Below are 55,523 nucleotides of genomic sequence, written 5' to 3'. Positions count from 1 at the left end.
TAAGATCCCTAGAAGATGACTAGGTAGATAGGTCAGAGATGGAAGCATGGCGACATGTGGAGTTGACTGATACTAATCGATCGAGGACTTAACCACAAAGAGTCATTTTTGAAATGAACAACATTGGTCGATATTCGGCTTTCTTGACATCAATTCTTTATCTAGTTTTGAAGGAACAATCCTTCAATTGAATAGTCGTCTGGTGACAATGGCGAAGAGGTCACACCCGTTCCCATGCCGAACACGGAAGTTAAGCTCTTCAGCGCCGATGGTAGTTGGGGGATCTCCCCCTGTGAGAGTAGGACGTCGCCAGGCAAATAGAAAAAGAGTAGCTCATTGGAGTTACTCTTTTTTGTTGATTGTTTTAAAGACTATTTTTCCCTGCTACATTCGGAGAAGTTGACTTCTTCATCTATAAGTTCTACGATAATAGTAAATAGAGGTTTGATTCGAAAGGGTGGTACTCTTGCAAGGATCTTCTAGTACTACGATTGATCAGTTTTTAACATGGCTTGAGCATGAAGGGAAATCATCAAATACCATCTCGACTTACCATCAGGAAATTAAGAAATATGAGAAGTGGCTTCATCAGTACCACAGAGAGTTAATGGACATTACTCAACGTGATGTTCAGGATTACATTTTATTTTTAGAAGAAAAGGGTAAGAGTCCGATCACTACGGATAAAATCTTGGGAGTGATACGTACTTTTGCTAAATATTTAAAAAGACCCGACATTACGTTTGATATAAAGATCAAACAAGGAAGCAAAAAGGATGAGATCGAAACGCTGTCTAAAGAAGAGTGTGAAACACTTTTATCAGACGTAAGAGAAAGTGAAAATGAAAGAAATATAGCGATTGTGTATATGCTGCTTCATACGGGGATACGGGTATCAGAGCTCTGTGCCCTGAATACATCAGATATCAATCTTGTAACGAAACAAGTAAGCGTCTCGGATACCCATGGGGATCAACGGATCATTCCCTTGTCGGATGAAGTGATTCACTACCTTTCTGACTATATGGAAGCTATCCAACCACAGGAAGCATTGTTCGTTTCTAAATCGAATGAGCGATTAACGGAGAGGTCGGTCCAATATATGCTTAAAAAGTTCCATATAAATGCGCAAAAGCTGCGGCATACATTTTGCCAGCATCTCATCGATCAAGGTGTGAGTCTTGAAATAGTATCCAGATTGGCTGGGCATAGGGATATTAATGTAACGAAAAGGTATGCGAAGTCACGCTTGCCTGAAACGCAATTTGAAGATGCGATTCGACGAACTTTTTCGAAGGATTGTTGAAGATTATTTTATTGTGAGGTGGGAAAAGTGAGGGGGAATTAGCACATAGAAGGTGGATGGCAACACCTACACATATCAGAAAGAAATTTGAAGGAAATGTGTTTTGTCCGGCATGCGGTGTCACGACGATTGTAGATTACAGTGTGGATTCCGATAATCAACTATTGGACTGAAAGGAAGCTGCCAAACGTGTGGGCGAAAAGTGGCGAGAGTTATTGAGTCATAATGAAGAAACTTTTTTGGAAAACTAATAATAAAGAAGTTTTTTGTTTTATGTGATTTATTTCACAAGTGAATATGGTAAAATAAAGAATATCAAAATAATAACAGGTGATGTTCGATGAAAGATCTTTACAACAAAGCATTAGCGGCTGTCATATCGCCTCTGTTTTTTGCTCTGTTTATGGGGTGGGCATTGTATACGCCAATGGAAGAAAGAGAACATGAATGTTGTTACATGAATTTTAGTGATGGATTGGTCATGACGATCATGCCTTCGATTCCCATTTACCTTGTCTTTGGCCTTTTAGGGGGATATCTGATTGATAGGGCGACGGATGCTCTGAAAATGAAACGAAACGTGTATTTGTTCCAACTTTTGATGTATACGCTGATAGCCATTCTCCCTGGGATGTTTCTAGCCATTGCGTCAGAGGGGATTGGTTTGACATTGTTATTTGCCATGTATAGTGTACCAGCTACGCTTATCTACTTCCATGTCTTCCTCCTCCTGCACCACTTTGAAAAGTTTAGAAACAAACGAATAAAACTACATGAAGCATGATGGAGTCGGGAGTTTCCGAAAGTCGGAGATTCCTTTTTTGATTGATGATTGAATTTGCTCTAACGAAGAATGATATAATGGGTTTTCCACTACTTGTTTTTACAGATCAGGAGGACACATGCTTACGTCTATACTATTACTCTTCTTGTTATTTCTTTCCCTTGCCGGATGGGGATTATTCTTTCTATACAAGGTGAAGGTTCATCCTGCCTTTATTCCTTTATTTCTATTTTCCAGTGTCACGTTTACGCTATTCGGAGCCGGGTTGCTTCATCAGATGCCAGTGGCAGCGAATATCATCTATTATTCTGGTTTGTTTTTATGTTTGATTTATCTCGTATTATTCTTTTTAAAAAAAATTCCGTTTCAGACTTTGCTGCATCCTTCACTGGTGTTTTTCTCTTTGGCTGTTTTGTTTGTCATGTTTTATATGAGGGGGACCCTCTTTTTAAACTATGATGATTTCAGCCACTGGGGGCTGGTCGTAAAAGAGATTGTGAGGCTTGATGGTCTGCCGGATAGCAGTACGCTGGTGACTTTTCAGAACTATCCGCCTGGAAGTGCCGTGTATATTTACTATTTTCTCAATCATTTAGGGTTCCATGAAAGTTTGGCATTGATGGCACAAGGTTTCATGACGATGGCTGGATTCACAGTTCTCTTCACGTGGAGTTCCTGGAAAAAGCCATGGACTGTCATATTGCCTTGGGTAATTGCCTTTACACTCCTATTAGTGAATGCGAAAATCTTCTACAGTTTACTGGTGGATATTATTCTTGGGTCAGTGGCATTAGCAATTCCATTAGTCGCTTATTACTACCGTAAGAATTGGAAAATGATGCTTCTGGTGAACATTCCGATTGTGATTCTTTTAATTCTATTGAAAGATAGCGGAAAGGTTTTTCTATTGTTTAACGGAATCGCTATGCTAGGTATACTGATTGCCTCACATCGGGAAGGAATTGAAAAGAGAATCGATATGGTCATGCCTTATGCTTCGTTGGTTCTGTTGATGGTTCTTCCTTTACTTGGGAATTTGCTATGGCACACTTATACGTTACAAGCCTATAGTGAGAACTATGGAGATAATAAATTTGCCATTACAGAGGATAAACTGAAGGATATTCAGAAATCGGAGGAGTTCTTGACAGGTTTTGATGGAATGATGCTGGACGCTGCGTTGAATCCTTTGTCGTCGCCTCATGTGATGGCATTATTGGTGGTCAATCTGATTGCCGTTCTATTAATGATCAGAATGAAGCGCAAAACGCCTAATGAACTCGTGGCTTCGTTTGTCCTGTTTAATCTTTTTTACGTTCTGTACATGTGTTCTCTCTATTATATGTATGTGTATCTGATGCCTGAGAATGAAGCGTCAAGGCTTGCAGGGTTTAACCGCTATCAATCGACCATTACGGTGTATGCAGGCGGCATGCTCATGACGGTGGTTGCCTATGTATGGTCTAACTATGTGAAATCCTTTAAAAGGATGAAGGGCATTCTACTGGCTGTCTGTTTCTTAATCCCGTACATAGGACATCTGGAAATATTGGTGACCCGTCCGGAAGCACATGTTGAGCGTAGGGGCGACGTGAAGGAGTACTCTTCTGTGATTAAAACATCAGGGGTATCGGAACCTATGATTACGTATTATAGTCCTGGGAGTGCAGATGACGGAGGTTATTTCAGCTACTTGATCAGATATGAACACCTGTCAATGAACTATTCCTTCATCAAAGGTGTTGAAACAGAAGATCAGCTCTCCTATTTGAAGGAAGTATTGATGAAATCGGATTTTCTGATGGTGCTGGAGGCTGACGAACACTTACAAGATGGGTTATCTCACTATACAAGCCATAAAATTTCGGAAGGTGTGTACCGGATAAAACGGGAGAAGGATTTGTTTGAACTGGTGCCTGTGCAATAAAGTGTAAAGCCAATCCATTGATTATATACAATGGATTGGCTTTTTTTAAACAAATGATTAATTAATCATGGCCGTAATCTTCTAAGTTTATAAGGAAATCAACCAATAACTTCGCTTCGTCTGGAGAAACAAGTCCACCAGGCATAATGCCACGCCCATCTTCTAAAATGGTGAGGATGTCTTCTTCTGACATCCTTTGACTTAAACCGACCAATTCAGGCCCTGCTCCGCCTTCCAGGTAGCTCCCGTGGCAACTGATACATGTCTCTTTGATAATCTCAATCGGCAATCTTTCCCTCTGTCCCTGGACTTCTTCAGAGAACACTTCCTTCACACTGATCGTTTCATTCATGACTAAGCGATTGTTCTCTAAGGCTTTAATCCGATAGGAACTAGTAAATCCTTTGATCATTTCTGTTCCGTTTTGATAAGTGATCTTGAATTCTTCATATGTATCGGCAGTGAATTCGGACGGGGTATTTTCTTTGATATGTTGAACTTCAACGATGAGCACTTCTTCTGTCAAACCCTTGCGATTAATCGTCCTAATCGATTCTTGACTTTCCTTATACATTTTCCCATACGGGTCTAGTAAAGGTTCGATGTATGAGAAGTCTTCCTTTCTGATCGCCTCCATACCTAACACAACATAATTTTCTACTAGTTCCCTTATATCCTCATCTTTAACAGAAGGGGCTGCCGCATTCTCCTCTATGGGTTCTGCTTTGACGGGCTTAACGGTTTTCTTTTCTTCTTGAAGAGAGACTGTTTTTGATTGAATGGGTGTCTCTGGCATCGGGGGTGTATTGTCCGAAAGGTCTTCGGATTGACTATCAAATCTTGCAAATACAGATTGAATGGGAGGTTCTCCGAAATTTACACCTCTCGTTTGAAAATAGGCAGTAGGGGAGTAAATGCTATCCCAGTTTGCCGTTACATCTACTTTCACGACAAATCTTTTGTCATCGGGATGTTGATTAAAGAGAACTCTTATGTGCATATCCTTCTTTTTATAATCGGACAGGTATTCGTTTAGGGTGCCTTCGCTAAAGAATCGATCATTCGCTTCAACATAGGACGCCACATCATAGGAAATTTCCTCAGCAACGGGTTTCGCTACGAAGAAATAGAGGGACCATTCCAGTGCTTTTAGAATGACGAGTCCCAGGAAGAAGAAGGAAATCAGTCCTTTGATTATATTCTTCATTATTGTCATTTTACTAACTCCTGATATTCATAATGTATTCTTCTGTATTATCGGTTACTAGTCTAAAATATTTATGAAAAACCCAATTAAAACCAGTTATTTTGTCGTAACTTTTAGAATCGCCATCTACACGTATATACAAATTTTGTACTCTATCTCCTCTATCATATGATCCATAGACTATATCTAATGGGGGATGAGAATGAGGAAATTTGTGTTAGGGGTTCTGGCCATTGTTACATTATCTACATTAGCTGGGGGGAAGTATCATTGGGATCAAAGAGTTGAGGCTGTCCAGGTGAAAGGTCATACTCAAAAAGTATCTGGTTATCGAACAGGTGTGATTATAGAAGAGAATAAGGAAAAAGCAGCGGCTGAAGAAGTGAAGAAAAGACTGGTGAAATTAGATAAGTTGAATTATCTTCCGCCAGAATTAAAAGACACGTTTAAGAAAAAGATTGAAGGTGATGAACCCGTTCATCTGATGATTCTTGGATCTTCTTCTACTCCTGGGAAGGAAGGGGCGTGGCCGAAAGAACTAGAAAAGAAGCTGCTCGACACGTACGGTCACGATTTGATAAAGGTGACATTGAGGGAAATCGCTGAAAAAACTTCACAACAGGTTGTGAAGGAGGAAATACATAAACCACTGGCTGATATGAAGCCGGATATTCTCTTACTGGAACCATTTCTATTGTATGACAACGGGGAAATAACAATGTCGAACCGCATTAAAAATCTTGAGACGATCCTTTCAGATTTCAAGAAACAGAATCCTGAAATCACCTTCATCATCCAACCTTCCAATCCCATTTCAGGCGCTTATTACTACCTTCAGGAAGAAGCTAATTTAGAGAAGTACACCAGAGAGAGAAAATACGTGTACCTTAACCATTGGGACGCATGGCCCGATTACAATAAGAGTGAATTAAAGGACTATTTAACTGAGGAGAATATACCTAACGAAAAAGGGAATAAAGTCTGGTTCGAATATTTAATGAAGTATTTTATAAGGGGATAGCTCCCCGAGGTCTTCAATCCATTGGGGTTGAGGGCTTTTTTAATGTATATAAAAGGGCATTCTAAAAGGATGAAAAAAGCAGACTATAACAACGGGATCTATTTACGTGCTTAATTTTGATTCATGATAGTGTAATTTCTGGATCAGGTGTTCTTTCATTTTTTCATCAAGACAGTCTTGGATCAGGGTGTAATAGTAAGTGGCGAGAAACTTATGGATCATCTTCATAACGATCTTCACTCCCCTTATACTTTTTTATTTTATTTTCCACTATTAAGGATCTCGAATATATAGGGATTGTTATTTATTTTTATTACAAAATTTGCAGGCGTCATGGAGGGAACTGATCCCATAGAATTAGATTGCGGGTTATGTCGATTGAAAATAGGAGGAATATCCTAGTGTTCTGGCAAATACCTAAATTGGATTGCCAAATAGAGAGGAGAACGAATTTGAAAAAAAGCTGAAACACGATCAAAAGAGTCCTGGACTGTATTTTAAATAGTCCGGGACTTTCTTTTGTGTGTTAAACAATCGTTTAACAGCCTTAAGTATTGCTATGAGAGGAATGGATTGAATTAATCAAACGCTTGTTTAATTTCAATAATAGAAGCAACAACTTCTTTAAGCAGGGGTTTTAGTATCGATGTAGAACCTAATAGTAGAACCTGACACTAACATATTGAATATTCAAAAAACATTGACCAGGCAAACTAGAAGTGATTAAATGATAAGTAGTAATTGGTTGGGTCACTGAACCATAATGAGATGACTTTAATAGGGAGGAATTTAAATGAAAGCTTTGATCACAGAGTTGATCTGGAGAGAAGGCATTGAGGAGCTTAAGAATCAAGGGTTTGAGGTCGACTACGATGAAACCCTTTGGACAGATAGAGAGAGGTTACTTGAGATCCTCCCGCAATACGATGCAGTGATTGTAAGAAACCAAACAATTGTTGATGTAGATTTAATTGAAGCAGGCACTCGCCTAAAGGCAATTGGGAGGCTGGGAGTCGGTTTAGATAATATTGATGTTAAATGGGCGAAAGAGAAGAGTATTCCGGTGGTGTTTGCCCGTCACGCCAACGCAACTTCTGTAGCGGAGTATGTACTCGCAGCGATTCTAAGCTCATCAAGACCCCTTCATTTGGCAAATGCGGATGTTCGAAACGGACAGTGGAACAGAAAGAAATACACAGGTGGGGAGCTTTATCAGAAAACACTTGGATTGATCGGACTTGGGGAAATTTCCCACCGTGTGGCAAAGCGCGCCAATGCATTTGGCATGAACATCATCGGATATGACCCGTTCATTACAGAGTATGATCATGTGGTGTCAGAAACGGGTGTACATGTAAAAGAAACCCTTCAGGACCTGTTGATGGAATCAGATTTCATCTCCCTCCATGTCCCTCTTACGCCATCAACGCAGCATCTCCTTTCAACAGCTGAATTAAATAGAATGAAGCCATCTTCTTATGTTATTAATACTTCAAGAGGTGGCATCATTGATGAACAAGCCCTGGCTTCAGCCTTGCAGAAAAAACAAATAGCAGGAGCTTACCTGGATGTACTAGAACGTGAACCGATACTGGGCTCACATCCTCTCCTTCTTTGTGAAAACGTCACCATCACTCCTCATATCGCAGGATTGACAGAAGAGTCCCAAGTCCGTACGTCCTTTTTAGTGGCAAAGGAAATTGGGAAAGTACTAAAAGGCGAGCGCTCTCTCTGTACCGTGTAAATTGTCGAAAATAAATTCTGAAAATTTAAACAATCTCATTGACTAATAGAGTGATAGGTGGTTTAATGAAGATATATTAAGTGGTTGGGTCACTCAACCAATAAAAGGAGGCACCATAATGAGTCACAATAGTCAGGCAGGTATGGTTACGGAAAGAAATGCTCAAGATTCAAAAGCCGTGAGCATTCATAAGTTTCTAATCCATCACAATGGTGATCACGTAGGAGTTGCCACGTCACCGATTGCAGCAGGGGAAAAGGTTGTGGGAATCTTCATGGATGACAATTCAGAAGTGGAAGTCACTTCAAAAGGGGATGTTCCATTAGGACATAAGATTTCATTGGTTTCTTTAAAGAAAGATAAGCCAGTGTTGAAATATGGTGTTCAAATCGGTATAACAACGGAAAAATGGGAAGTAGGAGACTACGTCCACACTCATAACATTAAAACGGCGAGGTGGTAAGGATGGAACAAACATTATATGGTTTTCGCAGAGAAAATGGAAAAGTTGGAATTCGTAATCACGTCATTATTTTACCGGTGGATGATATTTCAAATGCTGCTTGTGAAGCAGTAGCAAGACAAGTTCAAGGTACAATGGCTTTGCCTCATGCGTACGGAAGACTTCAGTATGGACCCGATCTTGATCTGCACTTCAGGACAATGATTGGAACAGGTTCCAACCCTAACGTGGCGGCTGTGGTCGTAATTGGAATTGAAGAGAACTGGTCGAAGAAAATTGCTGATGGAATTGCTGAGACTGGAAAGCCTGTTTCGTACTTCTCCATTGAAGGAAACGGGGATTTAGAAACGATCCGTGCTGCTTCATGGAAAGCGAAGGAGTATGTTCAGTGGGCTTCGGAGCTTCAGAAAGAGCCGGTTGAACTAAAGGATTTAACCGTCAGTATCAAATGCGGTGAGTCTGATACCACGACAGGTCTTGGATCCTGTCCTACGGTAGCCCAGGCGGTTGACCGTTTGGTTGAAGCCGGCGCTACTGTTTTCTTCGGCGAGACATCGGAATTGACAGGCGGGGAACATCTCATCCGCGACCGGATGGCGACTCCTGAGTTACACGAAAAATTCATGGCGGTTTATAATGACTATGTAGGTGAAATTGATTCAAAGGGAGTCGATTTATTGGGATCCCAGCCTACTCAAGGTAATATTGCCGGTGGCCTTTCTACCATTGAAGAGAAAGCACTAGGAAACATTGCGAAGACCGGTACGAAAGAGGTCATCGGCGTGTTGGATCCTGCAGAAGCACCGGCTAATGGCAACGGGCTATACTTCATGGATACGTCCTCTGCAGCGGCAGAATGTATCACTCTGATGGCAGCTGGTGGAGCGGTTCTGCACCTTTTCCCGACAGGCCAGGGAAATATCATCGGAAACCCGATAGAGCCGGTTGTGAAAATTACGGCGAACCCTATTACTGCGGGTACGATGAGCGAACATATCGATGTGGATGTGCAAGGACTTCTTTCACGGCAGATTTCCTTGGAGCAAGCGGGAGATCAGTTAATGGAAATGATCTGCCGTACGGTGAATGGACGACTCACTTGTGCAGAAGCATTAGGTCATAAAGAATTTGTCATGACGAAATTATATCGCAGTGCCTGATACCTTACTCCCTGCACATTTCATGTGTGGGGAGTCCATGTTTATGGAGAAAACATTATGAATGAGAAGGAGCAGAAAATGACTACGTATGCTGAATCTGATTTACGACAATTTTGCAAAACACTGTTGGAGGAAATGGGGATGATGGAGGATCATGCTGCAGTCGTCTCTGAATCCCTTTTAAGGGCTAATTTAGAAGGGGTGGATAGTCACGGTATCAGCAGGCTTCCCATCTATGCTAAACGCTTCAGCGATCAAAGGATCAACTTGAATCCATCCATCCAGATGGAGCAAAGGAGTCCTTCTGTTCTCGTAGTGAACGGTGATAATGGGCTTGGTCATGTCATCAGCTATAAGGCGATAAATAAAGGAATCGAGATGGCAAAACAGAGCGGTGTAACAGCCATCGCGATTAAAAATAGTAATCACTTCGGGACGGCTTCATATTTTTGTCAACTGGCTTGTGAACAGAATCTTGCTTGTATCGGTTTCACAAATTCACCCCCGGGTATAGCTCCGTGGGGAGGGAAGGAAGCTTTCTTCGGCACGAACCCCATGGCGTTCGGTTTTCCTACGGGGGATGATCAACCTGTCATTATCGATTTATCGACAAGCATTGTGGCAAGAGGGAAAATCATTTTAGCGGAGAAACAGGGACAGACGATTCCAGAAGGATGGGCGATCGATGATAAAGGGGAACCGACCAATGATCCCAAAGCGGCTTTGAACGGTTCTGTCCTGCCTTTAGGGGGAGCAAAGGGGTCTGCCCTGGCTCTGGCTGTCGAAATCCTGACGGGCCTCTTAACGGGGGCGGCATTCGGACCGCATGTGAAAAGTATTTATGAGGATGAGGAAAAGGGAAATGCAAATGTGGGTCACTTTTTCATTCTCATGGATATAGAGAAATTCATGAACCTGAATATATTCTTTGAGTCTATTAAAAGCTTATTAGAAGAAATGAAAGCTGTCCCGAAAGCACCTGGGAACGATGAAATCCGCTATCCGGGGGAAAGAAGGAAAAGGGAGCGGGATAAACGCCAGGTGGAAGGTGTACAATTATCCCAAAGTGTATTGGATGAGTTGCAATTATTAGGCAGCCAATTTGGAGTTGAATTCCCTTCCCCGTTGTCTTCTCAACAACCTATCAATAACTAACACAAAAGAGCCAGCTTCCAGGGTGAGGAGGCTGGCTCTTTAAATGTAAGGTTATAGGGAATCTATATTTTCTTTGATGGAATGTTCCACGCTCTCTATATGTTCTTTCATATATTTCTGGGCCAGATTAATATTGTTTTGTTTCATAGCTTCCAGTATCTTGGCATGCTCTTGGACAGACTGTATGGCTCTGCCGGGAATTTGGATTGACTTGGTACGTGATTCTGATAATAGATCAATAAGGAAATTCATGATCCGGATGAGAACAATGTTATTTGAATTATTAGCTAATGTTAAATGGAATTTATGGTCAAGCTCTGCCAGTCTTTCATAGTTCACTTCGCCAGTGCTCAGGATCTCATTGGCTTCTTCCAGGATGTGTTCCAGTTCACGGAATTGCTCTTCATTGGAGTTTTCGATGGACCATTTTACCGTCCATTCTTCGAGAATCTTACGCACAGAGAAAAAATCATTAATCTGATCAGAAGATACAAAGAAGGCTTCTGTCATTTTTTGAATCTGATGTTCAGGTGTTGCGACGAATACACCTGTTCCGTGTTTTGCTGTTATATAACCGTAAGCTTCCAGAATTTTATATGCTTCTCTCACCGTATTCCGGCTGACGGAAAGCTCGATTCCCATTTCCCGTTCTCCGGGAATTTTGTCTCCAACTTTAAATTCCCCAGCTTGTATTTTCTTCTTTATGTTATCTGCCACTTGTTCAGATATGCCTTTTCGATTTAATTGCATACAATCGCCCCTATCCATCTGTGAAATGGTAGCTATCATCAGGTTGACTCAACCTTCTTAGATTTATTGTTCTTCTGATTCTATATGAATAGATACATGTCATGACAGGTATTATTCTGTATATTCAGTGTACCATGTCGAGTGGCTCAACCTCTAGTGAAATATTTGGTTGTTTACAACCTAGTAAGGAGAATACCTAATAGAATCAAAGCAAAAGATCCTGCGACACCAGTTACGAGCACCTTAGAACTTAGTTTCTTGAATTCCGCGAAGTTGACACTAAGACCCAAACCGGCCATGGCCATGGATAATAGTAAAATACTTAATGCAATGAGCATTTGTGTAAGTGCGTCAGGGAGGATTCCCACAGTGTTGATTAAGCACATGAACAGGAATCCGAAAATGAACCAGGGAACGGGTAAGTCCTTGAATGTCCGCTTTTGTGCAGAGGCACTCCCACTATTTTTGGAAAACATGGATCCCAATATAATGGCAACAGGTATAAGTAGGGCAACTCTCCCCAGCTTAACAAGGATGGCTGTATCGCTGCTGACGTCTCCTCCAGGGGCAGCGGCGGCGATCACGTGGGCAAGCTCGTGCAGGGTTGAACCTGTCAACACCCCGTATTCATACGGAGTGAAACCGAGTACAGGGTAAAGAAACGTATAGAATATTGTAACAATCGTTCCCATAATGGCAATGAAGGCCACTGAAATAGCAGTCAGTTCCTTTTTTGCCCCTATAAGCGGCGCAACGGCGACTATGGCTGCAGCTCCGCAAACGGCCGTTCCGACTGCAATCAAAGTAGAGAGGTGACGATCAATGGACAGTAGCTTTCCGAGATACATCATGAAGACCAATGTGAACACGATGACCGCCATATCAATGACCACGATCGAAAAGCCTGCAGAAAGGATTTGTTCAAAGTTTAATCTCAAACCCATTAGAATGATCCCGGCCCTCAGTAGAATTTTGCTGCTGAAGGTGATCCCTGGTGCTGCATCTGCAGGGACTTCCATCAATCCTTTCCAGCTCATCCCCAGAAGAATGGATATAATCATCACACCCATGACTGAGAAGATGGGATAATTGGCTATAATCCCCGCAAGTAAAGCAAGCACTAATGTTAAGATAACTCCTTTCATCCAACCCTTTTTCAAACGTAATGATTTACGCATCTTTCTGGATTCCAAGGAAACAGACGGTTCTTTTGTCTTTGCAGCTCCAGTCGGACTCATTACAATACCCCCTTTTAATCTAAAAAACACGAATGGTACAGTGACCCAACCAATATATTTTAATTAAACCACTTTTAACTTGTTCATTCAACGATTATTTTTTTGTAAATCATGAAAAAGTATTGATTTTTTAGAAAATTGAAAATAAAATAAGTGGTAGTGGTTGGGTGACTGTACCTGAACGTAGACGATGCTACTGTGTTCCAGTTCTTTAATACGGGAAGGACTTCGCATGGAGAGTCAAGAATACATAGCATGGAATTCCTTTAGTAGGTTAATCTTTGTCACCCCTTGGAGTTGAAGGAGTCATGATGATGGAAATGTCATGACTTTTACTGGAATTTTTCATCTAGAATGTAATCAATTCATCTACAGAAAAAATTGTAAGGGCTTACATTTTTGTTAGTAGGAGGGTATTACATGAAAAAGTACATGGCATTTCTAACCATCATCATGATGATCCTGGTAAGTGGATGTTCAAACATGGCAAAAGGAAATGAACGACCTGCAGAATATGTGCTGAGGCTTGGTCATCTGCAGACGGAAACGCATCCTTATCACAAAGGGGCGTTAAAGTTTAAAGAGCTGGTAGAAGAAAGATCGGACGGAAAGATTCATATTGATATTTTTCCGAGCAGTCAGTTAGGGAACGGCCGTGATCAAATTGAAGGTGCCCAGATTGGATCCATTCATTTCCACATAGGTTCTGTCGCTCCTGTCACCAACTTTGCACCGAAGTTCAATCTTCTTAATCTCCCATACCTATTTGAAAGCAGGGAACATGCTTTCAAAGTGCTGGATGGTGAGATTGGAAACGAAATTGCCTCAGATTTGGAGAATAGAGGACTCATTAATCTAGGTTATATGGAAAACGGCTGGAGACATATGACAAATAACAAGAAGGCCATTAAAACGAGCGCTGATGCAGCGAATTTAAAGCTCCGTGTTCAAGAATCACCACCCTATATCTCATTCATCAAATCACTGGAATCAACTCCTGTCCCCATTCCGTTCGGGGAACTGTATACTGCTTTAGAGCAGCATGTGGTAGACGGACAAGAAAATCCACTGGCTCAGATCTACCTTAATAAATTCAATGAAGTCCAACAATACTTATCCTTAACCGCCCACAACTACGATGCCGCCGTATTCATCATGAGTAAAACAACCTTCGACACCCTACCGGAAAATCTACAAGAAGTAGTCGATGACGCTGCAAAGGAAGCCGTCCAGTATGAACGACAGGCAGCTCTTGAAGATGAAAAGAAACTACTCGAGGATTTAAAGAAGACAGACATTCAGATTGAGGAAAATCCTGACAGAGAGTCATTCAGAAAAGCAGTTGAGCCTGTATACAAGGAGTTTGAAGAATCTATTGGAAAAGAGTTATTTGAAAAGATAGAAAGTCTAAGGGAATAAAAGGGGGCTATATGTTGAAACAGTTCATCTCTCATTTGAGTAATAAGGTAGATCGGATCAGTCGATGGGTTATGATAGGGTTCTTTATGGTTGCATTCGTTATCACGGTATATCAGGTTTTTTCCCGTTTTGTTCTTCAAAGCACAATCTTAAATGAAGCTTTGCCCATGGTTGACTTTTCAGTATTTAACTTGACATGGGCGGAAGAACTCATTCGTTATTTATTTGTGTGGATTGTATTTTTAGGTATAGGTATTGTATACAAAGCAAAAGGTCATGCCCAAGTGGAAATCCTGCATCATTATTTATCTGAAAAGCCCAAGAAGTATCTTCATTATTTTATGGAAGCGATAAACTCAGCTCTGTTTCTTTTCCTCATATTTTTTGGCGCCAGAATCCTGCAATATACGAATCTGCAAATCTCTCCGGCAATGGGGATCAACATGACACTCATCTACGTTACAGTACTGTTCAGCTCAATTATCTGCCTTATCCATTCTGTAAACAATATATATGATGTGAGACAGGGAAAAGTTGACGTCCAAGATGCGATGAAGGTAGAAGAAGTTCAGCAGCAAACAAATATAAGTTAATGAAAAGGGGGAGATAGTATGACCGTTGCCGTAGTAGCTCTTGGTATTTTGTTTCTCTTGATGCTGATAGGAGTCCCGATCGCCATTTCTCTCATCTGGGCTTCAGTAGCAGGATTTCTGGCAAGTATTTATTATGTACCACTGGAAGTCATTCCTCAGAGGTTGATTACATCGACGGATTCATTTCCACTACTGGCCATCCCGTTCTTTATGCTGACAGGAGAATTCATGATGTCGGGAAGCATGGGACGGAGGATTGCGGCTTTTGCCTTTGCAACGGTCGGCTGGATCCGTGCAGGCTTGGCACAGGTCTCCACGTTAACGAGTATGTTTTTTGCAGGTATTTCAGGTTCAGGTGCTGCTGACACGGCAGCAGTAGGGAAAATGATGATCCCCATGATGGAGCAGAAAGGATATGACAAAGGCTTCGCTGCTGCTACGGTAGCAAGTGCAGGTACGATCGCAGTGGTCATTCCCCCTTCCATTCCCATGATCGTGTATGGAGTGACCGCCGGGGTATCAATCGGGGATCTATTTACGGCAGGGATTGTCCCGGGAATCATTATCGGTCTTTCCATCATGATGTTAAATTATTGGATTACAAGGAAGAATAACTACTCCGAAGAAGCAGGAAAGTTTGAATTCACTACGTTTAGGCGTACATTATTTGAAGGGGCACTTGCTCTCGTCCTGCCACTGATCATTATATTCGGAATCCGCGGAGGGATCTTCACTCCGACCGAAGCGGGTGCTGCAGCTGCAGCGTATGCGTTCATTATTAACAAGTTCGTTTACAAAGATATGGATTGGAAGGACATACCGGAATCATTCCTTAGGGCGGGTAAGATGACGGCGATGGTCGTATTCATCATCGCAGCAGCCAACTTATTCGGATGGCTCTTGACCGCAGAACAGATTCCGCAGCAACTGACCCAACTTGTGACAAGCATCTCAGATAATAAGTTACTCATCTTACTCATGTTCAATGTCATTTTCTTTATCGCAGGCTGCTTCTTGAACGCTTCTGCTGCGATTACGATCTTGACACCGCTGCTTCTGCCAATCGCCATGGGAGTGGGGATCGATCCTGTATTCTTCGGAGTCGTGATGGTTGTGAATCTTTCCATCGGGTTAATCACCCCTCCAGTGGGATTAGATCTCTTTATCGTAAAAGGGATCGCAGATGTCTCCTATGATAAATTAATCAGGGCCGTCACACCATTCATTGTCGTCATGGTATTTGACCTATTACTCATCACATACTTCCCGGCATTATCCATGTTCCTGACCCAGTTATAAGGAGGGACGGACCTCTATTATTAAAAGAGCCAGCCATTGTTCATCATGAACAGTGGCTGGCTCTTTTTTTGAAGGTTGAAATTTGATTGACTCGTAGGTTCTAGAAGTAAAATAGAGTGGGTATTATCCGTAAAATAGTGATTTGAAAACCGGGCAATCTCTACATATTTTTCCTTTAAATATAAAATATTTCCATTTATTGATTTCTGTGGTTTAATAGATTCTGTAGTTTAATTTTACATTGGTGGAGGTTCTACATGAAAAAGAGGATTCGTAGTTTAGTAGCTTTGGTTTTCGTTTTTTCGTTGATTTTCAGCCAGTTTTCCGTGACAGAAACCAAGGCGGAAGAGTCTGGTGTACCTAATGAGGAAGGAACGTTGACCATTGGGACGCCAGTCGATGGGGAATTCGATGTCTCTGAAAACGTTCATTGGTATAAGGTTGATCTTTCTGAAAGTGAAATGACAGATTATACCCATTTTCGAATGAAGCTTCAATCAGAACTGGAATTAAATGTGACGGTTTATTCCAGTCTGGAAAATGCGATCGATAATCGTGCCTTTGATCGATATATGGGATATTCTTTTCAGAATGAACCAGCGATCATTGATTTCCCGATTTCCTGGGTCGGTCCTTATTATCTTAAGATTGAGTCCTATGGAATGGAAGAAGAATATGTAGAGTTCGAAGAAGAGTTTGAAGATATGGTGATTCCCTACACGGTCAGCTATGATGGCATTACGTTACCTCCTTCTGATGAAGCCATTGCTGAGGAATGTCCAGCGGAGTTAAGTACGAAAGAAAGAGAAAATGGAAAAAATATTTTAAGAGATTTACGTACCGTTCGTGAAACGGTATTGGCGAAAACGGAAAAAGGTCAAGAGTTGTCGGCTCTTTATTATAAAGCGGCTCCTTTTATCAGCTCGAAAATGGTTTTCAGTAAAACACTGCGTGATAACGTCTACCATGATCTTGTTCAATTAAAGGACTTGTTTGCCGATGTTGCGGCTAATGGCAGTGCAAGTTCATATAAAATCACAAAAGAAGACCAAAAAGCCATCAATAACCTGTACAATAATGCAATTGAATCGACTCCTGGGTTCATCCAGGAGAAAATAGAGAACACAGGTAAGAACGTCGGGATTTCAAACCTGACAAATTCAACGGTTTCTACTATTCTGGCTAAAGCAGGTCTTTCTCCTATTAAGGCTGCGAGTGATGAAACTCGTTTAATCGTAAAATTAAAAGATAAAAAAGATGCAGCAAGTATCCAGGGGAAAACAAAATCAATGGGTGTTGAATCCATTACCCCGTTAAAGGCGAAGGATTCATTCTTCTCCAATCTATATGTTGTAGAAGTCGATGGGGACGGTTCCGATAAAGTATCTACCGCCTCATTACAAGCCACTTCAAAAGAGATTGCAAAGCTGCCTGAAGTCGAGTTTGTTGAGCCTGTCCAACAATACAAAGCATTGTCATCCGATGCTCAATATCCTTATCAATGGTCTCTGCAAAATAACGGAGACAATGGTGGGAACCCCGATGCCGATATTCAGTACGAACAGCTTCAGGAGCTTCTGAAAGAAAAAAATCTTGAAGATACGATCATTGCTGTAGTGGATACGGGTGTAGATCACACGTTGGCAGATCTGAGCGATCAAGTGCTAAAGAACGATGGCTATAATTTTGTCAGCCGAAGTTCAGATGCAATGGATGATCACGGTCATGGAACCCATGTCTCCGGAATCATCGCAGCAGAAGCGAATAATCAATATTCGATGGCAGGAATCAATCCCCACACGAAGATTCTTCCTGTTAAAGTACTTGATGCATCTGGAAGCGGTGATACAGAACAAATTGCTTACGGTATCAAATATGCAGTCGATCAAGGAGCCCAGGTCATTAACTTAAGTCTTGGCGGATCTTATAGCCGTGTCATTGAGTATGCTCTAAAATACGCTCATGACCATGGAGTGACCGTGGTAGCTGCAACAGGCAATGACGGAATGGAAGAAATTTCATATCCTGGTTCATCAAAATATGTGGTTTCTGTTGGAGCGACAAATAATATGGACCTTGTATCTGATTACTCAAACTTTGGAAACGGAATCGACCTGGTAGCACCGGGAACGGATATTCCGAGTCTGGTTCCAGATGGAAACGTGACATACATGAGTGGGACGTCTATGGCGACTCCTCACGTGGCGGCGGTTGCAGGATTACTTCTTTCCCATGATGCTGAGTTAACACCGGCTCAAGTGGAAAGAGTATTAACCAGAACAGCTTTAGACATTACGTTTGATGAAGAAGATAATCCAGGCTACGGCTACTATTACGAGGAAGAGTACCCATACCCGGCGGAGTTGGTCCTTCCGGGATACGATACAGTTTCCGGCTGGGGAAGGTTGGATGCCGTAAGTGCGGTTACGGGTATCGATCAAGCGAATATTGGCACAGAACGAATCTTTGGAACCGATCGTTATGAAACGGCAGTGAAGATTTCAAGCAAAGGCTGGAAGCAATCTGATGTAGCAATCATTGCCACAGGGGGTAATTACCCTGATGCATTAAGCGCCACACCTCTTGCTTATCACCACAACGCACCATTATTGTTAACCAATACGACAACCCTTCCTGAGTCAGTGAAGGACGAATTGAATCGCCTGAAAGTGAAGAAGGTGATCCTGGTTGGAGGGAAATCGGTTATTACAGCCAACGTCGAGAAAGAAGTCAAGGATTTAGGAATCAAGACGACTTCACGAATCAGCGGAGCCGATCGTTATGAAACATCAGTGAAGATCGCTGAACAGTTAGGTTTCACTGATCGAGCGGTCGTGGCAACCGGGCAAAGCTTCGCGGATGCTCTTTCCATTGCACCGATAGCGGCCTCCCTTGAAATGCCGATTCTATTAACAAAGAAAAGTGGAACACCGGATTCTGTTCGCAGCTATATGGAAGAGAGCATGTTTGAGCAGTTCTACGTAATTGGCGGAGAATCAGCTATCCCGGAAACGGTAGCTGAGGAGTTCATGAATTATGAGCGATTAAGCGGAAGTGATCGTTACGAAACGAATAGCAGCATCATCAACTATTTCGCTAGTGAATTGAACATGTCTACACCATTCATCGCAACAGGCAAGAACTATCCTGATGCCCTGGCTGGTTCTGCACTGGCAGCTGTAGAAGGAAATCCCGTGGTGCTGATCCATCCTAAAGAGGCCCAGTTTACAACGATGGATACCCTTGCTATGTTTGCTCCGGTTACTGATATGTATTACATTCTTGGTGGAGAAGGAGCTATCTCTGATTCGGTGGTTGAATCACTTTTGGCACAATAATGAATAATATTAAGCCTCCATTTGATGCCTTAGTGTATCGAATGGAGGCTTTTTAATAGGTATGAGTTAATAGAATATCTTACCTGGGTTCAATCTGGTTCTGGGATCCAGGAGTGTTTTGAGTGATTTCATCACTTCAACAGCCCCTCCATGTTCCCTTTCTTGATATTTCATCTTCCCGAGGCCGACACCATGTTCTCCCGTACAGGTACCGCCAACTTCTATAGCTTTCAATACCAGTTTCTCATTAATGGTTTCTGCCTGTTTCACTTCACCGCGATCATCAGGGTTATATACGATGATCGTATGGAAATTCCCATCTCCCACATGTCCGAAGACACCCCCGACAAGGCCGCTCTCCTCAATATGTTCACGGGCATAGACTATTAAATCTGCCAGTTTAGAAATTGGAACACATACGTCTGAACCCGCTACTGCCATTCCTTTGATATGACGATAGGCATAGGACAGCTCATGACGTGCCCGCCACAATTCAGCTCGTTCTTTTGACCCGCTTGCACGAGCCCAATTCCCACATCCCGATTCATCCATTAATTCTTCTACAACGGAAGCTTCTTCCTCTGCTGAAACCTGGGTACCTGAGAACTCGAAAAAGAGGGAATGGGCTTCTGGAAATTGATAGTCTCCATAGGCATTTACTTGCTGGATGCTGCTGGCATCAACAAGTTCCATTCTTATGATAGGGATGCCGCTCATTAATACTGCATGAGCGGCATCCGCACATGCTTTAGGTGAAGGAAAGGTGCAGCGGGCAGCGATGGTGTGTTCCGGGATGCCATGCAGTTTTAAGGTGATCTCTGAAATGATCCCCAATGTTCCCTCTGACCCTACAAATAGGCTGTTCAAATGGTAACCGCTAGAGGATTTTTTTGCTCCACTACCTGTTTTTATGATTCTGCCGTCTGATAAGATCACCTCCAGGTTTAACACCTGATCTCTCATCGAGCCATAACGGACGGCTGTTGTGCCACTAGCATTCGTTGCAGTCATCCCACCGATGCTCGCATCTGCACCGGGATCGATCGGGAAATATAGTCCATGACGATTTATTTCTTTATTGAGCTCCAAGCGGGTGATTCCGGGTTGCACCGTAACCGTTAAGTCTTCGGGGTTAAAGGAAGTTATTCTTTTCATTCGTTCAAAGTTCATTGAAATTCCACGCTTTACAGGTATAGACTGACCATCTAATCCTGAGCCTGCCCCATAGGGAGTTACCGGGATATCATATCGATTAGCTATCTGCAAGACAGCGGTAATATCGTCCCTCGTTTCGGGAAACACGACAACTTCCGGTTCAGAAGGAGGATGAAATGATTCATCTTTACTATGGCGGTATAGGTCACCTGCACTTGTGCTTATTTTTTCTTTCGTAAGAATAGCGGTTAATCCTGTCATCCAATCTATGGTCAATCTAAGTCACCTTCCTAATATTTAAAATATTCTAAAATTTATATTTACAAATAGACTAGCATAAATTATCATACTTGTATACGGTATACCTCCTCATTAAGTATGCGGTATACCACCAAATAACCTAGTCATCATGAATAGAAAATAAAAATTAAAAGATAGGAGGGAGTGACTTGCAGAGAATCATTAAGAAGGAAACGTTAGCTGAGCAAGCCTTCAATTTAATCAAAAAAGACATTATTTCTGGTAAGTTGGCACCCGATGAAGAATTACCAGAGAAAAAGCTTGCTGAGGAATTAGGAATCAGTCGAACCCCGATTCGTGAAGCGTTGAAGAGACTTGCAGCTGAAGGACTCATTATGATTTCAGATGCTAAGATGGCAACGGTCGCTTCATTTACCGAAGAAGACGCCTTGCAGTTCCTTGAAATTCGCGAATTATTAGAAGTATATAATCTTGAGATCATTGCAGATACATTTCAAGATCGATTACTGGAAGAATTAAAGGAAAACTTGGAATCTCAATGGCAGGCGATTAAAGAAGATTGTTATGAGGAGTTCATTGAGCTTGATCGTGAATTTCACCTACTGTTAGCAAAAGAAAATCCAAACCCGAAGCTTAGAGATATGATACATACTTCTAATACCGGAGTGAACCGTGCATTTCTTGTTCTTTCAAACACTCTCCGGTTAAGTGCCAAAGAGGCTTATGAAGAACATAATCGCATCTTCACAGCACTTCAATCAAAACATGTCGAAACAGCCAAAAAAGAGATGTCGGCACATATGAAAAACATTGAACGCAGAATTCAAGGATATTATCAAGAGGAGGAAGCAAATTGAAAAAATTCATTCCATTATTATTGATTGCCATTCTGTTTATATCAGCATGCGGACGTCCCAGTGGTTCTTCCAGTGAAGGTAATGAAGACACGTACACAATTCGGATTGCTCACTTAGTACCAGAGGAACAATCTTCACATGTTGCAGCGGAAACATTTAAAGAAAAACTGGAAAAAGAATCGGACGGTCGAATTAAAGTAGAGCTTTACCCTAATGGTCAGCTTTATGGATCAGATCGCGAAGCAATTGAAGCAGTTCAATTAGGGAACATAGAAATGACGATTCCCGCCGTTGCCCCCCTTGCCTCATTTAATGAAAAGTTCTTAGTGTTCGATTTACCTTTCCTCTTCAACAGTAATGAAGCAGCCTATAGAGCCCTTGATGGTGAACTTGGTCAAGAACTGATGGCCGATTTAGAAAAAAATGACCTTAAAGGCTTGGTGTTTGGGGAAAATGGTTTCCGACACATGTCAAACAATAATGGGCCGATTGAGAATCCCGACCAACTGAAAGGATTGAAGTTCAGGACTCTGGAAAATCCTCTTCACACAGATACGTTTAAAGCATTCGGAGCTAACGCATCACCGTTCGCATTTGGTGAATTATATACTGCACTGCAACAGGGGACATATGATGCCATGGAATGCCCGGTTTCACTTTATTACACGAATAAGTTTTATGAAGTTCAGGACTATCTATCTCTGACGGGACATGTTTATGCGGCAACTGCTTTGTTAATGAATAATGATTTCTACAATGAATTACCTGAAGATTTGCAAAAATTAATAACAGAAGCATCTGAAGAATACCGCGATGAACAACGTGGGTTAGCTCAGAAACAAGATGTGGAATTCTTAAATAAGCTGAAGGAAAACGGTATGCAGGTGAATGACTTAACGGATGAACAAAGAGATGCTTTCCGTGAAGCGGCATCGTCTGTTTATGACCAATATGTACCGAAAATCGGTGAGGATTTAGTCGACAAAGCGTTAGAGGCAAACAACCAATAACGAAAATAAGAATCAAGGTTTACCTCCTTGATTCTTCGTTTTTTGAAAGGAGCAGCACACATGAAAAAGAAATTTGAGTACATCGAAGAAATGATTCTAGTCCTCACTTTAGCCATTATGGTCGCCCTTATTTTTGCTCAAGTAGTCGGACGGTACGTATTTTCTTCAGCTCCAAGCTGGACTGAAGAAATGGCTCGATATATTCATATTCTCCAAGTATGGATAGGTGCCAGCTATGCAGTGAAAAAAAGACAGCATATCCGAATCGAGGCATTTATTGATTTATTTAGAGGAACATCAAGAAAAATACTTGAAACATTCGCGTTGATCATTTGGTTTGGACTAGCCGTATTCCTTGCTTTCTTTGGAACGCAACTCGTACTTGCCAGTTTTCAAAATGGACAAATTACCCCGGCCATGCAAATCCCGATGTGGCTGCCCTTCCTGGCGATTCCTATAGGCGGGGCAGGAATGGCTCTGCGTCTTATTCAACAATTCATCATGATTTGGCGCACGAATGATGACGTACCTTCTGAGGAGGTACAAGTATGACCATTGCTTTACTCTTTGGGTCCCTTGCTCTTTGTTTACTCATTGGTGTTCCGATTGCCATCTCACTTGGGGTTTCGGCTCTTGTAGCCATTTACTTCGGGTCTACATTACCCCTTGCCATCATTACTCAGAAAGCATTTACGTCCCTGGATTCCTTTCCTTTATTGGCGATTCCGTTCTTTATGCTTGCAGGCATTCTAATGGGAAAAGGAGGAGTTTCACAACGGCTTTTAAACCTTGCTACTGCCATGGTTGGGTGGATGGTTGGAGGGCTCTCCATGGTCACCATCGTAGCCTGTATGTTCTTCGCAGCCATTTCAGGATCTGGACCAGCTACTGTTGCTGCCATAGGGGGATTCATGATTCCAGCTATGAGAGCACGTAATTACGGAGGGGGATTTGCCTCAGCCGTGGCAGCTGCTGCAGGATCAATAGGGGTCATCATCCCTCCAAGTATTCCTTTTGTATTGTACGGTGTCATCGGCGGAGTATCTGTTGGAAGTATGTTCTTAGCTGGAATCCTTCCTGGATTTCTTATAGGTATTGGACTAATGTTTACTGCGTATGTGATTGCAAAGAAAAGGGGATATGCTTCTGAAGAACATATATCCTTCCAATTTAAAGATGTTGTGAAAGCAACCAATGATGCGAAATGGGCACTGCTCATTCCTGTCATCATCTTAGGGGGGATATATGGAGGGGTATTCTCTCCGACTGAAGCTGCCGTGGTAGCTGTCGTGTACTCATTAATCGTTGGTTTATTTGTCTATAAAGAATTAACGTGGAAGTCAGTGTTCGAGAGTTTCCGTGAGGCAGTCGTGATTAATGCTACCACTATGATCATTATTGGTTTATCAGTTTCCTTTGCATACTTTATGACATTAGAACAAATTCCAAATGATATTTCTGTATTCTTAACGGATCTTTCGACGAACCCACTCATCATACTCATTGCAATCAATATCCTTCTCTTAATTGTCGGCATGTTCATTGATACGATTTCTGCTTTAGTAGTCCTTACGCCAATACTATTGCCCATCGTTACAGCAGTAGGAGTCGATCCTGTACACTTTGGAGTCATCTTGGTAGCGAATCTAGCAATTGGGTTTATCACGCCGCCACTAGGTGTGAATTTGTTTGTAGCTTCAAGTGTAGGAGGGGTGCGATTTGAAAAAATTGCTTGGGCGATAGTGCCATTTCTTGTTTCCATGTTCATTTGTTTACTCGTTATTACATTTTTCCCGCCGTTATCTCTCTGGTTACCAGGATTTACGGAGTAGTGTGGAAAAGAGAAAGGTGTAGAAGCATATGTCAATCACTATAAACGCGCGAGCTGAAAGGTTGGTTATACCAGGAATTCGCCAGTTTTCTAATCAGTTGGTATTTTACCCTGACGCTATCAACCTTACTGTTGGACAACCTGATTTTCCTACGCCAGAAGCGGTAAAAAATGCAGGAATCAGGGCCATTCTTTCGGATCAAACCGGTTATTCCCATAATGCCGGCTTACTTGAATTGCGAACAGCCATCAGGGACTTCTTCGCGGATCAGTATGGGTTGGACTATGATCCGGAAACGGAAGTGGTTGTAACTAACGGGGCAAGTGAAGCGATCGATTCCGTTTTCAGAACGATACTGGAGGAAGGGGACGAGGTTATCTTACCTGCACCTCTCTACTCTGGTTACGAACCCATTATCACCATGTGTGGAGCAAAAGCCGTTTATTTAGATACATCAGTTACTCAATTCAGGCCATCTCCAGCAAGATTGGAAAAATTAATCACGGATAAGACGAAAGCCATCTTGTTTAATTATCCATCCAATCCGACCGGGGTCACATTGGGTAAGGAAGAAATGGATGAACTGGTAAAAGTGATTGAGAAGCATGATCTTTTCATAATTTCGGATGAAATCTATAGCGAGAATGCTTTTGAAGGAGAGCATCACTCCTTCGCATCTTATACAAACTTGAAAGATCGATTATTTCTTATCCATGGGTTGTCGAAATCTCATTCGATGACAGGCTGGCGGATTGGATTTGTGCTGGGACCAAAAACTGTTATGGAGCATGTTGTGAAGGTTCATATCTACAATGTCGTTTGTGCATCGGTGCCAGGCCAATTTGCTGCCATCGAAGCATTATCGAATAATCGCCATGTCCCAGCTGAAATGAATTTAGCCTATAAAAAGCGACGGGATTTTGTCTACAAACGTTTGGTGGAAATGGGATTAGATGTGATACTTCCCAAGGGTGCCTTCTATATTTTCCCCTCCATTAAACAGTACAATCTTTCTTCCCTGGAATTTGCTACTCGCCTATTGACGGAAGGCGGGGTAGCCGTCGTACCAGGCAGCACCTTCACGCAATATGGAGAAGGGTACATTCGCATTTCTTTCGCCTACAGCATGGATGTATTGGAAAAAGGACTGATTCGTTTAGAGCACTGGCTGAATCAGCAGCATATAAAGGAGGTTATATCATGAGACAGTGGGGGACGCCTGAATCTTTACGGGCATTGTTGTGTGAACTGGTGAGCTGGGACAGTCGAACGTTAACAGAGGGAGAGTTGGATTTCCCCGTAAGGTTATTTGAAAAAATGAAAAACATCCCTTATTTCCATGCTAATCCTGAGTTGCTTAAGCTGGGAGCCGCCGATTTTGGCCGTCAGTTTTTAACTGCATTATACAAGCATGAAAAAGCGGATAAAACGATTGTGTTAATCAGTCACTTCGATACCGTTAGTACAGAAGAATATGGAGAGCTGGAAGCACTCGCTTTCAACCCGGAGAGTTTAACCAGCGAACTGAAACAGTATATTGATGAACTGCATCCCGAAGCCCAAAATGATTTACGTTCCGGGGACTACCTTTGGGGACGTGGAATCATGGATATGAAAGCGGGATTGGCCATTCATATGGCGATCATTGAAAAGGCAGCCGATGAAGAGTGGCCGATCAATCTTGTCTTATTAACAGTACCGGATGAAGAGGTCAATTCATCCGGTATGCGCTCAGCGGTCGCTGTATTAAATGAATTGAAAGAAGAATATGACCTTGACTATACCCTGTTTCTAAATGGTGAACCGGTATTTTCCCAGAAACCTACTGATACGGCATATCACGTGTATTCAGGCTCAATCGGTAAAATTATGCCATCCGCACTTTTTTATGGAAGAGAGACTCATGTTGGTGAACCTTTAAGTGGGATGACTTCATCTTTTATTGCATCATTTCTAACTCGGAAAATGGAATGGAATCCTCTATTCAGAGAAACAGAGTACGGAGAGAATGCTCCTCTTCCCATTACACTTCAGCAAGAAGATTTAAGGCTTAATTATTCTGCACAAACTCCATATGGAACTGTCGCTCTATATAATGTCTTTACAATGAAACGAACAGCCGCAGATATCATGAACTTATTTGAGCAGGTTGCAATGGCGGCAGCGGAGGAATGCAATGAATGGTATCGTCAATTATGCGAACGGGAGGGGATTCCATCTGTAGGAAAGGTTTCAGTCCTTCGTTATTCCGAGCTGGTTGAATATGCAGAAAAGAAGTTGGGGGAAGAATATATCGAGGCACTGAAACATGATATAGGGATAAACCAAGGGGACGATCGTGAGAAATCCTTTCGAATCGCCGATACTCTGCTCATCAATTGTCAGGAGCTCACACCTGCCATTGTACTGATGTTTACGCCACCTTATTATCCTGCCGTCAATACATCCGAGCACCCTTTGGTATTAAAATGTATAGACAAAGTATCCCAAACAGCTAAGGAGCAATTTAATCTGCCTGTCGAACAAGCACATTATTTTAATGGAATATCGGACCTCAGCTATGTGAACTATCAGGACAATAATAAAGGCTGGGCTGTATTTGAAGAGAATACCCCAGTTTGGAACACCACTTATAGCATTCCCTTTAAAGAGATGAATAAGTTAGAGGGACCTGTTCTCAACGTAGGTCCATTTGGAAAAGACGCCCACAAACGTACAGAGCGTTTGCATGTGGAAAGCGCGTTTGTAAAGACTCCTATTTTTGTGGAGGAAGTGATCAAGGAAGTTATGCGGTTTAAAGAGCACAAAGAGAGTAATATGGGAATGTGTAAAGCTCATGGCTGATGCTGTAATCCAAAATTCACTTATTGTGAATTTTGGATTTTTGTTTTTGGAGGTGTGTTGAGAGTTAATGACAAAACAATGGGAAATGAACGATTATAGCCCTCAAGTATTTAATAATTTTTGCAATGGGTTTCGACACTATCTCCCAGGAAATAATCCATTTCCTCAAATTATGAGATTTTTCTCAAAAAATATACAAATATAAATGGAAATTAACTGACATTAGTATATAATAGTAATAAAGTCTCATATATAAGAAGATTCTGATAAAAGAGGCTTTATTAATAAGGAAAAGGAAGGTGTTTTGATTGAAAGGTTTAGAAGTGCTTGTTACTCGAAGGACTGTGGCGATTTGTCCTGCTTATGATGGGATTCATCGGTCCATTATTTATGACTACTCGGGGAGAAAGACGTTCAGCAAAAAATCAGTAATGGAGATTTTGGACGAATCCTGTATGGCTTACCGGTCTACATATGACGGCAGAATCAAAGCCGTCCGTCATGCTACCAAGTATTTACGAAAGACACCTCTTATGATCTGCCCGCAAGAATTCATCTATGCGATACCCACGATGGCTCCAACCGACTATGATTGCATCTGGTTATTCTGCCAGCATATAGAGTCGACTTCCACTTCAGAAGGAAAAACATACATCCAGTTTACGAATGGCGAGCAATTGGAAATCAACTGTTCCGAAAAAGTGATCACCAAACAACGGGAACGGGCGGCGGCCACCATGAATCACTTCGCCAGCTTCCCATCCCGCAGAGCTTTAAGAAGGACCGAAAGCGAACTATATCTTCCAGGATTTCACCCAGGTATTCTTGATTCCTCAGACATACCAAATGATTCACAGATCGATTTTTGAGGGACGGACCTCTGAGTATAAAAAATGAAATCATTAAATAATGAAAAACAGGAGTAGGGTGAATATACCAACTCCTATTTGTCATTTCTTTTACCATTGCCCCTTTCTTGAAAACTTCTCCTCTTTTACCAAAAACATTATTGGTCTATTCTAAAATAAAATTTCATACAATCAAAAATACAATTGAAATTTAATTTCAAACGTGATTATAATAGAATTAATGAAAACGCATACAGATTTCTGGGAGGAATGACTTATGAAAGATCAATTTTTTGAATTATCAACAGAGAAGGTTAATCAGAATACGCTTGGAATCGATACAGCGAGTACAGGTGAAATTCTTCGCATGATGAATGAAGAAGATCAAAAGGTCGCTTCGGTTGTTCAAGAGGTGATTCCCCAAGTTGAAAAAGTAGTAGATGATGTTGTGAAATCCATCTCTCGAGGTGGGAGATTGATCTATATCGGTGCAGGCACGAGCGGCAGACTGGGAGTGCTGGACGCGGTGGAATGTCCTCCGACCTTCAGTGTGAGCAGTGATGTCGTGGTTGGATTGATTGCCGGCGGGGAGAAAGCATTCGTCAAAGCGGTTGAGGGAGCAGAGGACGATGAGGGGTTAGGCGTATCAGACCTGAAAGAAATCGGGCTGACAGAGGCGGACACGGTCGTCGGGATTGCAGCGAGCGGACGTACCCCGTATGTCATCGGTGGTCTAAGGTATGCAAGGGGACTCGGTGCGACAACGGTTGCTCTGTCTTGTAATACGGGCTCAAAGATTTCTGCTGAAGCAAAGCATGCGATTGAAGTAGACGCCGGACCGGAAGCATTGACCGGTTCCACCCGATTAAAAGCCGGAACTGCACAGAAAATGGTCCTTAATATGATTTCGACAGCAGCCATGATCAAGCTGGGTAAAGCATATGGGAATCTGATGGTCGATGTGAATATCAGTAATTACAAGCTTGAACAGCGGGCGATCGGAATCATCGAGAGTATCACAGGTGCGGATAGAGAAGCGGCAGCAGAAACCTTAAAGAAAGCAAACAACGAAGTGAAACCTTCCATTGTGATGATTTCACTTGGCTGTGGCTATGAAGAAGCGAAAAGCCGATTAGAAGACGCCAATGGTTATGTTCGGTTAGCCATTGAAAAATAGGCTATTTGTATGGGGGTACCTGTCCAGGACTCTTCATAGAAATAGAAGGGGAAAAGGAATATAAAGAAAACTTGAAAGGGGAAGGTGAATAATGACGAATAAAGAATTGGCTGGAGTTATTTTAGAGCAGTTTGGCGGGGCCGATAATATAGCAAGCTATGAAAATTGTATGACCAGACTGAGAGTGAAAGTATATAACGAAGATCTGGTCCAAAAGGCGAGCATCAAGAAGATCGAGGGAGTACTGGGATTTGTAGAAGACGAAACGTATCAGGTCATTTTAGGGCCTGGCAAAGTCAATAAAGTGACAGAAGAGTTCGGGAAGCTGGTTTCAGCAGGCTCAGGTGATGTTGATCTGAAAGCTCGTGCTGCGGAGCAAAAAGCTGATTTGAAGAAAAAGAACAGCACTCCATTTAAATTACTCCTAAGACGAGTGGCAAATATCTTCATTCCACTGATTCCTGCGTTGATTGCGTCAGGGTTAATCACAGGATTTACGAAGTTCTTCGTTCAAGCCCAATGGTTAAATGGAGAATCACAGCTTGTGATGATGCTGTCAATCATCGGAAGTGGATTATTCGGCTATCTTGGTATCCTTGTCGGAATGAATGCGGCGAAAGAATTTGGCGGCTCAGCGGCCCTAGGCGGGTTGGCCGGTATTTTAATCATCAACCCGGCCATTGGTGATGTGACGTTATTTGGTGAAAATCTGCTTCCAGGACGGGGCGGACTGATCGGGGTATTGATTGCGGCAATTTTCATGGCGTTTGTTGAGAAAAATGTACGCAAAGTTATTCCGCAGGCAGTGGACATTATTGTGACACCGACCATTGCGTTACTTGTAACGGGATTATTAACATACACGGTATTCATGCCGGTAGGTGGATTTATTTCAGATTTGATCACGAACGGACTCCTTTCACTGATTGAAATGGGTGGATTAGTAGCTGGGTTTGTACTTGGTGCCACCTTCCTTCCGCTTGTGGTAACCGGGTTGCATCAAGGATTGACACCGGTTCACTTGGAGCTGATCAACACCATCGGGGACGACCCGCTTCTTCCGATCCTTGCAATGGGTGGAGCAGGACAGGTCGGAGCAGCATTTGCCATCTTTATGAAAACAAAGAAGAAGAAGTTGAAGAGAGCGATCGGCGGAGCTCTTCCTGCAGGGATGCTTGGAATTGGTGAGCCGCTTATCTTCGGTGTGACGTTACCACTCGGCAGACCATTCCTGACGGCTTGTTTAGGTGCTGGATTCGGTGGAGCTTTCCAAGCGTACTTTGATGTCGCGACGTTTGCGATCGGGGTATCAGGATTGCCGCTGATTTTCCTTGTGAATGCAGGAGAAATTCTTTACTATACTATCGGACTTTTAATTGCCTATGTAGCCGGGTTTGCTATCACGTATCTGGTTGGCTTTAAAGACGAAATGGCGAGTGAGTTCGAATGATTGGAATCTCTGTTTATCTATCTGACGAAGGAGCTGAAGAGAGAATTCTTACCGCTTCTTCATCAGGTATCAAGCTGGCGTTTACCTCCCTTCACATTCCGGAAGAGTCGGCGTATAGCAGGGAGCATGTCAGTCACCTGTTATCCATTTTTAAAAGGGAAGGGTTCGAAGTGTTTGCCGATGTATCGAAGAAGACGACCGCTCTTTTAGGATTGAACCGTTTCGAAGAGTTAAAGGAATTGGGTGTGACGGCTCTTCGACTGGATGATGGATTTACTACAGAAGAGCTGGTGGAGTTATCACGCCATTTTCAGATAGCCATCAATGCCAGTACGGTTGGGGAGAGTGAGCTTCTAGAGTGGACCTCGAGTGGACTGGAAACAGGAAACATGATTGCTTGGCATAACTTCTACCCCAAGCCTGAGACCGGATTGGATCAGGATTACTTTATGAGGCAGCAAAGACTGTTTGGAGCTTTAGACATTCCGGTTTATGCCTTTATCCCGGGGGACGAGGGAAAAAGAGGACCGTTATACAAGGGTCTCCCAACTTTGGAGGATCACCGTGATCAAAACCCTTATACGAGTGCCATACAATTGAGGCATTTGGGTGTCCAAGGTGTATTTATAGGCGATCCCGAATGGTCACAGGAATTCCTTCGTAAGCTAGTGGATCATGATCAAGAAAATGTTATGGAGCTTTCGTATGACGGCCTCGATGAAATGGAGGGAGAATATCAACTCAGACCTGATCCAGGAAGAGATGTGTATCGATTACTGGATACAAGGACGAGTCAAGATGTTCCACCTATAAATACCGTAGAAAGACCACGTGGCACCATCACGCAGGACAATAATTTGTATGGACGCTACAAAGGGGAAATGCAAATCGTCCGAAATGATCTGGAGAAAAACCCTGCCGTGAACGTAGTAGGTAGAATTCGCGAGGAAGACCTTGATCTATTGGAATTACTGGAGCCCGGTCAAAAGATCCGGTTGATAAGAGGGACGGACCTCATTACGTGAAATACTTGTATGAAAATCTTCTAATGATTTGTTCATTAGGAGATTTTTTTGTTTCAAAACGATACATCTTCTATTCGACACGGTCCATACTAATTAGAAAACGCTTTGGTTAATCAAAGGAGGGACGACATTGAGGTTAGACAGAAAACACATGCTATTCATAACGGGACTGGCGGGTTTGATGGTTCTCCTTTGGGTGTTGTTCCCTCCTGTTATTTCAGGACGGGATATGGAAGAAAAAGGTCCATCTACAGGCATCGCCGCCCATTGGATCTTCTCGAAGGATTATATTCAATCCGGAACCATCACCGGGAAGGATCTGGTGATGAAAGACGTAAGCGGGAACAGCAATCATCTCCGGTTAATCAACCTGGAAGACTCCAATCAGAAACTTCCTTTCATCCGCTGGTCGGAGGAAGATTACGAACAAAAGGATGAGGTTCAGACCTTACAGTTTAATCACAAAAAAAGTGATGCTGGAGGTCAATATTTTCAAACGGGCAAGGATGCCCCTTTGAATCACGATCGCTTTAAAAACGGATATACCATCGAGGTTTTATTCAAGCTCCCGAAACAGTTCTCTCCGAAAGACCACGGTGGGATGGGCATCATGTCAAGGGGTGGGGAGCGCTCCAACTTATCAGTATCCGACTATAAACAAATTCACTGGACTAGTCATCCCTTGAATCTTCAACGCCCCGAAACAGAGTGGTCCCTTTCCCTTGATAGTGAAGAAGATTGGTATCATGTAGCGATCGTCAATGACGGGAAGGATACCAGCATCTATATAAATGGAGAAGCCGACTTCAGGCACTCCACTGCCGAAATGATCGGGATTGATACAGCAAAAGGAAAGGGATGGACGATCGGGGCATCAGAAAAAGCAGAAGCTTTGTTTGCTGGAAATTTACAGGAAATCCGCATCGCCAATCGATCTCTTCCAAAAGAAGACTGGCTGATCCAACATAGCCCCGGAGCCCACGTCAAAAATGGATCCAATCACTATCAATCATTACGAACGAAAAAGAAAAATTATTCCTTTGTTTTTGTCCCGGATCCACAAAAAACGGTGCGATATAAGCCAGAGATTTTCAAGGAACAAATGAGATGGATTTCAAAGAGATATGATAGGTTGAACATCGCTATGACTGCTTTCTTAGGAGACATGGTCGATCAAAGCGACTCGTTGGAGGAATGGGTCCACTCTTCTACAAGCGTCGGAATCCTCGACCAGAGAAAGGCACCGTATGTGACGACTGCCGGAAATCATGACTACGGTAAAGGAGATCCGTATCTTAAATATTATGGATCAGGGCGTTTTACGGACAAATCGTATTATAAAGATTCTTCCCCTACTGGATATAGTTCGTATTCCATCATTAAAGCGGGAAGTTATCATTATTTATTTCTTTCCCTCGACATGGAACATATGAAGGAGGATATTCCTTGGGCAAAAAAAGTTCTAAAGGCACATCCCAAAACACCGACTATCCTTATTTCTCATCAAATCCTCAACATAGAGGGAGTCACTCCCATAGAGACAGAAAGGGGGACATTGGCCTGGAATGAACTGGTCCATCCATTTAACCAGGTATTTATGACGGTCAATGGCCATCATCACGGCTCCACTCACAGAATGAAAGAAAATGCAGCAGGACATCCCGTTTTACAAATACTTGTCGACTACCAGTCAAGCTATCACGGGGGAAATGGCTGGATGAGGTTTGCAGAATTTGATGAAGAAGATGAGATGATTTCGTTTAAGACCTATTCCCCATGGGTGGATAAACTGCCGAGGCCGCAGAAATCGTATTTTGATGTGGCGTATTTAACGGGGGTGCGTGATCAATTCCAGATCCCGTTTGACTTTGAAGAGCGGTTTGATTTTGTCCGGTGATTCACAAAAAGGGGATGAATAACATTAATGTAAAATGTCAACTGAAAAAAGGCTGGACATAGATTCTTAGTTAAAGAAAAATCCGAACTATGAAGTGAAATTCTAAATAGAGTTTCGCATTAGTTCGGATTTTTTTACTATATAGTTTTCAATAAGAACTATTCTTCAAAATAGTAGGAGATTTTTTTTCTGGTTGTTGTTATAGCTGGTTTTCCAGGCCTGCTAATCCTTCTTCAGAAATAAAGGCCATTTTAATAATGAATATGGCTCTGTCCTATATGAAAAAGTTGTCGATAAGTATTCCTTCTTAATTAATAGACTATTCTGAAATTAATTCTATAATAGAAATATAGGAAATATCTGTTAACAAAAAATAAGGTAGGGGGAATGATTATGTCTGGATATTATATGAAAGAAATTTGGACACCATTAAAATTAGTAGGGGTAAAAATTTTTAGAACTGAAGAAAATCGGATATTTTTGAAATTTTTTAAAAAACCAAGAAAGCGTATTTTCTAGAGACCTAGTATGTTATTCAGGTTTCTTTAGTAAAACATATGCAACGTGCTATTACTCTTTAGATTAGTTGATACTTGAGATATTTCCAACCGTACATTATACAGTCAACCTTACCTAACTGTTTTTCATTCACTAACCTCACTATTTATACCAAATCTCGTATTTTAAATATCCCATTCTCCAATAAACCATTTTAAGAAGTTAATAGAACCAAATTTTCACGTCTAGAATTCACCTTTCCCAAATAATATAAGTTTGTAAACCAACATCTTGTTTGGCACTACATATAATTTTAATTTGAAGGGGATGGAATCATGAAGAAAATCAGTACCAGTTTATTTGTATTTCTATTGATCTTCTGTTTTAGTGTTTCACCTTCGCTTGCTGCGGGACCGTTTGATTACCCGACCATTAAGGAAGAAATTCACTCTCTCTCAAAGGAACAATCTTCAACGACACTTGATGACTCAACCTTCACTAGACTGAAAGAAAAGATGAAAGGATTAAAGGACTCAGATGAAATGAAATTAATGGGTGAGGTGTATGAACAAGAACCCAATGACTACCCTTACCAGGCTGATTATATCCGCCTAGACGACATCGTACTTGGCACCTTTTGGTGGGCTGAAGATTTAGATTTTTACAGATTAGATATCGATGAAACGAAAGATACGTATATTTACGGAACGACATGGACGACTCTCAATAATCTTGGGTATCTACTTTTTACCCCTGAAGGAGACCCGATTTATCCAGATGAAATGCTGGAAGATGGAAGTGATAAACTCCTGATTTACTACTCTCTCCCCCCGGGATCCTATTATCTTGCAGCCACTGATCTGAATATGTTCGGCGGGGACGGAGTGTATGGGCTAACCGCATTCACTGGGGAGGAAACCGTGGATAATGTGTATCGGATTTCTGGAAAAGACCGGCACGAAACCGCCATTGAAATCTCAAAGGTTGGTTGGCCTGACGGGGCCGAGACGGTTGTGTTAGCTAGAGACACCACATTCCCTGACGCTTTGGCTGGTGCCCCTTTCGCTTATCAAAAAGATGCTCCGATCCTATTGAATCCAAAGGAGAGTTTAAATGGCAAGGTGAAAGAACGTATAAATGAATTAGGAGCTAAGGAGGTTGTTATCCTAGGTGGAGAGGGTGCAATATCAGCCAAAGTTGCAAAGGACTTGAAGAATACCGGTTTGGATGTTCGTCGAATCGGGGGGGAAACAAGATATGAGACTGCGGCAAACATTGCAAAAGAATTAGGGTATTACAATCAGGCAGTCATTGCATACGGTGGCAATTTCCCGGATGCCTTATCCATCGCGCCTTATGCTGCCTCCAATGGAATACCGATTCTGTTAAGTCCTACTGATGAATTAGCGGATGAAACGAATGAAGCTCTGAAGTCTGTGACTGACACGATTATTGTCGGAGGAAAATCAGCCATTTCCGATAAGGTCCAAAAACAACTCGCTGAAACGAATCCTGTCCGGATTGCTGGCGCCAATCGTTATGAAACATCGGTCAACATCGCCACACAGTTGGAAATGCCGGGAGACATCATCACGGTTGCGACTGGTCAGAACTTTGCCGATGCACTGACAGGATCTGTACTTGCCGCTAAATACTACGAACCTATCATCCTTGTAGAAAAAAATAAGGTTCCCGACCCTGTACGAAAATATATTTCAGATAATGGAACGTGGTACTACACTGTACTTGGGGGAGAAGGAGCCGTTTCTGAAAAAGTGGTAGAGGAGCTAGGTGGTTTGTAGGTTTTATCAGAAAGACCAATGATCACTCCTTAAGTGGTCATTGGTCTTATTTTATCTTTCAACCCTTTCGGAATTCTTCAACTGCATAAAATACCAAAAGACTATCATGCTGTCCCTCTTTTTCTGTTATAGTAATATCAACGAATATTTCGACAATAACCGGAATGAAGGGACTGCCATTTGATGACTAGGGCTTCTACCATGCTAATAGAATTTCTTGAAAATCATTCGGACGAATTTTTACAAAATTGGCGTAAGAGTATCGTCATTTCTGATAATGATCTATACAAAGAAGAAGTGTTGAACAATGGGGTGAAAATGTTTCAACTAGTGAAACGTGCGATCGAAACGCCCCTCAGTGAAGAGGAAATTACCTATCTTGCCTATAAGACCGCCCTGGAACGGGTAAACGCAAACGTGAATATAAGTGAATTTGTCTATAATGTGAATGTCGGGAAAAGTATCATTATCAAGTGGGTGAGTAATTCCGGAATCGAACTCCGGGAATTGCAGCCCATCATTGAAGAAATCAACGCGCTCTTCGATCGATTCTCTTACTTAGCCGTCAGAAAATATACGGAAATTAAAGAGCAGCAGCTCCAGGAAAAGGAGTTGTATATCGATCAAACCCATAAAGAACGACTGACGATCCTGGGCCAGATGAGCTCAAGCTTCGTTCATGAATTCAGGAACCCCCTCACGTCGATCATCGGATTTACCAAGCTCTTGCAAAACGGTTACCCTGACTTACCTTACCTCGATATTATGCAGCATGAGCTGGAGCAATTGAATTACCGAATCTCTCAATTCCTCCATGTGTCGAGAAAGGATTTGATCGAGAGTACAAGGGAAGAGATCATCCTTACCAATCATCTGGAAGAGACCATCGAATTTCTTTATCCAAGCCTTCTGGATGGTGATGTATCCATCGACTTTCAGTGCGATGCTTCTATTAAGGTGTTGGGAAACAGGGATGAGCTTAGACAGGTTTTCCTCAACCTCATTATGAACTCCATTGACGCCCTTCAGGAAGTGGAGGGACAACGTCAAATCACGGTTTCATGCGAAGAAGAGGCTGGGAAGACCAAACTTCAAATCTCCAATAATGGCCCGCGAATCAAAGAAGAAACCATCGAAGCCATTTTCGAACCTTTTTACACGACAAAAGACCTCGGAACGGGAATCGGTCTTTATATTTGTAAAAAGCTGATTGAAAAGCATGACGGGGAAATCCGCTGTCAGTCGAACGATGAGTGGACGACGTTTACGATCGGGATACCTGTGGAATCGAATATAGTTATATGATCTTATACCAGTTAACGGTGCCAGGCGCAAAAGACTGTTTTTGTGCCTGGCACCGTTTTTGTATTAGAGTCAAAAAAACGACCTGGCAGAACAAAGTCCCGCCAGATCAGCTCTAAATTCCATTCTTACTTACTCCACACCCACCGCATCATAAGCCGCTTCAACAGCCTTAACCTCTGCAGAAGACTCACCATTTCGGTCAGGATACAGGTCTCTTGCAGCCTGTACAGCCGCTTGTCTCATTTCGCTGAATCCTGAAGTAGCTGTCAAATAAAGAGTCAATGCACGGTAGTAGATTTTCTCTGCCTTCGCTTTGCCAACTCCCGTCACAGTTACACCGTGGTGTGTTCCACCATCGGTTAACAGGAAAGCAGCTTTATTGTTGATCGAGCTGTTGATATGAACGCCGCCTTTATCCAGTTCCCCTAAATAGCGATCGTCATAGTGATCAGGGTAGTAGCCTGACTCCGTATATCCACCGATGTATACAGAAGCGGGATCCTTCATATCACGAAGGCCGTCACCTGGTGTGTTCGGCGTCCAAATATCTTCTCCGAGCAGCCACAGGTCGTCGCCTGTTTTGTTTTCAACGAATGCACCCAGGATATCTGCGATTGATTCGTTGATCGCACCTGATTCATTTTCATATATGAGGTCGGCTGTTTTATCGATGACGCCGTGAGTCATTTCATGTCCGATGACATCCAGTCCGCCGGAAAGGGAGATCATGCTTTCACCGTCGCCATCACCGTACAGCATTTGCTTCCCGTTCCAGGCAGCGTTGTTCCATTTTTCTCCGATGTGAACCGTGGAAACAAGCTTCATCCCATTGTTATCCAGGGAATTGCGCTGAAATTTAGTCTTATAGTAGTCGTACACTTTCCCGGCATTCACATGGGCAGTAACGGCAGCAGGGTCATAGAAGAAGTTTCTTGGACTTGTTACTTCAAACCCTGTCAGGCCAAATAAAGCTGAAAGGAGGATGAATGTAGTCGGTGGCATCTGATTCGCTTTAAATGTGTGAACACCTTTGGCGCGAGTTCCGTCGAATAGATAATGGGATCCATTCGACAGATCCTTTACAGCATTGAACGTATGAAGGTTTCCGAAGATGTCCATCCCTCTCGCTTGAGCCGGTTCTGAGACAGGAGGAAGTGCTTTCGCTGATGCTTTAACAAAACTTGTTGCTGTAGCTGTCGGGCTCGCTTTAAAGTCTTTTGTTGCTTCTTGAATTTTATTGAAGTGATTGATGACTTCGCCGGTGGTCGCATCCACAAAGTAGTGGAAATAGCCGGGAACCGGTACGGATGTCGATGCTTTTACTAAATAAGATAGAACATATTTTCCTTTATGGGGATAGATGATCAATTCCGACTCGATTCCATCATAGGCATCGACATTGCCGATTTCACCATCTATGCTTGCCTTCACTGTTGACAATGCTTCTTCTTTAGAGATGGTTGCTTCTGTCGGAACTGCCGACTTTGATAGATTTTTAGTAATTTTCCCGAAGAACGCTTTCACATCATTGTTTGAATCAAGGGCGATTGTTTGTTCTGAACCGTATACAGGGACCCCGTTCAACTGTTGCACTGTTCTAAAATGATAAGAACCTGTTTGTTTGTCGGCTTCTTGTTGGATGATCTTGAATTGATCCTTCACCGCATCAAGGGATACGATGGTTTTCGCTTGTGGATTGACGACCTTCGCTTGTAGGAATTGATACAGAACATCTTCTTTCGATAATCCTTCAGGGGCATCCCACGCCTCTACTATGTAGGAAGGACTGCTCTTCACTTGATCATTCGCAAGCACCTTGTAGCCAGGTGCTGCAAGACTTCCAAATGCAATGGAGGTCGCAATCAACACTGGCAGTGCTCTCTTCTTCATCTTCTTTTGTTTCAAACCAATCACCTCTCCGAAAAAGTAATGTAGAACACCCCTAATTATTCAGAATAATCAAATCTTGGTCAATTGGGTTAATGGGATTGGCTATATAGAGGGATTCTTAGATGGAATCTGACATTCTTACTGAAAAAACGACCCCGGTTCGACAATAAAATGACCCGATTTACAATCCTCGCAGGCTCTTATACGATTAGTACCAATGAAGCAGTCAAGGAGGCGTCGGGGAAATGAAAGGACGTTTCAGTAAGATCGTCATTCCAGGTCTATTAATTATGAATCTATCGCTAATCGTTCACCTGATGGGAGAAACGGAAGCTTCCTTTTCGAGTCAGGAGTCAACTGAAACCATGACGTTTTCTGTGGCATTCGTGTTTCCTACAACCATTAAGAAGCTAGAGGAGAATGCAAGATACCATGTCAGGGAGATCGAGAAACTTTATAGGGGATATCAGAAGTTGAACCTGGATGAGGCCCTTCTTTTAACAGAAACATTGGTCTCTCTTGATCAAGAGTTACAAAGGCTCTATAGGGAGTTAGATGGTTATAATCAACAAGCTATCAAGGACCCGGAAGCTTTCAATTATGTCATACAAGGATTTGGTCGGATGGACAAGCTGGTAGTGGAATTGGATTCTGCGGAGAGAATGTCCCAACTGGAATCGTATATAGAGAGTTTGAAAGAAGAGTCTCAACTAGAGCCTTCTAAGCAGGTTGAAGAAGAGAAGATGGAGCCTGCTGAATACGAAGAAGAAGTTGATCAGGAGGTTACTGGTGAAGTAGAGCCTGAGCAGGTACTCATTGAAGCTGAATCCGAATCTAAGACTGAAACAACTGAAGAAGAAATAGAATCAACTATTGAAAACACTGAAGCTACAATCGAAAACGATCATCACCCAGGAGGCGAGTCGCTATGAAGTTAGTACTCTTAATATTTAGAAAAATATTGATCGGCCTATCATTCTTCCTATTCTGTTCACTTGCTTTCATCGTTCTATCATCAAAAGCATCAGGTGGTGAACCTACCATTTTGAATCATCAATTTAAAGTCGTTCTATCAGGTTCCATGGAGCCAACTTTTCAAACAGGATCCATCATTGTGATTGAGAAAGCCAAGAACAATGCTGCCTATAAAAAAGATCAGATCATCACCTTTCAATCCGGGGATAAGTTAATTACACATAGAATCATTGATATGAAAGAGAGTAACGGTCAGACCCTGTATATCACAAAAGGGGACAACAATGACGCCCCTGATCGGGATTATGTGCTATCTCAAAACATCGTAGGGAGCTACAAGGAGTTTACCATCCCATACATAGGCTACATGGTAAACTATGCTTCATCCAAAATCGGATCTGCCCTTTTGCTATTTATTCCGGGGTTACTGCTGGTCTTATCAGCGGCTCGATCCATCTTTATGACATTAAAGGAAGTCGAAATGAAGACCACTGGTTGATCCTATTATTTGTTGAGTGAAGCAAATAGTAGATTAATAAATAGACAACGCAAAGGGAGGAAGAAAAACATGAGTTTTGCAAAGAAGGTAAGCAAGGGAGTATTAACGGCAGCATTAGGATTTTCATTAATGGGTGGAGGTACATACGCATATTTTAGCGACACAGTTGAGACTCAGAATACATTCGCAGCGGGTACATTGGATCTGGCCGTGAACCCGGAAGTCGTCGTCAATGTAGAAAACATCAAGCCTGGGGATGAAATCCAGCGTGAATTCACATTGGAAAACAATGGGACACTGGATATCTACAAAGTGCTACTCGGGACGAGCTACACAGTTGACGATGCCATGCTGAATGGAGCTGCAAACGCAGATGACTTAGCCAAGCATATAAAGGTGACCATCATGTACAATCAGGGAAGCGCGTATTCACCAATAGTGGAGACTTCTCTATATGAACTGAAGGATCAAACACCTGATCTTACTGCGATGAACACATTCGTGGGCAGTGAAATCGTTCCTGATGGTATTCCGGCAGGTGGCAAAGAGAAAATCATAGTTCTGTTCGAATTCGTGAATAACGGAGAAGACCAAAATGAATTCCAGGGAGATGCCCTGCAAGTGAATTGGACGTTCAACGCGGAGCAAGGTGAAGGGACGCTTCATGAATAAGTAATCAAAAACCCTGGGAGGGATTCCAGGGTTTTATTTTTAGTGTACCAGGTACAAATCCATCATGTTGTACCGGGTACACTTGTTATGACAGGTGTGCCTGGCACCGCGACGGTCACATATTATTTCATTAATTGATTCGATAATTGAACCGCCTTTTTAAACTTCTCGGATCCTACGTAATATTCATATAACACCTTCCCGAACCTTTCAATCAACAACACATTTTTCGTTTCAAAAAAATAGGGCAGTGCTTTGTTTTCGAGATAAGAAAAGTAGTCATCGCTCTTATTGTCCATACGGAGAGAAAAAAGTTCAAATAAGGTAGTGAATTGGGTGCTGTTTGCGCTTTTGCTTTCTGATAGGCCGTGTTGGATATGTTTCTTTATCTGTTTTGAATTTGCGAGATTTCCTTCAATGCAAGCATCTGTAAAATTACATAATCGCCGCAAATAAGGTATTGACCCTTTTTCCGCCAGATTCAGCGCTTCTTTAAAGCATTTTTTGGCAAGGGCATATTCTTTACGATTGTAATACTCATACCCCAAGTTATTTAGGAGAGCCCCTTTTTGATCTGAATACCCAAGTGAATCGGTGTCCTGAATCAGGCTCTTATATCTTTCCACCAGATCCTCGAATTCAAGATACATCTCACTGCTCAACTGAAGGAGCATTAAGGTCTCAGCCTTGATTGCACCGGTGTAATTATTCGTCTTTTTAAAAAAACTGAGGGCTTTACCGGCATAAAAGTAGGACATCACTTTATTTCCAATACAGTGGTAAGCAATCGATATATGATAATAGCATTCTTCATTTTTATATGTATCCATATCTATCTTCTTTAAGACTTGCAACGCTTTTTGCTGGTTTTCATCCGTGTTGTCTCTTATATAGATCAGTCCTTGAACGTGAAGGAACAGATTGGTCTCATAGGCTGTGAGAGGGCTTGAACCCCTATGGATGGAATCCAGAATGTTTGAAGAGAGGTCATCATTATTATGCAGGAGATAGTACCTCGCCCTAAGTAAGTGATAATAGACTCCATATTTCGAGGACTCGAGAAACGGAGATTTTTCAAGTTCGGATTTCATTTGTTCCACGAGATTCATCCTCCTCATGATGATGCTATTATGCCAGAGCTGAAGCTGCTTTTCGACTTGGTGAAAAGTGGTGATTTCATGATGAATATCGATTCCCAGACGCTCTGAAAAGAGTGAGATGATATCGTCTGAATAAGCCGTTTTACCCCTCTCGATCTTACTGACATGCGTCGTTGTACATATACCTTCCCCCAATTGAGACTGGGTGAGACCTGCTTTCTCCCTATAAAATCGAATGATCTCCCCTGTGTGCATGGTGAACCCCTCCTTTTATAAATCCCTTTATGACTAGTATTTGGTAGGGGGAGGGGTTTTTCCTGCTTTGGGAGTAGTGGTGAAAATTAAATGAGTGGTATGGCATGGGGTTTTGGTGGAAATTGGGTTGAGTGGGCATGAGGAATAAAGATTATTCGACAAGAAGGATTAATTATTTGAAAATCGGATCAATTTTCCCAATTCCCAATTAATTACTTGAAATCAGGATTGAAAAAACCAGATAAGGATTAATCTACCGTGAAAGTGGATTTATTATTAGAGATATGTGAAATTAACCTTCTAATTCAAAAGAATTAGTGGTTAAAAACATATGAAACCAGCTTAAATACGCAAATCCACATAAAAAAACCCCCTCGATTTTCACTCGAAAAGGTCACTTCAACTTCTCAATATCCTCGATGATCTCTTCATATGGAGGATTGGACACCCCTTCATACTGCTTCAGCAAAACCCCATTTTCACTCACTAAATAAAAAGAAGTTCCATGAACAAATTGATTAGAGCCTTCCACTTGAGCAGCAGGAGTTTTAAAGGAGACATTGGCGAATGATTCGATCTCGTCACGTGAGTATCCCGTCAAAAAGCTCCAATTCTCATCATCCATTTCATATCGGCCACTATATTCTTTCAACACTTCAGGAGTATCATGTTCGGGATCCACACTAATCGAAACCAGCTGGACATCATCATCAAATCCCGCATCCCTTATCTTCTTTTGAAGCTTCGACATATTCGCCGTCATAGGAAGGCAAACGGTATCACAATTCGTAAAGATGAAATCAGCAATCACAATCTTTCCCTCATTCAGCTCACCTAAAGACGTAGTCTCCCCATTCTGATCCACGGCAGCCAAATCACCGACCTCTACTTTCATAGGAAAAGACTCCTCAACATTCTCCCCCCGGCAGCCAGCCAAGAAGAAAAGAGATAACGCAACCGCAGCAATCATACATTTAAATCCCACTCCACTTCCTCCTTCTAAACAGAGGTCCGTCCCTCACATTGAAAGAGGGACGGACCTTGTCTGGTTAGTCTATGAATTGTTTGTCAATTAAATCTGTGAATTCCGGTTTTTCTTTCAGGAACTTCAGTTCATAGGATGAGTCGGCGAAGGCTTGAACGGCATCGGAGTCCACTTTGTAAGTGAAACCGATTCGTTCCCATGCCTGATCTACGACTTCTTTGCTCAGTTCTTGGCCGGTTACGTCTTTCACGTCTTTAATCGTGATTTCTTTTGCTTCTTCGGGATTTTCAGCGATGAAAGAAGTTGCTTCTTTATGAGCGTCCACGATTTTTTGAATCGTATCCGGATTTTCTTTCACGGATTTTCCAGACGCTACAAGTACGGAAGCAGGAAGTGTTTCACCGAATGAAATTTCGTCATGATCGATGATGATGTTGGCACCTGTTTCCTGTTGAATCACGGCTGCCCATGGTTCCGGCGCTACGGCAATATCGACTTTCCCTGATTTCAGCATGTTGGCATATTGAGCCGGGTTTCCTGTTACGTGCTTCATGGTCCCACCGATACGTTGAGATTCAATGCCATGTTCTTTCAAGAATGTTTCGACCTGAACATCATGCGTGCAACCGACGGCAGGGGTGATGAAGGATTTGCCTGCAAAATCGTCCACGGTTTTCACGCCGCTTTCCTTACTTGCCAGAACCACCGTTCCACCAGTAGATCCCCCACCAATGATCTTCACGTCGGCACCGGTCATGTAGTTGTTCATGGCTGGACCAGGCCCGACAAGACCCGCATCAATTTCGCCTGTTTTCAAAGCGGTCATAAAGGACGAGCCATCGGGAAAGGTTTTGTATTCAATCTTTGTACCGTCACCCAACTGCTCTTCATAAAATCCCTTGTCCTTCGCAACCATAGCGGGAACGTGGTTAATATTAGGGAAGTAACCGATGACGACCTTTTCACTTACGTCTCCGCCTGAGCTCTTTTCAGTACCGCATCCTGCCAAAACACCTAGGAATGTAAAGAAAATCGTCATGAGTAGAAATGCTTTTTTCATTTTGTAACCTCCTGTTTTTTATTAAAGAGGCAGGCCACCATCACCTGCCTCATTTTTTCGACTATGCCTATGACTCCAATCCCCAACGCTTGATCACAGATTTTTCAATGCGCTGGAAAATGAGTTGATCCACAATCGCTCCTATGACTCCAATGATGATCATGACGGCAATGACCAGGCTCATGTCACCAAAGTCTGATGCGTATCGAAGAGTGTAGCCGAGTCCTGGACCGGTGCTTAATAGTTCCCCTGCCATTAAAGCTCTCCAGGCAAAGGCCCATGCAAGGCGTGAACCCGTGACCACATAAGGGATCGATGCCGGGAAGATGACTCGAATGAATAAGTCCAAACCTCTCGATCCCATCGTTTGAGCTGCTTTCAAAAAAAGGGGAGAGACGTTTTTTATGCCCATTCGAATGTTGAGTGCCATGACGAATGTACCTCCAAGGATGACCACGAAAATGACGGCTTTTTCATTAAGGCCGAACCACATGATGGCCAGTGGCAGCCACACAATGCTCGGTACACTCTGGAAGGCTAGTAGTAAAGATCCCAGTGTATCGTCGGCCGTTTTGGATTTGGCGAGAAGAACGCCGATGCTGGTTCCGATAACGAGGGAAATCCCCAATCCGATGAATAAGCGTTTGAAGCTTGCAAAAAGGTCAATGATCAAGGTTTGATCGGCAATCCCAGTAAATAGGGCCTGGAAAACGGAAGTGGGAGAGGGGAGGACAACTTCCGTCCATAGTCCGAATCGTGATCCCGATTCCCAAAGGCCAATAATGAGGGCAAAAAAGATGATACGTTTAAGAGCTGTGTTCATAGGCCAATTCCTCACTTATCACTTTGTCGATTTCCTTCTTTAAATAGCTCATGATATGTTCTTCGATCTTTACCATTTCCTCTTTATGGGCATCCCGTGGACGGGGGAGATCCACTTTGATATCTGCCAAGATCGTGCCGGGGCGGGTACCCATAACGATGATCCGGTCTGAAAGCTTAATAGATTCCGAGATACTGTGAGTGACGAACAGGACGGTTTTCTTCGTTTCCATCCAAATCGTTTCAAGCTGGTGATGAAGGCGGGAGCGGGTCTGTTCATCCAGTGCGCCGAATGGTTCATCCATGAGAAGGATTTCCGGGTTCATGGAGAGAGCCCGTGCAATGGCCACCCGCTGCTGCATTCCCCCTGAAAGCTCATGAGGGTAATGATCCTGATAGTTTCCCAGCTGGACCATATGTAAATATTTTGCGGCTTGCTGTCTTGCCTCTTTCTTAGACATCTCTTTTTTCAGAGGGAACGTCACATTGTCACGCACATTCAACCATGGAAAAAGTGCCGCTTGCTGGAAAACCATCCCCCGGTCTTTTCCGGGTTTTTTGATCGGATTTCCATCTACAAGAATCTCTCCCGAAGTCAAGGAGGTCAGTCCTGCCACGATGGAGAGGAGAGTGGATTTACCGCATCCTGAAGGTCCCAGGATTGAAACAAACTCACCCTTATCTATCCCGAGAGTAATCTCCTTCAGTACATCGGTTGGTTTTCCTGATTTATCGAGGTATTGCTTATTGAGATGGTTGATCTGTATAAACATGTCATCACCCTTATCTTATAATTCATATTAGTTTAGTCGGAATATAAATAATACAATTATAGTATATTGGGGGAGGTTGTCAAGGTTTCCTTTATTTTGGAGGAGATGGATAAATGACGAGCTTGTCAACCCTCAAGAGCATTTTGTAAATAAAATGAAAAAATATTCAAAGAAGTGAAATATATGGTGAATCACTATCGTCTAATATATAAAAAGAAAAAAGCGGGGGAATGAGATGTCCAACAATAGATTGGTCGCAGATTGGTTTCGGCTTTACAGTGATCCTATATATACATTCTTGGTATATCGAATGGGTTCCACTGATGTGGAAGATCTTGTTCAGGAAGTATTCATTCGGGCATTGAATTCCGTGGATTCGTTTGAAGGAAAAGCGAATCCGAAAACATGGTTATATTCCATTGCCAGGAATCTTGCCCTCGATGAACTTAGAAAGCAGAAGAGGATTAAATGGTCCATTACTTCTTTTTCCCAAAAAGATCATGAAGCCGCTTCTTTAGAAACACCAGAATCTCTTTATTTTCTAAATGAAGGAAGTCGCGAGCTTCTAACCACTATTCAGAAACTTAAATCTAATTATCGGGATGTATTGGTATTAAGAGGAATAAATGGCATTGATGTAAAAGAAACGGCCACTATTCTAAATTGGACGGAGAACAAAGTACGGATCACCTATCACCGTGCGTGTAAAAAGCTGCAATCCATAACAGGAGGATATACAAATGAAGAATCAAAATGAAAACAATCTATCAAAAAAGCTACCCCGGCTTCAATTAAATGACGAGTCGAAAGAACGGATTCATACAGCCATACTTCATCATGAAACTTCTCCGTCTTCACGGAAGAAAGGTTGGAAAGAGGGCAGGTTTAAAAGCTTTGCCGCTGCAGCTGTAGGGTTGCTGGTTTTTTCAATCTTGACGGTATATATCATTTCCGAAACAGACAAAGATAAAGCAAATCAGTTATTCGCTGACGCTGAGAAAAACATTCAAGCGGTTTATGAAGAAATGGAATTGAACCTGCAAGAAACGGAAGAAGGCGGATTACTAAAAACGATTGAACCTTCAGAACTAAAGTCGGCTCAAGTTTCACTCCGAAATGCTGAGAAGGAAATTTTAGAAAGTAGCGAAGAGAAGGAAAGGGATCTTCGTCAACAATTAATCCCCATGATGAAAGAAATAGAAGATTATAACCAAATCGTTCCCGTGGCCAATGGGCTTCAACAGAACATTAATGATGTGAGCAGTCTCCTGGAGAAAAGTCCTTTAGAAGAAAAAATGACAGAAAAGGTAGCTTCCCTCAAAAGTGAACTGGCAGAAAAATTAAAGGCATTCCAAAAACTTGAAAGTTCATCACTTAGAGCGTTTTTTACCAATCAATATTCCACACAGGTGAATCGTATTGATCAAACTTTCAATCAATATAAAGAAGTACAAGAAGAAATCCAAAACCTAAAAGATATTGCAGAAGAACAATCTTTAAACGAACAGGATTTCTTAAAAGAAGCAGAGAGAATGATGGAACAGGTTAACCTTTTGCCGGATAATCAGACGACTGCTGATATGAAAGAAGAAATACAGTCGGCACAAGATACGTTCAATCAGGTGAAAGGAGAGGTGGAAGACAAAAAGCGTCTGGAAGAAGAAGCGAGTCTTGAAAAGGAACGGGAAAGCAGCGATGGAACGAGAAATGGCTCTTCAGCTGAGAAAGAAGATGATGATACAATTCAAGACAGTCCTGAAGACGAATTATACCCGATGGAATTTACCATGACAGATTCAAACGGACATACGTTTAAGCTAAGTCGTGATTTCGAAATCCATAAAATCGGAAAGGAATATGATGAAATTGCGAAAAAATACGGAGGACGCTTCTACTATACTCCTAGCTCAGATATGTCACACGTCATTATAGGCAGAAAGATCATAGCGACCGTTTCTCTCGTGTCTGCAGCTGATATAGAATATAAAGACCTCTTTATCGATTTGATGTCACTTCGATCAAGAAAATATACAAGGGATCAATTCGCATCCATTGTAGACACGGTCATTCAGAGTGGTGAGCCATATAAAGTTGAGGAAGGGGACTCGGGGGAATTACTCTCGGTGAAAAATGGAATGTTGGTTTATCATGGATGGTGAGGGACTAAAGAATGAATGAAAAGTCAGAAGAGGCATCCTGATCAGGGGATGTCTTTTTTGCTTTCTTTTACAGGGTTCTAAGTACAAATTCTCCCTCAGTTGCCTGAAATCCAATCCATAACATCTGCACTTGGAGCATATTTCATGAAAATTTAAATCCTCTCATCATTTCTCCCATAAGCTAACCACCTTAAAAAAATTCCACTACAGTGGGCTTTTTAAGCAATCTTCTTATCCGAAAATCGAAGCTTTGATCATCTTTGGTAAAAAATAATAGTAAAATTTAATTATTTTATTTACTAAAATGTTTACTATAATAGCGCTTTCACGTTATACTGTTTTTAAAGATTTAGAAAAGTCTTCATTCAGCTTTGATAAAGTAGCTAAAAAGAGAGATTGATAGAGAGGAGTTTCAACTATGGTATTCACAATTGTTTCCTTCCTGTTTTTCACGCTTCTTGTTGCGTTGATTTCGTATTGGAAAACAAAGGATGAGGATCTGGGGACGCAGGAAGGGTATTTTCTTGCAGGACGCAGCTTGACCGGCTGGGTGATCGGGGGATCGCTCATGCTTACAAATTTATCGACGGAGCAGTTGATCGGCCTGAATGCCCAAGGTTACACCGATAATATGTCGGTGATGGGCTGGGAAGTGGGATCGGCGATTGCTCTGGTTCTTGTAGCGTTTTATTTACTTCCCCGTTATTTAAAAGGGGGAATCACGACGATACCTGATTTTCTTGAAGAACGATTTGACTCTGGTACGAAGCAAATCGTTACGATTCTCTTCTTGTTCGGGTATGTGTTCAACCTACTGCCGCCAATTCTTTACTCAGGAGCAGTGGCACTGAGTGGAATCTTCAATGTTCCTGAAATGCTGGGAGTGGACCGTACAACGGCACTTTGGATCACGGTTTGGTCGATTGGGATCATTGGCTCCTTGTATGCCATTTTCGGTGGATTGAAAGCGGTTGCCGTTTCCGACACCATCAACGGAGTCGGGCTTTTGATCGGTGGATTGATGATTCCGGTTATTGGATTATTTGTTCTGGGTGACGGTTCCCTCTTTAAAGGGTTCGGCACCATTATGGAAAATACCCCTGAGAAATTGAATGCAATCGGTAAACCGGAAGATCCCGTTCCGTTCAGTACGATGTTTACGGGGATGCTTCTGGTGAATCTTTTCTATTGGGGAACAGCTCAGCATATTATGCAGCGAGCACTTGCCGCGAAGAATCTGAAAGAAGGTCAGAAAGGGGTTCTGATTGCAGCAGCATTGAAGTTGATCGGACCGTTTTTCTTAATTCTGCCTGGGATCATCGCGTTTAACATGTTTGGGGAAAATCTTGAGCCGACGGATGCGTATCCACGATTAGTGAATGAGATTTTGCCGACGCCTCTTGTAGGGTTCTTCGCAGCTGTGTTGTTCGGGGCGATCTTATCGTCATTTAACTCAGCGCTGAACTCTTCTGTTACACTATTTACGTTAAATATTTATAAGCCATACGTGAAACCCGGTGCTTCTGATAAGCAGCTTGTTAAAAACGGGAAGTACTTCGGGGTCTTATTGGCGGTTTTCGCCATGGTTTTGGCACCGCTCATTGAAAAGGCGCCACAAGGCTTCTTCCAGTATCTTCAGATTGTAAACGGTTTCTACAATGTGCCGATCTTTACGATTATCATTATTGGGTACATGACGAAACGTGTACCGGCGATTGCAGCGAAAATTTCGCTATTTGTGTTCATTACCTTGTATGCGATTACACAGTTATTCTGGGATACAGGTCTTCACTTCCTGCACATATTAGGGATTCTTTTCGTTTTATGTTCCGCACTGATGCTCGTCATCGGGAAGTTCAAACCGAGAGACACGGAGTATACGTTGCAGGAATCTCATAAGGTGGATATGACACCATGGAAAATTGTCTACCCGATCGGGATTGCTTGTACGATTGCGATGATTATCATTTATATGGTCTTCTCTCCTGTAGGTATTGGAGCGTAGGGTGAAGTTTACAACAAAACAGTCAGGTGATTGCCTGGCTGTTTTCTTTTATATTCAACCAAATGGGAGGTCCCTCAATTGAAAAAAAATACACGCATTTACGTGAACGAATCCAACCAACAATTTCACCTGCAAGGGAAAAATATCAGCTATATTTTCAATGTGCTGAGAAATGGGCAGCTTGGACATCTCTATTACGGGAAGAAAGTTCGTCATCGTGACGATTTTTCCCACCTTTACAAAGAGGAGCATCGAGCGACTTCTTCATGTGTATATGAAGGGGATTTATCCTTTTCACTCGACTTCCTTCGTCAGGAATATCCGAGCTACGGGACAACCGATTACCGTGAGCCAGCCTTTCAGATTCTCCAGGAAAATGGGAGCCGTATAACGAATTTTCGTTATGACGGCTATCGGATCCTTCCCGGAAAGCCGGAGTTGGACGGGCTTCCTGCCACATATTCAGAAAACGACTCTGAAGCAGAGACCCTTGAAATTACGCTAAGGGATGAGCTGATCGGTTCAAGGATTATTCTTTTATATTCCTGTTATGACGACCGTGACTTGATCGTACGTTCAGCGAAATTCGTGAATGACGGGAATCAAAAGCTTCAACTGGATCGTTCATTAAGTTGTTCGGTTGATTTACCTGATTCTTCTTTTGATCTGGTTCAGTTATCCGGTGGCTGGTCAAGGGAACGTCATGTGAAAACGAGATCGTTACAGCAGGGGATTCAAAATATTTCAAGTACTCGTGGAACGAGCAGCAGTCAGCAAAACCCGTTCCTGGCCCTTAAACGCCCTGAAACGACAGAGCATCAAGGGGAGGTCTATGGTTTCAGTCTCGTGTACAGCGGGAACTTTTTAGCACAGGTTGAAGTGGATCAGTATGATGTCACGCGGATTTCTATGGGAATCAACCCCTTTGATTTCAGCTGGCTTTTGGATAGTGGAGAGAGCTTCCAAACCCCGGAAGTGGTCCTGGCTTATTCAGATGCCGGGTTGAATGGGCTCAGCGGGGAGTATCACGATTTATACAGAAGCAGGCTTGTTCGTGGCGTGTGGCGTGACAAAGCACGTCCAGTTCTGATCAACAACTGGGAAGCCACCTATTTTGATTTTGATGAAGAGAAGATTTTAACGATCGCCCGCACGGCCAAAGACATGGGAGTGGAGTTGTTTGTCCTGGATGACGGCTGGTTCGGGAAACGAAATGACGATACCACCTCACTGGGGGACTGGGTAGTCGATGAGGATAAACTTCCGGAAGGTATCCCGTCCGTTGCGGAGAAAATTAAGCAGTTGGGCATGGAGTTCGGGTTGTGGTTCGAGCCAGAAATGGTGTCGAAGGTCAGTGATCTCTATAAAGAGCATCCAGACTGGATCATTCATGTCCCGGGCAGATCTTCTTCACACGGACGTCATCAATATGTACTCGATTTTTCCAGAAAAGAAGTGGTGGACCATATTTATGACATGATGGCGGATGTATTGGATAAAGCTCCTATTTCGTATGTGAAATGGGATATGAACCGTTATATGACCGAGGTTGGTTCAGCGGCACTTCCGTCCGGACGTCAGCGGGAAGTCCCTCACCGGTATATCCTCGGTGTGTATGATTTGTATGATAGGCTGACTTCCGCTTTTCCTCATATATTATTCGAATCCTGCGCAAGTGGTGGGGCAAGGTTTGATCCGGGTATGCTGTTCTATGCTCCTCAAGCTTGGACCAGTGACGATACGGATGCAGTGGAACGACTGAAAATCCAATATGGGACATCACTGGTGTATCCGCTAAGCTCAATGGGGGCTCACGTATCGGAGGTTCCGAATCATCAGGTAAGACGTGTCACATCCCTGGATACAAGGGGGAATACTGCTTTCTTTGGTGTTTTCGGATATGAACTTGATGTGACGAAAATGACTGTTCACGAGACGGAGCAGGTAAAAGTCCAGATCGATTTTTATAAAAAGCATCGGAAGACCCTCCAATACGGGAATTTCTACCGTTTGATCAGTCCGTTTGAGGGGGATGGAAACGTGACCTCTTGGATGACGGTGTCCAATGATCGAAAAGAGGCGATTGCAGGATATTATCAAGTTCTTTCTAAACCGAATCATGGATATGAACGGCTTTTACTGAAGGGGCTCCATCCGGATAAGGAATATCGTATTAATGGGCGAGATGGAACCTATTTCGGAGATGAACTGATGCATGTAGGAATTCAGCTGGATAGCGGCTATTCCGGCACGCAACTTGGAGGTATCGAAGAGTCGGGTGACTTTACTTCTGTGATCTTTATTATATCTGAGGTGGAGTGAAAACATTGTATTAACATCAGGCCATGATTGATTGAGGTCTGATGTTTTTTTACACCTTAATTGAAATAAAGGAAAACCAATAGAGTAACTTAGTAAAACTTTTACTAAAATTTTATTGACCTTTTTCCTGGCTTGATTTATCATGAGGTTGAAAGCGGTTTCTGTGTTAAAGAAGTACATCTGGGATATTCACTACAGAATACTCGCGACATGAACGATAACTAACGGAAAGATTGGTATAAATAGTAGGAGGAATCAGAATGGATGTTCAGCAACTTTTCAGGAGCTTTAAGGATATTTTCGGCAGTGACGCAAACCGTGGCTTCTTTGCTCCCGGACGTATCAACTTAATCGGGGAACACACGGATTATAACGGAGGGCATGTGTTTCCATGTGCGATTACGTTCGGCACATATGCAGTGGCCAGAAAAAGAGAAGACCGCCTGGTGCGCCTTTATTCCTTAAACTTTGACCATACAGGAGTCATAGAATTTGATCTCGACAGCCTGGATTATGCTCAAGAGCATGATTGGGCGAATTACCCGAAAGGAATGATCCGTTATTTGAAGGATGCAAAGCATTCCATTAACAATGGAATGGACGTTCTTTTTTACGGGAATATTCCGAACGGAGCGGGATTATCTTCTTCGGCTTCCATTGAACTCGTCACGGGAGTCATGGTCCAGGAATTATTCGAACTGGATGTAGATCGGATCGCTCTCGTCAAGACTGGTCAAAAGGTGGAAAACGAGTTCATCGGCGTGAATAGCGGTATCATGGATCAATTTGCGATTGGAATGGGGAAAGAAGGAGCCGGCATATTACTGGATACTCACACTCTCCACTATCAATACGCACCGATTGATCTTGCACAGCACAATATTATCATCATGAATTCCAATAAACGACGGGAACTCGCCGGGTCCAAATACAATGAGCGGAGAGCGGAGTGCGAATCTGCTCTGAAAAGGCTGCAATCGGTGAAGGATATCGGTTCCCTGGGTGAATTGACCGAAGAAGAATTCCAGCTCCATAAACATGTGATCCCAAATGAAATCGAACAAAAACGAGCCAAGCATGCTGTGTACGAAAATCGCCGTACGCTTAAAGCACTTCAATTTTTACAAAACGGACAGCTTCATGAGTTTGGACAGTTGATGAATGAATCCCATGTATCGCTCCGTGACGATTATGAAGTGACAGGAAAAGAACTTGATGCTCTTGTAGAGGCAGCATGGAATCAACAGGGCGTAGTCGGAGCAAGGATGACCGGAGCAGGTTTCGGCGGCTGCGCAATTGCCATCGTGGAAAAGGATTATGTGGAGAGTTTCATTAACGGGGTAGGAAAAAAATATAAAGATGCCGTAGGGTTTCAAGCAACCTTTTATGTAGCGAGTATTGGAAATGGTGCAACAGAATTAGACAAAGAGGTGATCGTATGAATGTGTTAGTGCTGGGTGGTGCAGGTTATGTTGGTTCTCATGCGGTATTTCAGCTTGTAGAGCGAGGATACAGAACCATTGTTGTGGATAATTTGGAAACCGGTCACAGAGGAGCGGTTCATGAGGACGCTGTTTTTTACAACGGAGATATCAGGGATAAAGACTTTCTGCGGTCTGTGTTCGAAAGAGAAAGCATTGATGGGGTGATTCATTTTGCCGCGAATTCCCTTGTGGGTGAATCCATGGAGAATCCATTGAAGTACTTTGATAACAATGTGTATGGTACCCAGGTAACCCTGGAATTGATGAATGAATTCGGTGTGAAGCATATTGTGTTTTCTTCAACGGCTGCAACGTACGGGGAGCCTGAGCAGGTGCCGATTACAGAGAAGATGCCGACCGTACCGACCAACGCGTACGGGGAAACAAAGCTCACCATGGAAAAAATGATGAGATGGTGTGATGAGGCATATGGGATCAAGTTCGTTTCTCTCCGCTATTTCAATGTGGCAGGAGCGCGCGGGGAAATCGGAGAGGATCATACCCCTGAGACTCATTTGATTCCGATCATTCTTCAGGTGGCCCTCGAACAACGTGAATATATCACGATCTTTGGAGATGACTATGACACTCCCGACGGAACATGCATCCGTGATTACATTCATGTCGATGATTTGATCGAAGCCCACATTCTTGCCCTTGATTACCTGAAGCGTACCGGGGAAAGTAATATTTTCAACCTGGGAAGCAGTCAGGGGTTCTCGGTAAAAGAAATGATTCACGCTGCGAGAGAAGTGACCGGGCATCCCATCCCTGAGAAAATCGGCAAAAGAAGAGCCGGTGACCCGAGTAAATTGATCGCTTCTTCTGAAAAAGCGAAAGAAATGCTGGGCTGGAACCCATCCCGTACCTCGATAACCAAAATGATCGGTGATGCTTGGGAATGGCACGAAAACCATCCATATGGATACAACGATAGAAAGGGAGAGTGACTTTAGGATGAGCATTTTCTTGACCATTGATGCGATTGTGAAAAAGGCGGAAGGGGCGGAACTGATCGGGAAAGAAGATGAAGTCTATGCCAGGAACCGGATCCTTGCCCTTTTAAAAATGGAAGAGTACAAGACTGAAAAGACAGATTCATTCGACGATTTCTCCATTCCTGACCTTCTTGAAACTTTAACGGTTTATGCAGTGGA

General features: G+C 42.6%; 47 protein-coding genes and 2 rRNA genes (1 of these 49 cut by a window edge). 38 read left to right on the top strand and 11 right to left on the bottom strand.

Translation table 11 applies throughout. The features are described 5' to 3' along the window. From ACQKFO_RS14305 to ACQKFO_RS14285, 5 genes are all read left to right on the top strand, one after another. A 23S ribosomal RNA gene (locus ACQKFO_RS14305) occupies window positions 1-96 on the top strand; the annotation flags it as partial. A gap of 102 nt (window positions 97-198) precedes the next feature. Beyond that, window positions 199-315, top strand: a 5S ribosomal RNA gene (rrf, locus tag ACQKFO_RS14300). A gap of 151 nt (window positions 316-466) precedes the next feature. After that, window positions 467-1,306, top strand: a complete 840-nt coding sequence (locus ACQKFO_RS14295) for a tyrosine-type recombinase/integrase (protein ID WP_427599493.1) — start codon at window positions 467-469, stop codon at window positions 1,304-1,306. Between the two features lie 340 nt (window positions 1,307-1,646). Further along, window positions 1,647-2,090 (top strand): hypothetical protein, encoded by a 444-nt coding sequence (locus tag ACQKFO_RS14290; RefSeq protein WP_427599491.1) that lies wholly within the window; start codon window positions 1,647-1,649, stop codon window positions 2,088-2,090. 118 nt (window positions 2,091-2,208) lie between these two features. Then, window positions 2,209-4,017 (top strand): hypothetical protein, encoded by a 1,809-nt coding sequence (locus ACQKFO_RS14285; RefSeq protein WP_427599490.1) that lies wholly within the window; start codon window positions 2,209-2,211, stop codon window positions 4,015-4,017. A 61-nt stretch (window positions 4,018-4,078) separates the two neighbouring features. Here ACQKFO_RS14285 and ACQKFO_RS14280 read toward each other — a convergent pair whose 3' ends face one another. Next, the gene (locus tag ACQKFO_RS14280) at window positions 4,079-5,233 is read right to left on the bottom strand and encodes a c-type cytochrome (RefSeq protein ID WP_427599488.1); all 1,155 of its coding nucleotides are present in this window, start codon (window positions 5,231-5,233) and stop codon (window positions 4,079-4,081) included. 193 nt (window positions 5,234-5,426) lie between these two features. On the opposite strand from ACQKFO_RS14280, the gene ACQKFO_RS14275 reads away from it, so the two are divergent. Continuing rightward, window positions 5,427-6,245: an SGNH/GDSL hydrolase family protein gene (locus tag ACQKFO_RS14275; protein ID WP_427599486.1), complete on the top strand. Its 819-nt coding sequence runs from the start codon at window positions 5,427-5,429 to the stop codon at window positions 6,243-6,245. 102 nt (window positions 6,246-6,347) lie between these two features. Here ACQKFO_RS14275 and ACQKFO_RS14270 read toward each other — a convergent pair whose 3' ends face one another. Beyond that, window positions 6,348-6,473: a hypothetical protein gene (locus tag ACQKFO_RS14270; RefSeq protein WP_427599485.1), complete on the bottom strand. Its 126-nt coding sequence runs from the start codon at window positions 6,471-6,473 to the stop codon at window positions 6,348-6,350. Window positions 6,474-7,038: 565 nt separating this feature from the next. On the opposite strand from ACQKFO_RS14270, the gene ACQKFO_RS14265 reads away from it, so the two are divergent. The 4 genes from ACQKFO_RS14265 (at window position 7,039) to ACQKFO_RS14250 (ending at window position 10,767) form a co-directional block, all read left to right on the top strand. Then, window positions 7,039-7,989: a hydroxyacid dehydrogenase gene (locus ACQKFO_RS14265; protein WP_427599483.1), complete on the top strand. Its 951-nt coding sequence runs from the start codon at window positions 7,039-7,041 to the stop codon at window positions 7,987-7,989. 118 nt (window positions 7,990-8,107) lie between these two features. Next, entirely contained in the window at window positions 8,108-8,452 is a 345-nt protein-coding gene (locus ACQKFO_RS14260) for a UxaA family hydrolase (RefSeq protein WP_427599482.1), read from the top strand. Window positions 8,453-8,454: 2 nt separating this feature from the next. Continuing rightward, window positions 8,455-9,612, top strand: coding sequence for a UxaA family hydrolase (locus ACQKFO_RS14255; protein ID WP_427599481.1), 1,158 nt, complete (start codon window positions 8,455-8,457; stop codon window positions 9,610-9,612). A gap of 57 nt (window positions 9,613-9,669) precedes the next feature. Further along, window positions 9,670-10,767, top strand: coding sequence for an Ldh family oxidoreductase (locus tag ACQKFO_RS14250; protein WP_427599479.1), 1,098 nt, complete (start codon window positions 9,670-9,672; stop codon window positions 10,765-10,767). 51 nt (window positions 10,768-10,818) lie between these two features. Here ACQKFO_RS14250 and ACQKFO_RS14245 read toward each other — a convergent pair whose 3' ends face one another. Then, on the bottom strand, window positions 10,819-11,517 hold the full coding sequence (locus ACQKFO_RS14245; protein WP_427599478.1) for a FadR/GntR family transcriptional regulator: 699 nt from the start codon (window positions 11,515-11,517) through the stop codon (window positions 10,819-10,821). Window positions 11,518-11,690: 173 nt separating this feature from the next. Next, window positions 11,691-12,755: a YeiH family protein gene (locus ACQKFO_RS14240; RefSeq protein ID WP_427599476.1), complete on the bottom strand. Its 1,065-nt coding sequence runs from the start codon at window positions 12,753-12,755 to the stop codon at window positions 11,691-11,693. 420 nt (window positions 12,756-13,175) lie between these two features. Here ACQKFO_RS14240 and ACQKFO_RS14235 point away from each other — a divergent pair, with 420 nt between their 5' ends. The 4 genes from ACQKFO_RS14235 to ACQKFO_RS14220 all read left to right on the top strand — a co-directional run bounded on the left by ACQKFO_RS14235 (window position 13,176) and on the right by ACQKFO_RS14220 (window position 19,404). After that, window positions 13,176-14,174: a DctP family TRAP transporter solute-binding subunit gene (locus ACQKFO_RS14235; protein ID WP_427599474.1), complete on the top strand. Its 999-nt coding sequence runs from the start codon at window positions 13,176-13,178 to the stop codon at window positions 14,172-14,174. 14 nt (window positions 14,175-14,188) lie between these two features. Further along, the gene (locus tag ACQKFO_RS14230; protein ID WP_427599473.1) at window positions 14,189-14,767 is read left to right on the top strand and encodes a TRAP transporter small permease; all 579 of its coding nucleotides are present in this window, start codon (window positions 14,189-14,191) and stop codon (window positions 14,765-14,767) included. 18 nt (window positions 14,768-14,785) lie between these two features. After that, the gene (locus ACQKFO_RS14225; protein WP_427599472.1) at window positions 14,786-16,066 is read left to right on the top strand and encodes a TRAP transporter large permease; all 1,281 of its coding nucleotides are present in this window, start codon (window positions 14,786-14,788) and stop codon (window positions 16,064-16,066) included. Between the two features lie 257 nt (window positions 16,067-16,323). Further along, entirely contained in the window at window positions 16,324-19,404 is a 3,081-nt protein-coding gene (locus tag ACQKFO_RS14220; protein ID WP_427599470.1) for a cell wall-binding repeat-containing protein, read from the top strand. A 66-nt stretch (window positions 19,405-19,470) separates the two neighbouring features. On the opposite strand, the gene ACQKFO_RS14215 is transcribed toward ACQKFO_RS14220, so the two are convergent. After that, window positions 19,471-20,835, bottom strand: a complete 1,365-nt coding sequence (locus ACQKFO_RS14215; RefSeq protein WP_427599468.1) for an FAD-binding oxidoreductase — start codon at window positions 20,833-20,835, stop codon at window positions 19,471-19,473. Between the two features lie 173 nt (window positions 20,836-21,008). On the opposite strand from ACQKFO_RS14215, the gene ACQKFO_RS14210 reads away from it, so the two are divergent. The 14 genes from ACQKFO_RS14210 (at window position 21,009) to ACQKFO_RS14145 (ending at window position 37,365) form a co-directional block, all read left to right on the top strand. Beyond that, complete coding sequence (locus ACQKFO_RS14210) at window positions 21,009-21,677, top strand: GntR family transcriptional regulator (protein ID WP_427599466.1); 669 nt, start codon at window positions 21,009-21,011, stop codon at window positions 21,675-21,677. Beyond that, on the top strand, window positions 21,674-22,687 hold the full coding sequence (locus ACQKFO_RS14205; protein ID WP_427599464.1) for a DctP family TRAP transporter solute-binding subunit: 1,014 nt from the start codon (window positions 21,674-21,676) through the stop codon (window positions 22,685-22,687). Before ACQKFO_RS14210 ends, ACQKFO_RS14205 begins: the two co-directional genes overlap by 4 nt. Window positions 22,688-22,747: 60 nt before the next feature. After that, on the top strand, window positions 22,748-23,239 hold the full coding sequence (locus ACQKFO_RS14200) for a TRAP transporter small permease (protein WP_427599463.1): 492 nt from the start codon (window positions 22,748-22,750) through the stop codon (window positions 23,237-23,239). Beyond that, a complete protein-coding gene (locus ACQKFO_RS14195; protein ID WP_427599461.1) occupies window positions 23,236-24,519 on the top strand; it encodes a TRAP transporter large permease in 1,284 nt (427 codons plus the stop codon). The genes ACQKFO_RS14200 and ACQKFO_RS14195 overlap by 4 nt, the downstream gene beginning before the upstream one ends. 28 nt (window positions 24,520-24,547) lie before the next feature. Continuing rightward, window positions 24,548-25,723 (top strand): aminotransferase class I/II-fold pyridoxal phosphate-dependent enzyme, encoded by a 1,176-nt coding sequence (locus tag ACQKFO_RS14190; RefSeq protein WP_427599459.1) that lies wholly within the window; start codon window positions 24,548-24,550, stop codon window positions 25,721-25,723. Next, window positions 25,720-27,363 carry a M20/M25/M40 family metallo-hydrolase gene (locus ACQKFO_RS14185; RefSeq protein ID WP_427599458.1) on the top strand — a complete coding sequence of 548 codons (1,644 nt, stop codon included), beginning with the start codon at window positions 25,720-25,722 and terminating at the stop codon, window positions 27,361-27,363. Before ACQKFO_RS14190 ends, ACQKFO_RS14185 begins: the two co-directional genes overlap by 4 nt. A gap of 308 nt (window positions 27,364-27,671) precedes the next feature. Then, window positions 27,672-28,232 carry a competence protein ComK gene (locus tag ACQKFO_RS14180; protein WP_427599456.1) on the top strand — a complete coding sequence of 187 codons (561 nt, stop codon included), beginning with the start codon at window positions 27,672-27,674 and terminating at the stop codon, window positions 28,230-28,232. A gap of 256 nt (window positions 28,233-28,488) precedes the next feature. Beyond that, window positions 28,489-29,388: an N-acetylmuramic acid 6-phosphate etherase gene (gene murQ / locus ACQKFO_RS14175; protein ID WP_427599455.1), complete on the top strand. Its 900-nt coding sequence runs from the start codon at window positions 28,489-28,491 to the stop codon at window positions 29,386-29,388. 91 nt (window positions 29,389-29,479) lie between these two features. Then, window positions 29,480-30,838, top strand: coding sequence for a PTS transporter subunit EIIC (locus ACQKFO_RS14170; protein ID WP_427599454.1), 1,359 nt, complete (start codon window positions 29,480-29,482; stop codon window positions 30,836-30,838). Beyond that, window positions 30,835-31,863 (top strand): MupG family TIM beta-alpha barrel fold protein, encoded by a 1,029-nt coding sequence (locus ACQKFO_RS14165; RefSeq protein WP_427599453.1) that lies wholly within the window; start codon window positions 30,835-30,837, stop codon window positions 31,861-31,863. Before ACQKFO_RS14170 ends, ACQKFO_RS14165 begins: the two co-directional genes overlap by 4 nt. A gap of 130 nt (window positions 31,864-31,993) precedes the next feature. Further along, window positions 31,994-33,760: a LamG-like jellyroll fold domain-containing protein gene (locus ACQKFO_RS14160; RefSeq protein WP_427599451.1), complete on the top strand. Its 1,767-nt coding sequence runs from the start codon at window positions 31,994-31,996 to the stop codon at window positions 33,758-33,760. Window positions 33,761-34,153: 393 nt separating this feature from the next. Next, window positions 34,154-34,279, top strand: coding sequence for a hypothetical protein (locus ACQKFO_RS14155; RefSeq protein ID WP_427599450.1), 126 nt, complete (start codon window positions 34,154-34,156; stop codon window positions 34,277-34,279). 314 nt (window positions 34,280-34,593) lie between these two features. After that, window positions 34,594-36,060, top strand: coding sequence for a cell wall-binding repeat-containing protein (locus tag ACQKFO_RS14150; protein WP_427599448.1), 1,467 nt, complete (start codon window positions 34,594-34,596; stop codon window positions 36,058-36,060). Window positions 36,061-36,261: 201 nt separating this feature from the next. Then, the gene (locus ACQKFO_RS14145) at window positions 36,262-37,365 is read left to right on the top strand and encodes a histidine kinase N-terminal domain-containing protein (protein WP_427599446.1); all 1,104 of its coding nucleotides are present in this window, start codon (window positions 36,262-36,264) and stop codon (window positions 37,363-37,365) included. 129 nt (window positions 37,366-37,494) lie between these two features. On the opposite strand, the gene ACQKFO_RS14140 is transcribed toward ACQKFO_RS14145, so the two are convergent. Next, window positions 37,495-39,255, bottom strand: a complete 1,761-nt coding sequence (locus ACQKFO_RS14140; RefSeq protein ID WP_427599527.1) for a M4 family metallopeptidase — start codon at window positions 39,253-39,255, stop codon at window positions 37,495-37,497. Between the two features lie 245 nt (window positions 39,256-39,500). Here ACQKFO_RS14140 and ACQKFO_RS14135 point away from each other — a divergent pair, with 245 nt between their 5' ends. From ACQKFO_RS14135 to ACQKFO_RS14125, 3 genes are all read left to right on the top strand, one after another. Further along, on the top strand, window positions 39,501-40,187 hold the full coding sequence (locus ACQKFO_RS14135) for a hypothetical protein (protein WP_427599445.1): 687 nt from the start codon (window positions 39,501-39,503) through the stop codon (window positions 40,185-40,187). Continuing rightward, on the top strand, window positions 40,184-40,729 hold the full coding sequence (gene sipW / locus ACQKFO_RS14130) for a signal peptidase I SipW (RefSeq protein WP_427599444.1): 546 nt from the start codon (window positions 40,184-40,186) through the stop codon (window positions 40,727-40,729). Before ACQKFO_RS14135 ends, sipW begins: the two co-directional genes overlap by 4 nt. A gap of 69 nt (window positions 40,730-40,798) precedes the next feature. Beyond that, the gene (locus ACQKFO_RS14125) at window positions 40,799-41,401 is read left to right on the top strand and encodes a TasA family protein (protein ID WP_427599442.1); all 603 of its coding nucleotides are present in this window, start codon (window positions 40,799-40,801) and stop codon (window positions 41,399-41,401) included. 122 nt (window positions 41,402-41,523) lie between these two features. Here the strand turns inward: ACQKFO_RS14125 and ACQKFO_RS14120 are convergent, their stop codons facing one another. The 5 genes from ACQKFO_RS14120 to ACQKFO_RS14100 all read right to left on the bottom strand — a co-directional run bounded on the left by ACQKFO_RS14120 (window position 41,524) and on the right by ACQKFO_RS14100 (window position 46,396). Further along, window positions 41,524-42,756 carry a helix-turn-helix domain-containing protein gene (locus ACQKFO_RS14120; protein WP_427599441.1) on the bottom strand — a complete coding sequence of 411 codons (1,233 nt, stop codon included), beginning with the start codon at window positions 42,754-42,756 and terminating at the stop codon, window positions 41,524-41,526. A 394-nt stretch (window positions 42,757-43,150) separates the two neighbouring features. Continuing rightward, the gene (locus ACQKFO_RS14115) at window positions 43,151-43,741 is read right to left on the bottom strand and encodes an SCO family protein (protein WP_427599440.1); all 591 of its coding nucleotides are present in this window, start codon (window positions 43,739-43,741) and stop codon (window positions 43,151-43,153) included. Between the two features lie 64 nt (window positions 43,742-43,805). Then, complete coding sequence (locus ACQKFO_RS14110; RefSeq protein ID WP_427599439.1) at window positions 43,806-44,801, bottom strand: aliphatic sulfonate ABC transporter substrate-binding protein; 996 nt, start codon at window positions 44,799-44,801, stop codon at window positions 43,806-43,808. A 67-nt stretch (window positions 44,802-44,868) separates the two neighbouring features. Then, window positions 44,869-45,624 carry an ABC transporter permease gene (locus ACQKFO_RS14105; RefSeq protein WP_324745540.1) on the bottom strand — a complete coding sequence of 252 codons (756 nt, stop codon included), beginning with the start codon at window positions 45,622-45,624 and terminating at the stop codon, window positions 44,869-44,871. Beyond that, window positions 45,608-46,396: an ABC transporter ATP-binding protein gene (locus ACQKFO_RS14100; protein ID WP_427599437.1), complete on the bottom strand. Its 789-nt coding sequence runs from the start codon at window positions 46,394-46,396 to the stop codon at window positions 45,608-45,610. The genes ACQKFO_RS14105 and ACQKFO_RS14100 overlap by 17 nt, the downstream gene beginning before the upstream one ends. Window positions 46,397-46,631: 235 nt before the next feature. Here ACQKFO_RS14100 and ACQKFO_RS14095 point away from each other — a divergent pair, with 235 nt between their 5' ends. From ACQKFO_RS14095 to galT, 7 genes are all read left to right on the top strand, one after another. Next, window positions 46,632-47,153 carry an RNA polymerase sigma factor gene (locus ACQKFO_RS14095; RefSeq protein WP_148995487.1) on the top strand — a complete coding sequence of 174 codons (522 nt, stop codon included), beginning with the start codon at window positions 46,632-46,634 and terminating at the stop codon, window positions 47,151-47,153. Beyond that, on the top strand, window positions 47,137-48,555 hold the full coding sequence (locus tag ACQKFO_RS14090) for a hypothetical protein (RefSeq protein WP_427599436.1): 1,419 nt from the start codon (window positions 47,137-47,139) through the stop codon (window positions 48,553-48,555). Before ACQKFO_RS14095 ends, ACQKFO_RS14090 begins: the two co-directional genes overlap by 17 nt. 418 nt (window positions 48,556-48,973) lie before the next feature. Then, window positions 48,974-50,560 (top strand): solute:sodium symporter family transporter, encoded by a 1,587-nt coding sequence (locus ACQKFO_RS14085; protein ID WP_427599434.1) that lies wholly within the window; start codon window positions 48,974-48,976, stop codon window positions 50,558-50,560. A gap of 78 nt (window positions 50,561-50,638) precedes the next feature. Further along, a complete protein-coding gene (locus tag ACQKFO_RS14080; RefSeq protein WP_427599433.1) occupies window positions 50,639-52,882 on the top strand; it encodes an alpha-galactosidase in 2,244 nt (747 codons plus the stop codon). A gap of 260 nt (window positions 52,883-53,142) precedes the next feature. Then, the gene (locus ACQKFO_RS14075; protein WP_427599432.1) at window positions 53,143-54,324 is read left to right on the top strand and encodes a galactokinase; all 1,182 of its coding nucleotides are present in this window, start codon (window positions 53,143-53,145) and stop codon (window positions 54,322-54,324) included. After that, window positions 54,321-55,316, top strand: coding sequence for a UDP-glucose 4-epimerase GalE (gene galE, locus ACQKFO_RS14070; RefSeq protein WP_427599431.1), 996 nt, complete (start codon window positions 54,321-54,323; stop codon window positions 55,314-55,316). Before ACQKFO_RS14075 ends, galE begins: the two co-directional genes overlap by 4 nt. A 7-nt stretch (window positions 55,317-55,323) precedes the next feature. Further along, window positions 55,324-55,523, top strand: partial view of a UDP-glucose--hexose-1-phosphate uridylyltransferase gene (gene galT / locus ACQKFO_RS14065; protein ID WP_427599430.1) — the 5' portion only. It continues 1,294 nt past the right edge of the window; 200 of the gene's 1,494 nt are visible here — the first part of the coding sequence; it begins with the start codon at window positions 55,324-55,326; its stop codon lies beyond the right edge, outside the window.

This window comes from Rossellomorea sp. NPDC071047 (assembly GCF_050270195.1).
Classification (GTDB): Bacteria; Bacillota; Bacilli; order Bacillales; family Bacillaceae_B; genus Rossellomorea.
This window is presented reverse-complemented; position numbering and strand designations above follow the sequence as displayed.

Coding starts and splice junctions, on each gene's coding strand:
- galE (WP_427599431.1), top strand. CDS start 54,321: ATGAATGTGTTAGTGCTGGGTGGTGCAGGTTATGTTGGTTCTCATGCG.
- ACQKFO_RS14075 (WP_427599432.1), top strand. CDS start 53,143: ATGGATGTTCAGCAACTTTTCAGGAGCTTTAAGGATATTTTCGGCAGT.
- ACQKFO_RS14285 (WP_427599490.1), top strand. CDS start 2,209: ATGCTTACGTCTATACTATTACTCTTCTTGTTATTTCTTTCCCTTGCC.
- ACQKFO_RS14135 (WP_427599445.1), top strand. CDS start 39,501: ATGAAAGGACGTTTCAGTAAGATCGTCATTCCAGGTCTATTAATTATG.
- ACQKFO_RS14190 (WP_427599459.1), top strand. CDS start 24,548: ATGTCAATCACTATAAACGCGCGAGCTGAAAGGTTGGTTATACCAGGA.
- ACQKFO_RS14090 (WP_427599436.1), top strand. CDS start 47,137: ATGAAGAATCAAAATGAAAACAATCTATCAAAAAAGCTACCCCGGCTT.
- ACQKFO_RS14200 (WP_427599463.1), top strand. CDS start 22,748: ATGAAAAAGAAATTTGAGTACATCGAAGAAATGATTCTAGTCCTCACT.
- ACQKFO_RS14290 (WP_427599491.1), top strand. CDS start 1,647: ATGAAAGATCTTTACAACAAAGCATTAGCGGCTGTCATATCGCCTCTG.
- ACQKFO_RS14220 (WP_427599470.1), top strand. CDS start 16,324: ATGAAAAAGAGGATTCGTAGTTTAGTAGCTTTGGTTTTCGTTTTTTCG.
- ACQKFO_RS14145 (WP_427599446.1), top strand. CDS start 36,262: ATGCTAATAGAATTTCTTGAAAATCATTCGGACGAATTTTTACAAAAT.
- ACQKFO_RS14155 (WP_427599450.1), top strand. CDS start 34,154: ATGTCTGGATATTATATGAAAGAAATTTGGACACCATTAAAATTAGTA.
- ACQKFO_RS14120 (WP_427599441.1), bottom strand. CDS start 42,756: ATGCACACAGGGGAGATCATTCGATTTTATAGGGAGAAAGCAGGTCTC.
- sipW (WP_427599444.1), top strand. CDS start 40,184: ATGAAGTTAGTACTCTTAATATTTAGAAAAATATTGATCGGCCTATCA.
- ACQKFO_RS14240 (WP_427599476.1), bottom strand. CDS start 12,755: ATGAGTCCGACTGGAGCTGCAAAGACAAAAGAACCGTCTGTTTCCTTG.
- ACQKFO_RS14110 (WP_427599439.1), bottom strand. CDS start 44,801: ATGAAAAAAGCATTTCTACTCATGACGATTTTCTTTACATTCCTAGGT.
- ACQKFO_RS14105 (WP_324745540.1), bottom strand. CDS start 45,624: ATGAACACAGCTCTTAAACGTATCATCTTTTTTGCCCTCATTATTGGC.
- ACQKFO_RS14235 (WP_427599474.1), top strand. CDS start 13,176: ATGAAAAAGTACATGGCATTTCTAACCATCATCATGATGATCCTGGTA.
- ACQKFO_RS14185 (WP_427599458.1), top strand. CDS start 25,720: ATGAGACAGTGGGGGACGCCTGAATCTTTACGGGCATTGTTGTGTGAA.
- ACQKFO_RS14150 (WP_427599448.1), top strand. CDS start 34,594: ATGAAGAAAATCAGTACCAGTTTATTTGTATTTCTATTGATCTTCTGT.
- ACQKFO_RS14095 (WP_148995487.1), top strand. CDS start 46,632: ATGTCCAACAATAGATTGGTCGCAGATTGGTTTCGGCTTTACAGTGAT.
- ACQKFO_RS14125 (WP_427599442.1), top strand. CDS start 40,799: ATGAGTTTTGCAAAGAAGGTAAGCAAGGGAGTATTAACGGCAGCATTA.
- ACQKFO_RS14225 (WP_427599472.1), top strand. CDS start 14,786: ATGACCGTTGCCGTAGTAGCTCTTGGTATTTTGTTTCTCTTGATGCTG.
- ACQKFO_RS14265 (WP_427599483.1), top strand. CDS start 7,039: ATGAAAGCTTTGATCACAGAGTTGATCTGGAGAGAAGGCATTGAGGAG.
- ACQKFO_RS14250 (WP_427599479.1), top strand. CDS start 9,670: ATGAATGAGAAGGAGCAGAAAATGACTACGTATGCTGAATCTGATTTA.
- ACQKFO_RS14255 (WP_427599481.1), top strand. CDS start 8,455: ATGGAACAAACATTATATGGTTTTCGCAGAGAAAATGGAAAAGTTGGA.
- ACQKFO_RS14270 (WP_427599485.1), bottom strand. CDS start 6,473: ATGAAGATGATCCATAAGTTTCTCGCCACTTACTATTACACCCTGATC.
- ACQKFO_RS14280 (WP_427599488.1), bottom strand. CDS start 5,233: ATGACAATAATGAAGAATATAATCAAAGGACTGATTTCCTTCTTCTTC.
- ACQKFO_RS14245 (WP_427599478.1), bottom strand. CDS start 11,517: ATGCAATTAAATCGAAAAGGCATATCTGAACAAGTGGCAGATAACATA.
- ACQKFO_RS14170 (WP_427599454.1), top strand. CDS start 29,480: ATGACGAATAAAGAATTGGCTGGAGTTATTTTAGAGCAGTTTGGCGGG.
- ACQKFO_RS14165 (WP_427599453.1), top strand. CDS start 30,835: ATGATTGGAATCTCTGTTTATCTATCTGACGAAGGAGCTGAAGAGAGA.
- ACQKFO_RS14100 (WP_427599437.1), bottom strand. CDS start 46,396: ATGTTTATACAGATCAACCATCTCAATAAGCAATACCTCGATAAATCA.
- ACQKFO_RS14195 (WP_427599461.1), top strand. CDS start 23,236: ATGACCATTGCTTTACTCTTTGGGTCCCTTGCTCTTTGTTTACTCATT.
- ACQKFO_RS14140 (WP_427599527.1), bottom strand. CDS start 39,255: ATGAAGAAGAGAGCACTGCCAGTGTTGATTGCGACCTCCATTGCATTT.
- ACQKFO_RS14275 (WP_427599486.1), top strand. CDS start 5,427: ATGAGGAAATTTGTGTTAGGGGTTCTGGCCATTGTTACATTATCTACA.
- ACQKFO_RS14085 (WP_427599434.1), top strand. CDS start 48,974: ATGGTATTCACAATTGTTTCCTTCCTGTTTTTCACGCTTCTTGTTGCG.
- murQ (WP_427599455.1), top strand. CDS start 28,489: ATGAAAGATCAATTTTTTGAATTATCAACAGAGAAGGTTAATCAGAAT.
- ACQKFO_RS14260 (WP_427599482.1), top strand. CDS start 8,108: ATGAGTCACAATAGTCAGGCAGGTATGGTTACGGAAAGAAATGCTCAA.